Source organism: Streptomyces sp. TRM49041 (genome assembly GCF_008271805.1).
Classification (GTDB): Bacteria; Actinomycetota; Actinomycetes; order Streptomycetales; family Streptomycetaceae; genus Streptomyces.
Genome location: NZ_VSRY01000015.1, coordinates 1 through 57,542, shown reverse-complemented (window position 1 = coordinate 57,542; position 57,542 = coordinate 1). Strand labels below are relative to the sequence as shown.

52 protein-coding genes and 1 riboswitch (1 of these 53 running past the window's edge) are annotated in these 57,542 nt (G+C 72.1%); of the genes, 12 read left to right on the top strand and 40 right to left on the bottom strand.

Annotated features, from left to right (window positions below; genetic code table 11):
- On the bottom strand, window positions 1-288 hold the beginning of the coding sequence (locus FVS66_RS00975; RefSeq protein WP_149179027.1) for an ATP-binding protein. 372 nt of this gene lie to the left of the window's left edge; the window shows 288 of its 660 coding nt (coding positions 1-288); its start codon is at window positions 286-288; its stop codon lies beyond the left edge, outside the window.
- A 329-nt stretch (window positions 289-617) separates the two neighbouring features.
- Here FVS66_RS00975 and FVS66_RS00970 point away from each other — a divergent pair, with 329 nt between their 5' ends.
- A complete protein-coding gene (locus FVS66_RS00970; protein ID WP_149179026.1) occupies window positions 618-1,241 on the top strand; it encodes a nucleotidyltransferase domain-containing protein in 624 nt (207 codons plus the stop codon).
- Here the strand turns inward: FVS66_RS00970 and FVS66_RS00965 are convergent.
- Window positions 1,228-1,686 (bottom strand): PPC domain-containing DNA-binding protein, encoded by a 459-nt coding sequence (locus FVS66_RS00965; RefSeq protein WP_009311896.1) that lies wholly within the window; start codon window positions 1,684-1,686, stop codon window positions 1,228-1,230. The two genes, FVS66_RS00970 and FVS66_RS00965, sit on opposite strands and share 14 nt — an antisense overlap.
- Here FVS66_RS00965 and FVS66_RS36700 point away from each other — a divergent pair.
- Entirely contained in the window at window positions 1,675-1,974 is a 300-nt protein-coding gene (locus tag FVS66_RS36700) for a hypothetical protein (protein WP_187645323.1), read from the top strand. The two genes, FVS66_RS00965 and FVS66_RS36700, sit on opposite strands and share 12 nt — an antisense overlap.
- A 62-nt stretch (window positions 1,975-2,036) precedes the next feature.
- Window positions 2,037-2,429 carry a tyrosine-type recombinase/integrase gene (locus FVS66_RS36695; RefSeq protein WP_187645322.1) on the top strand — a complete coding sequence of 131 codons (393 nt, stop codon included), beginning with the start codon at window positions 2,037-2,039 and terminating at the stop codon, window positions 2,427-2,429.
- On the opposite strand, the gene FVS66_RS00950 is transcribed toward FVS66_RS36695, so the two are convergent.
- A complete protein-coding gene (locus FVS66_RS00950) occupies window positions 2,377-3,777 on the bottom strand; it encodes a peptidase C39 family protein (RefSeq protein ID WP_149179024.1) in 1,401 nt (466 codons plus the stop codon). The two genes, FVS66_RS36695 and FVS66_RS00950, sit on opposite strands and share 53 nt — an antisense overlap.
- Before the next feature lie 169 nt (window positions 3,778-3,946).
- Between FVS66_RS00950 and FVS66_RS00945 the strand changes: the two genes are divergently transcribed.
- Together FVS66_RS00945 and FVS66_RS00940 are read left to right on the top strand one after the other, a co-directional pair.
- The gene (locus tag FVS66_RS00945) at window positions 3,947-4,591 is read left to right on the top strand and encodes a hypothetical protein (RefSeq protein WP_149179023.1); all 645 of its coding nucleotides are present in this window, start codon (window positions 3,947-3,949) and stop codon (window positions 4,589-4,591) included.
- Between the two features lie 406 nt (window positions 4,592-4,997).
- Entirely contained in the window at window positions 4,998-6,968 is a 1,971-nt protein-coding gene (locus FVS66_RS00940) for an AAA family ATPase (protein ID WP_149179022.1), read from the top strand.
- A 63-nt stretch (window positions 6,969-7,031) separates the two neighbouring features.
- On the opposite strand, the gene FVS66_RS00935 is transcribed toward FVS66_RS00940, so the two are convergent.
- From FVS66_RS00935 to ribD, 10 genes are all read right to left on the bottom strand, one after another.
- Window positions 7,032-8,075, bottom strand: a complete 1,044-nt coding sequence (locus FVS66_RS00935; protein WP_149179021.1) for a hemolysin family protein — start codon at window positions 8,073-8,075, stop codon at window positions 7,032-7,034.
- Window positions 8,072-9,403: a hemolysin family protein gene (locus FVS66_RS00930; RefSeq protein WP_149179020.1), complete on the bottom strand. Its 1,332-nt coding sequence runs from the start codon at window positions 9,401-9,403 to the stop codon at window positions 8,072-8,074. Before FVS66_RS00930 ends, FVS66_RS00935 begins: the two co-directional genes overlap by 4 nt.
- Window positions 9,404-9,612: 209 nt before the next feature.
- The gene (locus tag FVS66_RS00925; RefSeq protein WP_149179019.1) at window positions 9,613-10,071 is read right to left on the bottom strand and encodes a PH domain-containing protein; all 459 of its coding nucleotides are present in this window, start codon (window positions 10,069-10,071) and stop codon (window positions 9,613-9,615) included.
- 28 nt (window positions 10,072-10,099) lie between these two features.
- Window positions 10,100-10,948 carry an ATP phosphoribosyltransferase gene (gene hisG, locus FVS66_RS00920; protein WP_149179018.1) on the bottom strand — a complete coding sequence of 283 codons (849 nt, stop codon included), beginning with the start codon at window positions 10,946-10,948 and terminating at the stop codon, window positions 10,100-10,102.
- A gap of 65 nt (window positions 10,949-11,013) precedes the next feature.
- Complete coding sequence (locus FVS66_RS00915) at window positions 11,014-11,286, bottom strand: phosphoribosyl-ATP diphosphatase (RefSeq protein ID WP_031078175.1); 273 nt, start codon at window positions 11,284-11,286, stop codon at window positions 11,014-11,016.
- 34 nt (window positions 11,287-11,320) lie between these two features.
- Window positions 11,321-11,806: a 6,7-dimethyl-8-ribityllumazine synthase gene (gene ribH, locus FVS66_RS00910; RefSeq protein ID WP_149179017.1), complete on the bottom strand. Its 486-nt coding sequence runs from the start codon at window positions 11,804-11,806 to the stop codon at window positions 11,321-11,323.
- Window positions 11,807-11,864: 58 nt separating this feature from the next.
- Window positions 11,865-13,187 (bottom strand): bifunctional 3,4-dihydroxy-2-butanone-4-phosphate synthase/GTP cyclohydrolase II, encoded by a 1,323-nt coding sequence (locus FVS66_RS00905; RefSeq protein ID WP_149179016.1) that lies wholly within the window; start codon window positions 13,185-13,187, stop codon window positions 11,865-11,867.
- Between the two features lie 91 nt (window positions 13,188-13,278).
- Complete coding sequence (locus FVS66_RS00900) at window positions 13,279-13,932, bottom strand: nicotinamide mononucleotide transporter family protein (RefSeq protein WP_149179015.1); 654 nt, start codon at window positions 13,930-13,932, stop codon at window positions 13,279-13,281.
- Window positions 13,929-14,546 (bottom strand): riboflavin synthase, encoded by a 618-nt coding sequence (locus tag FVS66_RS00895; RefSeq protein WP_149179014.1) that lies wholly within the window; start codon window positions 14,544-14,546, stop codon window positions 13,929-13,931. The genes FVS66_RS00900 and FVS66_RS00895 overlap by 4 nt, the downstream gene beginning before the upstream one ends.
- A complete protein-coding gene (ribD, locus tag FVS66_RS00890; RefSeq protein ID WP_149179013.1) occupies window positions 14,547-15,773 on the bottom strand; it encodes a bifunctional diaminohydroxyphosphoribosylaminopyrimidine deaminase/5-amino-6-(5-phosphoribosylamino)uracil reductase RibD in 1,227 nt (408 codons plus the stop codon).
- Window positions 15,774-15,934: 161 nt separating this feature from the next.
- A riboswitch (FMN riboswitch) is annotated at window positions 15,935-16,065 on the bottom strand.
- Between the two features lie 264 nt (window positions 16,066-16,329).
- Here ribD and FVS66_RS00885 point away from each other — a divergent pair.
- From FVS66_RS00885 to FVS66_RS00860, 4 genes are all read left to right on the top strand, one after another.
- Window positions 16,330-18,711, top strand: a complete 2,382-nt coding sequence (locus tag FVS66_RS00885) for a chitinase C-terminal domain-containing protein (protein WP_149179012.1) — start codon at window positions 16,330-16,332, stop codon at window positions 18,709-18,711.
- A gap of 538 nt (window positions 18,712-19,249) precedes the next feature.
- On the top strand, window positions 19,250-20,002 hold the full coding sequence (locus tag FVS66_RS00875) for an NAD(P)H-binding protein (protein WP_149179010.1): 753 nt from the start codon (window positions 19,250-19,252) through the stop codon (window positions 20,000-20,002).
- Window positions 20,003-20,615: 613 nt separating this feature from the next.
- Entirely contained in the window at window positions 20,616-21,845 is a 1,230-nt protein-coding gene (locus FVS66_RS00865; protein WP_149179009.1) for an MFS transporter, read from the top strand.
- A 263-nt stretch (window positions 21,846-22,108) separates the two neighbouring features.
- Window positions 22,109-22,837 (top strand): DUF5995 family protein, encoded by a 729-nt coding sequence (locus tag FVS66_RS00860; RefSeq protein ID WP_149179008.1) that lies wholly within the window; start codon window positions 22,109-22,111, stop codon window positions 22,835-22,837.
- Here FVS66_RS00860 and FVS66_RS00855 read toward each other — a convergent pair whose 3' ends face one another.
- From FVS66_RS00855 to FVS66_RS00840, 4 genes are all read right to left on the bottom strand, one after another.
- Window positions 22,838-24,559, bottom strand: coding sequence for an NAD(P)/FAD-dependent oxidoreductase (locus tag FVS66_RS00855; RefSeq protein ID WP_149179007.1), 1,722 nt, complete (start codon window positions 24,557-24,559; stop codon window positions 22,838-22,840).
- Window positions 24,560-24,625: 66 nt separating this feature from the next.
- A complete protein-coding gene (locus FVS66_RS00850; RefSeq protein ID WP_149179059.1) occupies window positions 24,626-25,423 on the bottom strand; it encodes a carbon-nitrogen hydrolase family protein in 798 nt (265 codons plus the stop codon).
- Window positions 25,424-25,615: 192 nt separating this feature from the next.
- On the bottom strand, window positions 25,616-26,071 hold the full coding sequence (locus FVS66_RS00845; protein WP_031136981.1) for an Lrp/AsnC family transcriptional regulator: 456 nt from the start codon (window positions 26,069-26,071) through the stop codon (window positions 25,616-25,618).
- 10 nt (window positions 26,072-26,081) lie between these two features.
- Window positions 26,082-27,554, bottom strand: coding sequence for an amino acid permease (locus tag FVS66_RS00840; RefSeq protein ID WP_149179006.1), 1,473 nt, complete (start codon window positions 27,552-27,554; stop codon window positions 26,082-26,084).
- 307 nt (window positions 27,555-27,861) lie between these two features.
- Here FVS66_RS00840 and FVS66_RS00835 point away from each other — a divergent pair, with 307 nt between their 5' ends.
- A complete protein-coding gene (locus FVS66_RS00835; RefSeq protein ID WP_149179005.1) occupies window positions 27,862-28,899 on the top strand; it encodes a GDSL-type esterase/lipase family protein in 1,038 nt (345 codons plus the stop codon).
- A 130-nt stretch (window positions 28,900-29,029) separates the two neighbouring features.
- Here FVS66_RS00835 and FVS66_RS00830 read toward each other — a convergent pair whose 3' ends face one another.
- From FVS66_RS00830 to fmt, 5 genes are all read right to left on the bottom strand, one after another.
- Window positions 29,030-30,469, bottom strand: coding sequence for a GuaB1 family IMP dehydrogenase-related protein (locus FVS66_RS00830; protein WP_149179004.1), 1,440 nt, complete (start codon window positions 30,467-30,469; stop codon window positions 29,030-29,032).
- Between the two features lie 209 nt (window positions 30,470-30,678).
- A complete protein-coding gene (locus FVS66_RS00825; RefSeq protein WP_149179003.1) occupies window positions 30,679-31,725 on the bottom strand; it encodes a sugar-binding domain-containing protein in 1,047 nt (348 codons plus the stop codon).
- Between the two features lie 83 nt (window positions 31,726-31,808).
- Window positions 31,809-32,492 carry a ribulose-phosphate 3-epimerase gene (rpe, locus tag FVS66_RS00820; protein ID WP_149179002.1) on the bottom strand — a complete coding sequence of 228 codons (684 nt, stop codon included), beginning with the start codon at window positions 32,490-32,492 and terminating at the stop codon, window positions 31,809-31,811.
- A gap of 226 nt (window positions 32,493-32,718) precedes the next feature.
- Window positions 32,719-34,155 (bottom strand): transcription antitermination factor NusB, encoded by a 1,437-nt coding sequence (locus FVS66_RS00815; RefSeq protein WP_149179001.1) that lies wholly within the window; start codon window positions 34,153-34,155, stop codon window positions 32,719-32,721.
- 129 nt (window positions 34,156-34,284) lie between these two features.
- The gene (gene fmt / locus FVS66_RS00810) at window positions 34,285-35,217 is read right to left on the bottom strand and encodes a methionyl-tRNA formyltransferase (RefSeq protein ID WP_149179000.1); all 933 of its coding nucleotides are present in this window, start codon (window positions 35,215-35,217) and stop codon (window positions 34,285-34,287) included.
- 262 nt (window positions 35,218-35,479) lie between these two features.
- Here fmt and FVS66_RS00805 point away from each other — a divergent pair, with 262 nt between their 5' ends.
- Complete coding sequence (locus FVS66_RS00805; protein ID WP_149178999.1) at window positions 35,480-36,034, top strand: hypothetical protein; 555 nt, start codon at window positions 35,480-35,482, stop codon at window positions 36,032-36,034.
- 182 nt (window positions 36,035-36,216) lie between these two features.
- Here the strand turns inward: FVS66_RS00805 and FVS66_RS00800 are convergent, their stop codons facing one another.
- From FVS66_RS00800 to pyrR, 14 genes are all read right to left on the bottom strand, one after another.
- Window positions 36,217-38,361, bottom strand: coding sequence for a primosomal protein N' (locus FVS66_RS00800; RefSeq protein ID WP_149178998.1), 2,145 nt, complete (start codon window positions 38,359-38,361; stop codon window positions 36,217-36,219).
- A gap of 133 nt (window positions 38,362-38,494) precedes the next feature.
- The gene (metK, locus tag FVS66_RS00795; protein ID WP_149178997.1) at window positions 38,495-39,703 is read right to left on the bottom strand and encodes a methionine adenosyltransferase; all 1,209 of its coding nucleotides are present in this window, start codon (window positions 39,701-39,703) and stop codon (window positions 38,495-38,497) included.
- Between the two features lie 281 nt (window positions 39,704-39,984).
- Complete coding sequence (gene coaBC, locus FVS66_RS00790) at window positions 39,985-41,199, bottom strand: bifunctional phosphopantothenoylcysteine decarboxylase/phosphopantothenate--cysteine ligase CoaBC (protein WP_149178996.1); 1,215 nt, start codon at window positions 41,197-41,199, stop codon at window positions 39,985-39,987.
- 125 nt (window positions 41,200-41,324) lie between these two features.
- Complete coding sequence (rpoZ, locus tag FVS66_RS00785; protein WP_149178995.1) at window positions 41,325-41,597, bottom strand: DNA-directed RNA polymerase subunit omega; 273 nt, start codon at window positions 41,595-41,597, stop codon at window positions 41,325-41,327.
- Window positions 41,598-41,629: 32 nt separating this feature from the next.
- Window positions 41,630-42,223 carry a guanylate kinase gene (gene gmk, locus FVS66_RS00780; protein WP_149178994.1) on the bottom strand — a complete coding sequence of 198 codons (594 nt, stop codon included), beginning with the start codon at window positions 42,221-42,223 and terminating at the stop codon, window positions 41,630-41,632.
- Window positions 42,224-42,273: 50 nt separating this feature from the next.
- A complete protein-coding gene (locus FVS66_RS00775; RefSeq protein WP_016638838.1) occupies window positions 42,274-42,597 on the bottom strand; it encodes an integration host factor in 324 nt (107 codons plus the stop codon).
- Window positions 42,598-43,040: 443 nt separating this feature from the next.
- Window positions 43,041-43,883, bottom strand: coding sequence for an orotidine-5'-phosphate decarboxylase (gene pyrF / locus FVS66_RS00770; RefSeq protein WP_149178993.1), 843 nt, complete (start codon window positions 43,881-43,883; stop codon window positions 43,041-43,043).
- Window positions 43,880-44,989: a quinone-dependent dihydroorotate dehydrogenase gene (locus FVS66_RS00765; RefSeq protein ID WP_149179058.1), complete on the bottom strand. Its 1,110-nt coding sequence runs from the start codon at window positions 44,987-44,989 to the stop codon at window positions 43,880-43,882. Before FVS66_RS00765 ends, pyrF begins: the two co-directional genes overlap by 4 nt.
- A gap of 61 nt (window positions 44,990-45,050) precedes the next feature.
- Window positions 45,051-48,359 carry a carbamoyl-phosphate synthase large subunit gene (carB, locus tag FVS66_RS00760; RefSeq protein ID WP_149178992.1) on the bottom strand — a complete coding sequence of 1,103 codons (3,309 nt, stop codon included), beginning with the start codon at window positions 48,357-48,359 and terminating at the stop codon, window positions 45,051-45,053.
- A complete protein-coding gene (gene carA / locus FVS66_RS00755) occupies window positions 48,352-49,500 on the bottom strand; it encodes a glutamine-hydrolyzing carbamoyl-phosphate synthase small subunit (protein WP_149178991.1) in 1,149 nt (382 codons plus the stop codon). The genes carB and carA overlap by 8 nt, the downstream gene beginning before the upstream one ends.
- Window positions 49,497-50,072, bottom strand: coding sequence for a hypothetical protein (locus FVS66_RS00750; protein WP_149178990.1), 576 nt, complete (start codon window positions 50,070-50,072; stop codon window positions 49,497-49,499). The genes carA and FVS66_RS00750 overlap by 4 nt, the downstream gene beginning before the upstream one ends.
- A complete protein-coding gene (locus tag FVS66_RS00745; protein WP_149178989.1) occupies window positions 50,069-51,382 on the bottom strand; it encodes a dihydroorotase in 1,314 nt (437 codons plus the stop codon). Before FVS66_RS00745 ends, FVS66_RS00750 begins: the two co-directional genes overlap by 4 nt.
- 5 nt (window positions 51,383-51,387) lie before the next feature.
- On the bottom strand, window positions 51,388-52,410 hold the full coding sequence (locus FVS66_RS00740; RefSeq protein WP_149178988.1) for an aspartate carbamoyltransferase catalytic subunit: 1,023 nt from the start codon (window positions 52,408-52,410) through the stop codon (window positions 51,388-51,390).
- Window positions 52,411-52,610: 200 nt separating this feature from the next.
- Entirely contained in the window at window positions 52,611-53,228 is a 618-nt protein-coding gene (pyrR, locus tag FVS66_RS00735; RefSeq protein WP_149178987.1) for a bifunctional pyr operon transcriptional regulator/uracil phosphoribosyltransferase PyrR, read from the bottom strand.
- A gap of 197 nt (window positions 53,229-53,425) precedes the next feature.
- Here pyrR and bldD point away from each other — a divergent pair, with 197 nt between their 5' ends.
- Entirely contained in the window at window positions 53,426-53,926 is a 501-nt protein-coding gene (gene bldD, locus FVS66_RS00730) for a transcriptional regulator BldD (protein WP_005319862.1), read from the top strand.
- Window positions 53,927-54,279: 353 nt separating this feature from the next.
- Here the strand turns inward: bldD and nusB are convergent, their stop codons facing one another.
- The 4 genes from nusB to FVS66_RS00710 all read right to left on the bottom strand — a co-directional run.
- Complete coding sequence (gene nusB, locus FVS66_RS00725) at window positions 54,280-54,708, bottom strand: transcription antitermination factor NusB (protein ID WP_149178986.1); 429 nt, start codon at window positions 54,706-54,708, stop codon at window positions 54,280-54,282.
- Window positions 54,709-54,710: 2 nt separating this feature from the next.
- The gene (efp, locus tag FVS66_RS00720; protein ID WP_149178985.1) at window positions 54,711-55,277 is read right to left on the bottom strand and encodes an elongation factor P; all 567 of its coding nucleotides are present in this window, start codon (window positions 55,275-55,277) and stop codon (window positions 54,711-54,713) included.
- A 57-nt stretch (window positions 55,278-55,334) separates the two neighbouring features.
- On the bottom strand, window positions 55,335-56,438 hold the full coding sequence (locus tag FVS66_RS00715) for an aminopeptidase P family protein (RefSeq protein ID WP_149178984.1): 1,104 nt from the start codon (window positions 56,436-56,438) through the stop codon (window positions 55,335-55,337).
- Window positions 56,439-56,810: 372 nt separating this feature from the next.
- Window positions 56,811-57,542, bottom strand: a 732-nt coding sequence (locus tag FVS66_RS00710; RefSeq protein ID WP_149178983.1) for an AAA family ATPase, incomplete at its 5' end; no start/stop codon positions are given.

Here is a 57,542-nt window from a genome sequence, read left to right as displayed (position 1 = left end):
GGCACCGAGGTACAGACCCGTGGGGAGCAGAGGATCTCCGTCGTGGATCTCACAGATGTACCTCCCGGCAGCCGAGTGGACGTACACCTCGTACGGGCCACAGGCGTGCTCGTGCGCGTTCGCCACGAGCTCCGAGACGGCCAGGACGCCGTCACTGACGACGTCCCCGGACAGCCCCAGGTCCTTGAGGACACGTCGCAGAACCGCGCGGGCTTCGCCGGTCGGGTTGGGAGTGCGGTCGGTCCAGCGGTACACGAGGCCGAGAGCGGCGGATGGCGCGCTGATCATCGGGCGACGGACCTCCTGTGGGTGACAGCGATGGCCTTCTCCCGGGACTGCGGCGTGGTCGCGGAAGTGCAGCCAGTACGCCGCTGAGAGGCATACGGCCGCAGGAAGCACCTGACTTCGGGCACGCGGCCCCGGAAGGATCGTGGCTCAAGCACCAGCCACGAGGCCGGTCGCGAGTCACGCACTCAACGATGGATGCCGGTGTCCCTGATGCTCATGGGCGTTTATGAGCGCAGGGGGTGCGAGCGGGCGACAGGGCCCTCCAGCGAGACCGCCGACCCGCCGCCGGCCTCAGCCTCCTCCCCTCTGATCACTGGGAGTATGGGCAGGTGAGTGCTGACGTGTTGGGACGCTGGGCGCCGGATCGTCCCGAGGATGTGGCCGCGGTCTTCGCCGAGGCGGACTTCCCGTGGTGGATCGCCGGTGGCTACGCGATCGAACTCGCGGTCGGCCGCGAGCTGCGCGCACACGGCGATCTCGACGTCCTCGTCCTCCGGCGCGACCAAGCCGTCGTACGTGAACTGCTGGCCGACTGGGACCTGTACGTGGCGGACCCGCCCGGCCAGGGGGAGCTTCGACCGTGGCGTCCTGGAGAGGTCCTTCAGCCGCCGCTCCACGACATCTGGTGCCGCCGCACGCCGAAGGCGCCGTGGTCGGTGCAGCTCATGCTGGACGAGGCCGAGGGCACCCAGTGGGTCTCGCGGCGCACCCCGGAGATCCGGCTCCCGATCGACCAACTCGGGCGAATGAGCGAGACGGGCATCCCGTATCTCGCGCCCGAGGTGCAGCTCTTCTACAAGGCGAAGGCGACCCGGGAGAAGGACGAGACCGACTTCGAAGCGGTACTGCCGCTGCTGGACGCAACGGCACGCGTCTGGCTGGCGGACGCGATCAAAGTGATCGCGCCCGACCACCCCTGGCTTCGTCGGCTCCTTCCGGTCAGCCGAACGTGAGCAGCGGAACGTCGTAGAGGTCGGGGTTCCGAGGCCGGGTCATCGTGGGCGATGTGACCTCCACGATCAGCAGTTCGCTGAGGAACTGGACCTTGGCGCTGAGGAGGTGGCTCGTCCTGCCGTCAGCCGACTGGGCCTTCAGGCCGGCGGAGACGTGGATGTGCGGGAGTATCCCGCCGGTGGCCGGGTCGTGGGCGAGCGTGCCCGCGCCGAACGCCTCGACGTTGGTGACGTACGTCTTCGCCCAGACCGGTGCGTCCGGGTCTGCGAGCTTCTCGCAGGCGCCCACGATCTCGGCCTCCGCGAAGGCTCCGATGAACGAGGGGATGTAGCCCTGGCGTACACCGTTGTCCCGGCAGAAGGTGGACAGCGCCTCGAAGAAGTCCTCCCCGTGGTCGAAGGTGACGCCGAAGGTACGGCCGACGGTCAGCTCGTGAGCACGCATGTGCGGGTGTCTCCTGACGAGGTGGGATCAGCGGGCGGAGGCGGTGGTGAAGGTCTCGCGGACCGCCGCCCCGTCGGCGCCCTGGCCGAGCAGGGCGCGCAGCAGGAGCCGCGCCTGGTACGGGCCGAGGCCTCCGGCGCCGATGAGCCCGCGGCCGAGGAGGTCCTTCTCGGAGCCGGGGAAGCCGTACCCGTCGGACAGGACGGGGCCGTTGCCGAAGACAGGCTCATCATCGAGGTCTTGTACGCACGTTGGCGCCGGGAAGGGGCGGCCCTCAACACCACCTGATTCGCTGCAAGGACGCCTCCGGGAAGTACACGCCGAAATACGCCCCGCTGAAGCATCGGAAAGTGGGCGAGTGGCGAGATATACCCGTACCCGCTTCCCTTGAGCCGTTCATCGATCGACTTCCGGTCCGCAATGCAAGCGGCGGATTGCCGTATCCCGATCTTCTGCGCAAGTCGTGGGACCGTGCCATCAGGCGACTCGATCTGCCCGCATACAAGCCGCACGACTTGCGTCGCAAATGGACCAGCGCGGCTCTGACGAACGGTGTGTCCGTTCACGAAGTGTCTCGCTGGCTCGGACATCGTTCGATCAAGGTCACGGTGGACCGCTATGACCACCTCACGCAGGACGGCCGGGAGCGCTGCCGTCAGGTCGTGGAGGCGGCCGTGGGGCCGTATATGCTCACAGCAGGCCGAGCGACCGCAACACGCGGTGCTGGCTCGGTGCTGGCTTGACCGGCCAGAAGATGTAGCAGACGCCCCCCGTACCGCTTCTGACCTTGCCGTTTGCGTCGTACCTCTTCGTACGCAGCCAGATGTTCTCCCACTCGCGCCGCCGGTAGACGCGGCGGACGGCCTGGTTGGTCGGGGACGCGGGGTCGTTGGCGACGACGTCGCCCTCGGCGGTGAACCCGATCACGGTCATCAGGTGCCCGGCGGTGCCGTAGCCCGCGCCCGTCAGCTCCCCCTCCAGGAACGACTGGGACGTGATCGCCGGGATACCCGCCTCGATGAGCGTCTCCAGGTCGGTGAGCGAGTGCAGTCGGGTCACGACGGCGTTCAGGTCGTCGTAGGTGGCGGCGTAGGCGGCGTTGAAGGGCCAGTTGCCGCAGCCCTCGTACTGGCTGTCGTAGGTGAAGCGGGCCGCGTGGCAGACCTGCGGATCGGCGTACTCCGGTTTCACCCAGGCCAGTTCCGCGGCGGTGGGGCGGCGGCCCCAGTACTCGACGATCATCTGCGAGGAGGTGGGGCTGCACCATGCCTCGCCGCCGTTGTCGTACTCCGGGTACCGGCCGATGTGGGTGTTCTGCGAGTAGCGCGGGACGATCAGCTCGCGGGCCACGCGGGGCTCGGAGGCGGGGACGGTGAAGCGGTCCGGAACGTCCGAGGCCATCGCGCCGAGCCGCCACACGGTGGGCGTACGGCGACTGCCGGGGGCCCGGTGGAGGGTCAGGCGCAGCCGGTAGGACGCCAGGCGCAGGCCGCTCGCCGCGTCCCGGACCGCCAGGGTGTCGGTCCAGACGCTGCTCCTGCCGTCGCTCTGGCCGTCGACCGAGGTGCGCCGGATGTCACCGTCACCCGCCGCCCAGCGGCCCATCACGTACCAGGGTGTGTCGGTGCCGTCCGAGTAGCGGCAGGACAGCTCCACGGTGATCCAGGTCCCGGCGGGCGTGTCGGCGTTCCAGGACGCGATCACCTCTGTCGCCGGGACGGCCGGAGTGTGCCGGGGCGAGGTCCAGGTGGCGTACTCCCAGGAGGCCGTACGGCCGGTGTGCGGGTCGGTGTAGTCGGCACGGCCCGACGGGGCGTCGATCGCCAGGCCGGGGCGGCTGCCCGCCACGGCCCGTACGCCGTCGGCCGTGCCGTGGCTCCAGTCGGCGCACGAGGCCCAGAAGCGGTTGTCGACCTGCGGGCGGCCGGTGACGGCGGTGGGCGGCTCCGCGGCCGGGTCGGCGGGCGGTGGCGCGGAAGCCTTGGCCGCCGCGGTGGCCGGGTTCGCGGAAGCGACGACGGTGGCGGCGGTGGCGCCCGCCGTGGCGAGGGCCGCGGCGAGCACGGTTCTGCGCGAGGTGGCGTCGGGCATACGGGGATCCCCCTGTCGGGTCGGCTGCGGTCGGCACGAGTCGATCACGTAACGATGTCGGCGCGCGCCCACTATCGCTGGCGGACCCCCGCTCCGCCAGGCAATCCGCGCCGCGTCGCCGGACAACCGCCCTCCGGCCGCGCCGTGGCGGCCTCTGTAGGGTGGCGGCATGTCCGACGGAGCCCCCGCGCCCGGTCCCGCCCGCCCGGCCGGCCTGGACGCGCTCGCCGCCGAACTGCGGGCGCTGCCGCCGTCCTGCGGGCCCGTCCGGCTCGTGGCCGTCGACGGGCACGCCGGGTCCGGCAAGTCGACGTTCGCCGCGCGGCTCGCGGCGGCCCTCGGCGGTGCGCCGGTCCTCCACCTCGACGACCTCGCCACGCACGACGAGCTCTTCGCGTGGACGGGCCGTCTCCGGCAGCAGGTGCTCGATCCGCTGAGACGCGGCGAGGCGGCGGAGTATCACCCGTACGACTGGATTTCCCGTCGGTTCGGACCGCCGAGGCGACTGCCGCCCGCACCGGTCGTCCTGGTCGAGGGCGTCGGTGCCGGACGCCGCGCCCTCCGCCCCCACCTGGCACGACTCCTCTGGATGGAGCGCGCTCCGGAGGCGTCCTGGCGCAGGGGCCGGCACCGGGACGGACCTGCGCAATCCGCCTTCTGGGACGGATGGACAGTGGCGGAGACCCGCCATTTCGCTCATGACCCGTCCCTGCCCTTCGCCGACACGCTGATACGTGAGTGCCGCGAGGGGTACGTGTGGCTCCCGAGGCACCCCCCGACAGCGGATGAGGAGCCAATCCGTCACACAACGTGACGATGGTGGACGGCTGTACGGAGCGGTCGGAAATCAGCCGCTCAGACTGCCTCAACTTCGCTTGACCGACGAGCCGTACAGGTCTTACGTTCTCAATGTGCGGCTTTTCGGAGTCGCCGCAGACGCGAAGCCCCCGGTTGTTCCCCCGTGATCGGGGGCTTCGTTCTGCCCTTCACCCCCTCCCCCCGCGCCGCTCGACCAGTCGACGCTCACCCTGGGTCACCGCCGTCAGCGCCCCCGCGAGCGCTCCCCGAGCGCTGGTTGCGCCCTTAGTCGCACACCTTCTGCGCAGGTACGATGCCACCCGGTGCGGTCAATACCCGTCCAAGAAAAGGCGATTGGGAATGCTTCCGGCGGGCGCCCGCCCGGCGGGACGGCTCCGGGGACACGTGTTGTGGGGGACCCGATGGACATCGGCACGCAGGGCACACAGGCCCCGGCCGACCTCGCCTGGCTGCGCGGCGTGGACGCGTACACCATGGGCGCGTATCCGCAGGCCGAGGAGGAGTTCCGGGCGGCTGTGCGGATCGACCCCGGCATGGCCGACGCCTGGCTCGGGCTGCACGCCCTGCGGGTCGACACGACCACCGCGCTGCTGCGCATGTACCACCACCGCGACCGGTTCGGTGAGCAGCGGGCGCGGCACCGGCGGACGCTGAACTCCTGGTACTGGCTGGGCTGGTGGGTGCAGCCGGTGCTGGAGAGCGCGCGCGATCTCCTGCTGGCGCACGCCTCGCACTGGCTGGACGGCCGCCATGTGCCCGAGCTCGACCGGGCGCTGGCGGGGCTGCCGCCCGTGGACACCGACCCGCAGGTGCGGTTCCTGCACGCCTGCCGGGCGTACCTGGTCAAGGACTGGGACCAGCTCGTACGGCACACGGAGCCGCTCGTCGACGACCCGCTCCTCGGGATCGAGGCCGGGCTGTTCGGCGGCATGGCGCGGGTGCGGCTGGAGATGTACGGGCAGGCGGAGCCGCTGCTGTCCGCCGCGCTGATGCGGTGCCGCAGCGAGCAGCCGCAGCGCAAGGAGCTGCGCTACTGGCTGGCGCGGGCACATGAGGGCACCGGGCGCACCGCCGCCGCCCTGCCCCTGTACCGGGCGGTGCACCGGGTGGACCCGGCGTTCATGGACACCGCGGCGCGGCTGGCGGCGATCGCCGAGTACGACGGATTCGACGGTACGGCGGACGAGGCCGCCGGGCTGGCCGCGGTGTCCCTCGCGGGCGCCGGGACCGACGGCGGCACGGACGTGCTGGACGCGGGGGTGGACGGGCAGGAGGGGCCGGGCCCGGAGATCCCCTCGCAGGCCGCTCCGGGGGCCGGCGCAGGCTCCGTCCCCGGGGGCGCCGGACTGGGCGGAGGCCCGGCCGGCTCCGGCCCTCCCGCCGCGCCCGTACCGCCCGGCGGGGCGCGCGAGAAGGCGGCCGGCGGAGTGCCCGGGCGGCCGGCTGCCCCGCCCTTCCCGACGAGCCCCACCGACCCGGCGCTCCTCGCCGAGGCCCTGGCGGAGCTGGAGCGGATGGTCGGTCTGGAGCCGGTGAAGCGCCAGGTCAAGGCACTGTCGGCACAGCTGGAGATGGCACGGCTGCGCGCGGCGCAGGGGCTGCCCGTACAGCCGCCGAAACGTCACTTTGTCTTCTCCGGTCCCTCCGGCACCGGGAAGACCACTGTCGCGCGGATTCTTGGGCGGGTGTTCTACGCGCTCGGGCTGCTCGGAGGCGACCATCTGGTCGAGGCACAGCGGGCGGATCTGGTGGGTGAGTTTCTGGGCCAGACCGCGGTGAAGGCGAACGAGCTGATCGACTCGGCGCTGGGCGGGGTGCTGTTCGTCGACGAGGCGTACTCGCTGTCCAACTCGGGCTACAGCAAGGGCGACGCGTACGGGGACGAGGCCCTGCAGGTCCTGCTGAAGCGCGCCGAGGACAACCGGGACCATCTGGTGGTGATCCTCGCCGGCTACCCGGAGGGCATGGACCGGCTGCTGGCGGCGAACCCCGGGCTGTCGTCCCGCTTCACCACCCGGGTGGACTTCCCGTCGTACCGGCCGCTGGAGCTGACGGAGATCGGGAAGGTCCTGGCGGCGGCGGACGGGGACATGTGGGACGAGGAGTCCCTGGACGAGCTGCGCTCGATCAGCGGGCATGTGGTGGACCAGGGGTGGATCGACGAGCTGGGCAACGGACGGTTCCTGCGGACGCTGTACGAGAAGTCGTGCGCGTACCGGGACCTGAGGCTTTCCGGGTACACGGGCACGCCGACCCGCGAGGACCTCTCGACGCTGCGGCTGCCGGACCTGATGCAGGCGTACGGCGAGGTCCTCTCGGGCCGTGGGCCCAGTACCCGGGGGCCGCAGGAGCCGCCGCCGACGGGGTACTGACCCTGCCGCGGTGCCCTCCCCGGCGTGGCCGGTGCCGTCATGGGCGACCGCGGGCCGGGGTACCTACACCTGGAGGGTCTCCGGGTGGCGGTGGGAGGGGTCTCGGACCTCGCCCACCAGCATTTCCAGCATGTCCTCAAGGGCGACCAGGCCCAGTACCCTGCCCGACGCGTCCGCGACCTGCGCCAGGTGGGTCGCCGCCCGGCGGAGGACCGTCAGCGCGTCGTCCAGGGGGAGTTCGGCGCGCAGGGTGGCCATGGGGCGCCAGATGTGCTGGGGGACCGCGCGGTCCGGGTCCTCCATGTCGAGGACGTCCTTGACGTGCAGGAAGCCCAGGAACGCGCCGCCGCCTTCCGCGAGGATCGGGAAGCGGGAGTAGCCCGTGCGCACGGTCAGGTCCTCGATCTGGGCCGGGGTGACCGACGGGGGCACCGTCACCAGGGCCGTGCCGGGGATCACCACGTCACGGACCGGCCGGGTGCCCAGTTCCAGGGCGTCTCCCAGGCGCTCCCGCTCGGCGGGGGCCAGCAGCCCGGCCTGGCCGGCGTCCTCGACGAGGCGGTTCAGCTGCTCGCTGGTGAAGACGGCCTCCACCTCGTCCTTCGGTTCCACGCCGAATGCCTTGAGGATCCCGTTCGCGCAGGCCCCCAGCGCCCTCGTCACCGGTACGCACAGCCGCGCGAATCCGACCAGCGCCGGGCTCAGCCACAGCGCCGTCTTCTCGGGTGCCGCCATCGCCAGGTTCTTCGGGACCATCTCGCCCACCACTAGGTGCAGGAAGACGACCGCGGCCAGGGCGATGACGTAGCCGAGGGGGTGGACGAGGCCCTCGGGGAGGTGGACGGCGTGGAAGAGCGGCTCCAGGAGTCGCGCCACCGTGGGTTCGGCGACGGCGCCCAGTGTGAGGGAGCAGACCGTGATGCCGAACTGCGCGGCGGCCATCATCTGCGGAAGGTTCTCCAGGCCGTGCAGGACCCTGCGGGCCCGCTTGGAGCCGAGCTGCTCGATCTGGCTGCGGCGGACGGAGACCAGAGCGAACTCCGCGCCCACGAAGAAGCCGTTCGCGAGGACCAGAAGGGCGGCCAAGAGGAGTTGGAGGGCGTTCACCGGGCCGCCTCCGCGACATCCGCGGTACGGACCAGACGCACGCGCTCGGCGCGGTAGCGGTCCACCTGGCGCACGGAGAGGCGCCAGCCCGGCAGCTCGGCGTGGTCGCCGGGGGCGGGGATGCGGCCCAGCAGGTCGGCGACGAGCCCGGCGACGGTCTCGTACGGGCCTTCGGGCACCTCCAGACCTATGCGTTTCAGCTCGTGGACGCGGCAGCTGCCGTCGGCGTCCCAGGCCGGGTGGCCGTCCTCCACTGCGACGGCGGCGAGTTCGGGCTCCTCCTCCCCTGCCGCGTCGTGCTCGTCGCGCACCTCTCCGACGAGTTCCTCGACGATGTCCTCCAGGGTGACCACACCCGCCGTACCGCCGTATTCGTCGACGACGACGGCGATGGGCTGTTCGCTGCGCAGCCGCTCCAGAAGTGCCTGGGCCGGCAGGGTCTCGGGGACGAGCAGCGGCGGGACGGCGATACGTGCCACCCGGGTGCGCAGGCGGTCCCGCGCGGGGACCGCGAGGGCGTCCTTCAGATGGACCATGCCGACGATCTCGTCGATGCGTTCGCGGTACACCGGGAAGCGGGACAGGCCCGTCGCGCGGGTCAGGTTGAGGACGTCCGCGGCGGTCGCGTCCGACTGGAGGGCGCTGACCTTCACCCGGGGCGTCATGACGTGCTGTGCCGTGAGTCCGCCGAGGGAGAGGGTCCGTACGAAGAGGTCCGCGGTGTCCTGTTCGAGGGCGCCCGCCCGCGCCGAGTGCCGGGCGAGGGCGACCAGTTCGCCGGGGGTACGGGCGGAGGCCAGCTCCTCGGTGGGCTCGACGCCCAGGAGGCGCACCAGGCGGTTGGCGACCGTGTTCAGCAGCGCGATCATCGGGCGGAAGACGGACGAGAACGCGTACTGGGGGCCCGCCACGAACCGTGCCACCTGGAGTGGCCGTGACACCGCCCAGTTCTTGGGGACGAGTTCGCCGATCACCATCTGTACGGCGGACGCGGCGAGCATGCCGATGGCCACGGCGACGCCGGGGACGGCACCGGCGGGCAGTCCGGTCGCGGTGAGCGGTCCGTTCAGGAGCCGGGCGAGGGCCGGTTCGGCGAGCATGCCGACGACGAGCGAGGTGAGGGTGATGCCCAGCTGGGTGCCGGAGAGCTGGAAGGACAGTTCCCGCAGGGCCTTGACGACGGTACGGGCCCGTCGGTCGCCGTCGGCGGCGGCGCGTTCGGCGTCGGCCCGCTCCACTGTGACGAGGCCGAACTCGGCCGCCACGAAGAAGCCGTTGGCGAGGATCAGAAGGAATGCCGCGCAGAGCAGCAGGAGGGGGATGGTCATGCCGCCGCCTCCTCAGGTGCGGAGGGGGCGGCGCAGGTACTACCGGACGATCCGTCCATTGCCGGAGGGAGTCACTCCTCGGGTCGCAGGTGCCCCGCCGGCCCGACCGCTGCCGTGTGTGCGGGGCGGGGCGCAGTCGGCGCCGCCGCGACAAGAGTAATCGGCCCCGGCCGGGGCAGGGCAGAGGGCGGCGCCCGGTCGCGGGGCCGTCAGCGCTGCCCGGATCCCGTACCACGGCTCTCGGCCAGGGCGCGCAGCGTCTGCGCGTCACGGATGGCCTGTGCCTTGCCGATGCCGGGCTGGATGCCGAGTGCGGGCAGGCTCGTGCCGTCGCTGAGGTCGAGGAAGACCCACGGGTCGCCGACGCGCAGGTTGACCCGGAGGATCTCCGCCCAGGCCAGGCGGCGGGTCCGGGTCAGGTTGACGACGATGACGCCGTCCTCGTCGGCGACGACCTTGGGGCGGCTCAGCAGGATCAGCACCCCGTAGAAGAGCGCCGCCGTGAGGATGAAGCTCATCCGCTCCCCCGGGTGCAGCCGGTCCAGCGTCACGGCGACGACCGTGATGACGGCGAACATCGCCGCGCCGATGGTGAGGAGGACGGCGCGGGTACGCCTCGGCCGGAAGGTGACGGGGAGGGAGGGGGGTTCGGTGGCTGCGTCGCGCATGGTGGGGCGTCGGCTTCCGGTTCCGGGCTCAGAGGCGGCAGGCGTGGATCTCTGTGGTGAGGATGGCCCGGGCGCCCAGGGCGTACAGGTCGTCCATGATGCGCTGCGCCTCCTTCGCGGGGACCATGGCGCGGACGGCGACCCAGCCCTCGTTGTGCAGCGGGGAGACCGTCGGGGACTCCAGGCCGGGAGTGAGGGCGACGGCCTGCTCCAGGTGCTCGGCGCGGCAGTCGTAGTCCATCATCACGTAGCTCCGGGCCACCAGGACGCCCTGGAGGCGGCGGAGGAACCGCTGCACCTCGGGGTCGTCCGTGGGGGCGCCGGTGCGGCGGACCACGACGGCCTCGGAGGTGAGGATGGGCTCGCCGACGACCTCCAGACCGGCGTTCCGCAGCGAGGTGCCGGTCTCCACGACGTCGGCGATGACCTGGGCGACGCCGAGCTGGATGGCGGTCTCGACGGCCCCGTCGAGGTGGACGACGGAGGCGTCGATGCCCTGGTCGGCGAGGTGCTTGGCGACGATGCCCTCGTACGAGGTGGCGATGGTCATCCCGCCGAAGCCGGCCGGGCCGGTGGCCGTGCCGGGCTTGGTGGCGTACCGGAAGGTCGAGCGGGCGAAGCCGAGTTCGAGGATCTCCTCGGCGTTTGCGCCGGAGTCCAGCAGCAGGTCGCGGCCGGTGATGCCGATGTCGAGCTTGCCGGAGCTGACGTAGATGGCGATGTCCCGGGGGCGGAGGTAGAAGAACTCCACTTCGTTGTCCGGGTCGACCAGTACCAGTTCCTTGGACTCCTTGCGCTGCTTGTAGCCGGCCTCATGGAGCATCGCCGACGCAGGTCCGGACAGTGAACCCTTGTTGGGGACGGCGATGCGCAGCATGGTGCGGGCTTCCTTTGCTTCGGAGTGGTTCGGATGTTCCGAGGGGGGGTGGTGCGGGGGGGGGATCAGAGGTGGGCGTAGACGTCGTCGAGGGAGATCCCGCGGGCGACCATCATCACCTGGACGTGGTACAGCAGCTGCGAGATCTCCTCGGCGGCGGCTTCCTTGCCCTCGTACTCGGCGGCCATCCACACTTCGGCGGCCTCCTCGACGACCTTCTTGCCGATGGCATGGACGCCCTTGTCCACCAGCTCGGCGGTGCGGGAGGTGGCGGGGTCGCCGGTCTTCGCCTTGAGCTCGAGCTCGGCGAAGAGCTCTTCGAAGGTTTTGTTCGCCATGATGTCCTAAGAGTACGGGAGCCGGGGCACCCACTCAGCGCCAGGGTTCGCTGACCGTGCGCAGTGTCATCGCGGTGGCGACGGCGGCGGTGACCGCTTCGTGGCCCTTGTCCTCGTTCGAGCCCTCCAGACCGGCGCGGTCGAGGGCCTGCTCCTCGGTGTCGCAGGTGAGGACGCCGAAGCCGACCGGGACGCCGGTGTCGACGGAGACCTGTACGAGGCCCTGGGTGACGCCCTGGCACACGTAGTCGAAGTGGGGGGTGCCGCCGCGGACGACGACCCCGAGAGCGACGACCGCGTCGTAGCCGCGGCCGGCGAGGACCTTGGCGACGACGGGCAGCTCGAAGCTGCCCGGGACGCGGAGCACGGTCGGCTCGTCGATGCCGAGCTCGTGGAGGGCGCGCAGCGCACCGTCGACCAGGCCGTTCATGATCTTCTCGTGCCACTGGGCCGCGATGACCGCGACACGGAGGTCGCCGCAGTTCTTCACGGTCAGTTCGGGTGCGCCCTTGCCGCTCACGTTTCTCCTAGGTGTGGTGGTGCCTACTGCTTGCTCTGTACTGGTGGGGTGGTGCTCGCTACTGGGCGACGCAGGGGGACACGTCGGCCGCCCCGTCGAGCCACGGCAGGTCGTGGCCCATGCGGTCGCGCTTGGTGCGCAGGTAGTGCAGGTTGTGCTCACCCGCCTGGACGGGCATGGGCTCCCGGCCCGCGACGGTGATCCCGTGGCGGACGAGGGCGGAGGTCTTGTCCGGGTTGTTGGTCAGGAGCCGGACGCTGCGGACCCCGAGGTCGGCGAGCATCTGGGCGCCGGCGGCGTAGTCGCGGGCGTCGGCGGGGAGGCCGAGCTCCAGGTTGGCGTCGAGGGTGTCGCGACCGCGCTCCTGGAGTTCGTACGCGCGGAGCTTGGACAGCAGGCCGATGCCGCGGCCCTCGTGGCCACGCAGGTAGACGACGACACCGCGGCCCTCCTCGGTGATCCGCTCCATGGAGGCGTGCAGCTGGGGGCCGCAGTCGCAACGCAGCGAGTGGAAGACGTCGCCGGTGAGGCACTCGGAGTGGACGCGGACGAGGAGGTCCTCGCCGTCGCCGATGTCGCCGTGGACGAGGGCGACGTGCTCGACGCCGTCGACGGTCGAGCGGTAGCCGTACGCGGTGAAGTCGCCGTGCGCGGTCGGCAGCCGCACCTCGGCCTCGCGGCGGACGGTCGGGAGGCGGACACCGGTGTCCCGGTGGGCCGCCGGGGCGGAGCCGCGGCGGTAGGCGATCAGGTCCTCGATGGAGATGATCGTCAGGCCGTGCTTGCGGGCGAACGGGACCAGCTCCGGCAGCCGCAGCATGACGCCGTCCTCGCCGGCGATCTCGACGATGGCGCCGGCCGGGCGGAGTCCGGCGAGGCGGGCCAGGTCGACGGCGGCCTCTGTGTGGCCGTTGCGGACGAGGACGCCGCCGGGCTGGGCGCGCAGCGGGAAAACATGGCCGGGGCGGACGAAGTCGGACGCCTCGGCGGTGCCGTCCGCGAGGAGCTGGAGGGTGGTGGCGCGGTCGGACGCGGAGATGCCGGTGGTGACGCCGTGGACGGGGGCCGCGTCGACGGAGACCGTGAAGGCCGTCTTCATCGACTCGGTGTTGTCGGTGACCATCTGCGGCAGCTGGAGGCGGTCGAGCTCGTCGCCCTCCATGGGGGCGCAGATGAGGCCGCGGCACTCGCTCATCATGAAGGCGACGATCTCGGGCGTCGCCTTCTCCGCGGCGATGACGAGGTCGCCCTCGTTCTCGCGGTCCTCGTCGTCGACGACCACGACGGGCCGGCCGGCCGCGATGTCGCGGATGGCCTGCTCGACGGGGTCGAGGGTGAGGTCGGTGGTGTCCCACACGGTGAGCTCGGGGGCGGTGGTCATGCTGCATCCCTTTCGTTCGCTTCGTCGCCCGCGCGGCGCAGAGGTGCGGACATCGTGAGCATCTGCGGCCCGGCGGCCGCGCACGCATCGCTCACAGCGGTGCTCCTTCCAGAGCCCGGGCTGCCGGGGTGCGCGTGCGGAGCCACCAGTCACGCATGCCCCACAGGACGAGGGCGAAGTAGATGACATAGACGAGGCCCGAGAAGGCGAGGCCGCTGCTGAAGGCGAGCGGGACGCCCACGACGTCGACGAGGAGCCAGGCGAACCAGAACTCGACGAGCCCCCGGGCCTGGGCGACCATCGCGACGAGGGTGCCGACGAAGATGTACGCGTCGGCCCACGGGCTCCAGGACAGCGACGGGTACAGGGTGAACAGGCCGCCGACGGCGAGCGTGCCGAGGACGGCGCCGGTCAGGAGGAGGCCGCGTTCCTTCCAGGTGGCGAACCGGACGGCGATGGAGCCGTCCTGGGCCTGCTGCCTGCCCAGGGTCCACTGCCGCCAGCCCCAGACGGCGACGGTGATGACCAGGAGCTGCTTGCCCACGCCGCCGCCGAGCTGGGCGGAGGCGTAGGCGGCGACGAGGACGACGCCGGAGAGCAGTTGGGCGGGCCAGGTCCATATGGAGCGCCGCCAGCCGAGGGCGAGGGCGGCGAGGCCGATGGCGTTGCCGAGCATGTCGGACCAGATGATGCGCTGTCCTACGGCGGTGAACGCCTCACTGTTGAGCCAGTTCAGAGTGTTCACCGCCCGCCCTCCCGGGTGGCGGCTCCCTGCGTGCCGAGGAGGCGCTCGACGTACTTGGCGATGACGTCGACCTCGAGGTTGACCGGGTCACCGGGCTGCTTGACGCCGAGGGTGGTGAGGGCGAGCGTGGTCGGGATGAGGCTCACGGTGAAGTGCTCCGGGCCGGCCTCGACCACGGTGAGGCTGACGCCGTCGACCGTGATGGAGCCCTTCTCGACGACGTAGCGGGCGAGTTCGGCGGGGAGGGAGATCTTGACGATCTCCCAGTTGTCGGAGGGCGTGCGTGCGACGACGGTGCCGGTGCCGTCGACGTGGCCCTGGACGATGTGCCCGCCGAAGCGGCCGTCGGCGACCATGGGCCGCTCCAGGTTGACGCGGGAGCCGACGGTGAGGGCACCGAGGCTGGAGCGCTTGAGGGTCTCGGCCATCACGTCCGCGGTGAACTCGTCGCCCTCGTGCTCGACGACGGTGAGGCACACGCCGTTGACGGCGATCGAGTCGCCGTGCTTCGCGCCCTGGGTGACCACGGGGCCGCGGAGGCGGAAGCGGGAGGCGTCGTCGAGCTCCTCGACGGCGGTGACCTCACCCAGTTCTTCGACGATTCCGGTGAACACTCAGTGCTCCTTGGTGGTGGGGAGGGTGCGGGGCCGGGCGGTACTGCGGATTCCCGGGGGACGGCCCCCGGCTCCCCGGCCGTCACCGGCCGGGGTGTCGTCCGTGTCGTCCGTGTCGTCCGTGTCGGCAGGTGTCAGCGGGACGGCGGTGACGCGGAGGTCGGGGCCGATGCGGGTGGTGTCGGTGACGTGGAGCCGCAGCGCGTCGGTGATGGTGGTGACGCCGGCGTCGCCGAGGGCGGCGGGCCCGGCGCCGAGGAGGACGGGGGCGAGATAGCCGACGACCTCGTCGACGGCGCCCTCGGCGGCGAAGGCCCCGGCGAGGGTCGGGCCGCCTTCGAGGAGTACGGAGCGGACGCCGCGCTCGTGCAGGGCGGCCAGCAGGGCCGGTACGGCGAGGCCGCGGCCGGTCGCGGCCCTCGGGAGCCGTACGACATCGGCCCCGGCGAGATGGTCGGCCGCCGCGTCCTCGGCTACGGCGATCAGCGTGGGCGCGGCGTCGTCCAGGACGCGGGCGCCGGGCTTCACGGCGGTGGCCTCGGTGTCGACGACGACGCGCAGGGGCTGGACGGCCGCCGACTCCGGGTCCGTGCCGGCTCGTACCGCGAGGTGCGGGTCGTCGGCGCGTGCGGTGCCGGAGCCGACGAGCACGGCGTCCGCCTCGGCGCGCAGCCGGTGGACGTCGGCGCGGGACTCGGCGGAGGTGATCCAGCGGCTGGTGCCGTCGGCGGCGGCGATGCGGCCGTCGAGGGTGGCGGCGTACTTCCAGCGGATGTAGGGGCGGCCGAGGCGTACGGAGGTGAGCCAGGCGGCGTTGCCGGCCTCGGCCTCGTCGGCGAGGAGGCCGTGCTCGACCCGGACGCCGGCCGCGCGGAGTGTGTCGGCGCCGCCGGTGGCCTGCGGGGTGGGGTCGGCCACGGCGTAGACGACGCGGGCGACGCCGGCCTCGATGAGCGCCTGGGCGCAGGGGCCGGTGCGGCCGGTGTGGTCGCACGGTTCGAGGGTGACGTACGCGGTGCCGCCGCGGGCGAGGACGCCGGCCTCGCGGAGGGCGTGCACCTCGGCGTGCGGGCCGCCGGCGCGCTCGTGGTACCCGGCGCCGACCTCGTGGCCCGAGGCGTCGAGGACGACGCAGCCGACGACCGGGTTGGGGCTGGTGGAGCCGAGTCCGCGGGCGGCGAGCGCGACTGCTCGGCGCATGGCGTTCACATCGGCCGCTGTGGCCACCGGGTCCTCCTGCCTCGTCGGGCACGGACTCCGGGGCCTGTCGATGACGACAGAGAGCGGAACGACACCGCCACTCGGGGTACGCCGCACGGCGCCGACCGGCCACCGGTGGGAACCGGCGACCAGCGGACGGCCGGCGCGCCCCTGTCGGGGATCGCCCGCCGCGCACTGCCTCCCATCCGGACTTTCACCGTCGGTCCAGGAATTTCACCTGGTCAACCGGCCACTGGATGCGGCCGGGTCGCGGACTGTAACCGCCGGTTCGGAATTACACCGACCCCGGAGTGCGCTGCTGCTGATACAGGGCAAGTGTGCCACGGCGACGCGCCCGCCATACGGGTGATCCTCTGTGGAGTGACTCACAACACGGTTCCGGCCGCACACCCAACCCCGACTGGTCCAGACCTATTGACGCTCTGGTCTAGTCCTCTTAGTGTCTGCGTCACCTCTCCGCGGAGACGGCCCTCCGGTGTGCGCACACCCGGGCCCGGCACGACCAATCCCCTGCCAGAAGCCGCATGTTGCGTGAAGCCCGACTCCCCAGGAGGAGCCGACCGTGCTGTCATCCCCCCGTGCGAGAGCCTCACTGCTCGCGTCCGGCGCCGCCGTCGCCGGACTGCTGCTCAGCTCGCTCTCCGTCCCTTCCTCCGCCGCCTGGGGGTCCCCCCTGGACGAAGTCCTCGGAGGAGAATCCTGTCGCCCCGACGGCCTCCACAAGACCCCGGGCGTCGACGTCCCCTACTGCTCGGTCTACGACACCGAGGGCCGCGAGAAGATGGGCGCGGACCACCAGCGGCGCGTCATCGGCTACTTCACCGGCTGGCGCACCGGTAAGGACGGGACGCCCGCCTACCTCGCCTCCGACATCCCGTGGGACAAGATCACCCACATCAACTACGCGTTCGCCCACGTCGACTCGGGCAACCGGCTCTCCGTCGGCGGCGACTCCCCCGCCAACGCCGCGACCGGCATGACCTGGCCGGGCGTTCCGGGCGCCGAGATGGACCCGGCCCTGCCGTACAAGGGCCACTTCAATCTGCTGAACAAGTTCAAGAAGCAGCACCCGGACGTCAAGACGCTGATCTCGGTCGGCGGCTGGGCGGAGACCGGCGGCTACTTCGACGACAACGGCGACCGCGTCGCCTCCGGCGGCTTCTACTCCATGGCCACCAACGCGGACGGCTCCGTCAACCAGGCGGGGATCAACACCTTCGCCGACTCGGCCGTGGAGTTCATCCGGACGTACGGCTTCAACGGCGTCGACATCGACTACGAGTACCCGACGACGATGAAGGACGCAGGCAACCCGCTGGACCGGTCGGTCTCCAACGGCCGCCGCGCGGGCCTCGTCCAGGGCTACTCGGCGCTGATGAAGACCCTGCGCGAGAAGCTCGACCGGGCCGGCGCCGCCGACGGCAGGCACTACCTGCTCACCGTCGCCGCACCGTCGTCCGGCTATCTGCTGCGCGGCATGGAGACGTACCAGCAGCAGAAGTACCTCGACTACGTCAACATCATGTCGTACGACCTGCACGGCGCCTGGAACGAGTACGTCGGCCCCAACGCCTCGCTGTTCGACGACGGCAAGGACGCGGAGCTGGCCGCCGCGGGCGTCTACTCGACCTCGCAGTACGGCGGCATCGGGTACCTCAACACCGACTGGGCGTACCACTACTTCCGCGGCTCGATGCCGGCCGGCCGCATCAACATCGGCCTGCCGTACTACACGCGCGGCTTCAAGAACGTGCAGGGCGGCACGGACGGTCTGTGGGGCAAGGCCGCCACGACGGCCTGCCCGGCCGGCTCCGGCCTCACCAAGTGCGGTGACGGCGCCGTCGGCATCGACAACCTGTGGCACGACAAGGACGACAACGGCGCCGAGTCCCCGGCGGGCTCCAACCCGATGTGGCACGCCAAGAACCTGGAGAAGGGCGTCGTCGGCGACTACGTGACACGGTACGGCTTCCCGGCGGACACCCGGCTGACCGGTACATACGCCCGTGAGTACGACTCCACGCTGGTCGCTCCGTGGCTGTGGAACGCCGAGAAGAAGGTCTTCCTGTCCACGGAGGACGAGCAGTCGGTCAATGCCAAGGCCGACTACGTGGTCGACCGGGGCATCGGCGGCACCATGGTCTGGGAGCTCGCGGGCGACTACGACTGGAACGCCGCCGAGGGCCAGTACGAGCCGGGCGACACGCTCACGACCGCCATGTACGAGAAGTTCAAGGCGGCCGCCCCGTACGGCGCGAAGCGCGCCACGACCGCCCTGCCGAGCCAGGCGGTGAACGTCGACGTCGCGTTCGGGGACTTCCCGCTCGGCGACTCCAACTACCCCATCAGCCCCAAGCTGAAGATCACCAACAACACGTCGGCCACCTTGCCGGGCGGTACGGAGTTCCAGTTCGACTACGCCACATCGGCGCCCGGCAACGCCAAGGACCAGTCGGGCTTCGGTACGACGATCATCCGCAGCGACCACACCGGCGCCAACGTCGGCGGGCTGAAGGGCGACTACCACCGCGTGTCGCTGAAGCTGCCGTCCTGGCAGTCGCTGGCGCCCGGCGCCTCCGTGGAGCTGGACTTCGTGTACTACCTGCCGACGTCGACGCCGTCCAACTGGACGGTGGGCCTGGGCGGGAAGACGTACGCCCTCGCCGGTGACCTGGCGCGGGGTACGACGGTGGTCGAGCCCGGCACCGGTACGGACCCGACGCCGAGCCCCGACCCCACGGACCCGACGCCCACGCCGACTCCTACGCCCACGCCCACGCCCGGCGAGTGCGCGGAGCCCGCGTGGGGCGCGTCGGTCGCGTACGGCGGCGGTTCGGTGGTCTCCCACGACTCCCGTACGTGGAAGGCGAAGTGGTGGACGCGGGGCGAGGAACCCGGCACCACCGGTGAGTGGGGTGTCTGGCAGGACCTGGGGGCCTGCTGACGCCTGCCGCCCAGAACGGAGACCCGGTGGCGGTGAAGAACGGCCCTTGCCCGCCACCGGGTCTCTGCTGCGCCGTGCGGCGCCGCGGCAGGCTGTCGCTCCCCCATCGGTGGGACGGCGCCGACCCGGCCGTCGTCGAGGGAGCCGAGGGCGTGGCCGGCCAAGGTCGTCACGAACCTGTGCCTGAACCGGCTCACCTCGGCGCGCGCCCGGCGGGAGCGGTACCCGGGCGCCTGGCTGCCGAAGCCGGTCGTCACAAAGGGCGGGTGGCCGGGCCGCTGGAGTCGGCGAAGCGGCGCTGCCGGTGGTGCTGGAGCGGCTGACGCCGACCGAGTCGTTCGTGGCCGCGGCGCGGAAGGGCGACCTGGCCGGTCCGGAGAGACGCCGGCCGTCGACGTAACCTGGTGGAGCGACGGCGGGGGCGTCGTCTCGGCGGCGTGGAGATCAACGGGGCACCCGCGCCGGTGGTGTGGGCGGGCGACCGGGGGAACCCGTCGGTTCGCAGCCGGTGACAGTCCTCGGCGGCGGAAGGACGGACATGAGCACGATCCTGGTGACGGGCGGTACGGGCACGCTCGGGCGGCCCGTCACGGAGCGGCTGCGGGCGGCCGGGCACGAGGTGCGGGTGCTGAGCCGCCACTCGGCGCCGTACGCGGTGGACCTGCGCGACGGGAAGGGCCTGGACACGGCCGTCACGGGCGTCGACACGGTGGTGCACTGCGCCACCACGCCGAGGGGCGGCGACGAGCGGGCCGCCCTCAACCTGATCGCGGCGGCCCACCGGGTGGGCGTCGGCCATCTCGTCTACATCTCGATCGTGGGCGTCGACCGCGTCCCGCTGGGCTACTACCGGACGAAGCTGGCCGTCGAGCGGCTCATCGAGGGCTCGGAGCTGAACTGGACGGTGCTGCGGACCACGCAGTTCCACGACCTGGTCCTGCGCTTCCTGGAGACCTGCGCCCGGCTGCCGGTGCTACCGGTCCCGGCGGGCGTTTCCGACCAGCCGGTCGAGGTGACGGAGGTCGCGACCCGCCTCGCCGGACTGGCCACGGCCGCCCCGGCGGGCCGCGTACCGGACATGGGCGGCCCGGAGGTACGGCCCCTGGACGACCTGGCCCGCGCGTATCTGCGGGCGAGCGGAAAGCGCCGCCGCGTGGTGTCCGTGCCCCTGGCGGGAAGGACGTACCGCGCGTTCCGCGCCGGCGGGCACCTGACGCCGGAACAGGCGGTGGGCGAGGGCACGTTCGAGCAGTTCCTGGAGCGCCGCCTCGGGGAGCGCGGGCGCGGCTGAGCGCCCCGGACCCGCGCGCCGCCGCGGGGGCTGCCCGTCCCGGCGGCGTGTCAGACCAGCCGGTCGAGGTGACGGAGGCGGCGACCGGCCCCTCGGCGGAAGACGCGGTCCGGAACCTGGAGCCAGGGCAGGGCGCTGCCGGGCCTGCCTTGTGGTGACGCTTCCGGCGGGGCGTGCGCCGGGCTGTCCCCACCGGGCCCGGGACAGTCGCGGCGGGCCCGGCACAGGCACCGGCACAGTCGCGGCGCCGGAAGCTGCGCCCGGCCGAGCCGCCCGGGCGGTCGCCCCTCGACCCGGGCGCCTCGCGCGCGAGGGGACGGGGCCGTTCGGGCCGTCGGGTGCCTCACCTCCGGAAGCGGGCGACGCGCGGTTCGGTCCGCTCGCGCGTCCAGTCGGTCGACGACGGCAGACCGACCGTGCCGGGACCGGCAGGGAGCCGACCTGGCCCGCACCGCCGGACGCGCCGCGCCGCAGCGCCCCGTCCGGGACGACCGCCGCCCCGACGCCGTGGCCGAGCCACAGCAGGACGAACGTGTCCCGGTCGCGGGCCGCGCCCCCGACGGTGTGCACGTCAGACTTCGCACGTGGCACGCGGCGGAGTGTCGGTTTCACCATGATTCCGGGAGGGTCTGTGCCGTACGGCGAGGAGCGGGTGAGGCGGGCGCGGTACGCCGTGGCCGCGGTGTTCTGTGTGCACGGCGCGGTCACCGGCAGTTTCGCGACGCGCATTCCGTGGATCCAGGAGCACGCCGGGGTGAGCCCGGGCCAGCTGGGCCTGGCCCTCGCCTTCCCGGCGATCGGCGCGTCACTGGCGATGCCGCTCGCGGGGGCGGTCAGCCACCGGTTCGGGACGCGAACGGCGCTGCGCGGGCTGCTCGCGCTCTGGACGCTGTCGCTGACCCTGCCGTCGCTGGCACCGAACATCTACGGGCTGTGCGGCACGCTGCTTCTGTTCGGCGCGACCGCCGGCATGTCGGACGTGGCCATGAACGCGCTGGGCGTGGAGGTGGAGAACCGGATCGGCCGGTCGATCATGTCCGGCCTGCACGGCATGTGGAGCGTCGGCGCCCTGATCGGTTCGGCCGCGGGCACGGTCGCCGCGCACCTGGGCAGCGACGCCCGGCTGCACCACCTGCTCGCGGCGGCGGTACTGACCGTGCTGGGCCTGGTCTTCTGCCAGGGCGTACCGGACCTGCGCAGCGCACCGGGCGAGGAGCCGCCGCCCCGGTTCACGCTGCCGCCGCGGTCGGCCCTGGTGATCGGGGCGATCGGCTTCTGCGGGGTGTTCGCCGAGGGCGCGAGCCTGGACTGGTCGGCGGTCTACCTGAAGGACCGGCTGGGTACGTCGGCGGGCCTGGCCGCGGCCTCCACGACGGCGTTCGCGCTGACCATGGCGGTCGCCCGGCTCTTCGGCGACCGGGTCGTGGACCGGTTCGGCGCGGTGCGCACGGTGCGGGTCGGCGGGGTGGCGGCGACGGCGGGCGGTGTGCTGGTGGTCACGGCCCCGCACCCGGCGGCGGCGATGGCCGGTTTCGGCCTCATGGGTCTCGGCGTGGCCGTCGTCGTGCCGCTGGCCTTCGCGGCGGCGGCCCGCAGCGGCCCGGACCCGAGCCAGGCCATCGCGGGCGTCGCCACCATCACGTACACGTCCGGTCTCATCGCCCCGTCCGCGATCGGCGGCCTGGCCGACCTCACCTCGCTGACAGTGTCGTTCGGGCTGGTCACGCTGCTGGCGTTCGGGCTGGTGGCCGGGGCCGGGGTGCTGGGCGGGGACGGCCGGCAGGCCCGTACGGCGAAGGGGTCCGTGGACGCCGCGGCTCCGGGCGGCGGCCGGGACACCTGAGAGGCCGCCCGGCCGGGGCGCTCCCGTACGGCGTGCTCGGCCGTCGCCGACAGCACTCCGCTCACCGTGCCCACGGCCACCACCGCCGACGCCACGACCGCCATGGCGCGCCGCCGCCCGGTCCGGCGCCGTTCGAGTCGTTCCCTCCGGCGCTGCATACGTGCGCCCGACACCGTGCCCTCCCCCGATCGGCCCTTCGCCCGTTCCGGGGACGCCCCGCCCGACGGCTTCCACGGGAGCGTAGCGACTGGGACCCTGCCCCCATGGGGCAGATCGATGAGTTCACCCTGGGGGCCGGTGCCGCGCCGCTGTCGGTGGCGGCGGTGACCGACCGGATGCGGGCGTTCCGTTCGCAGTGGCCGGAGGGCGACGGGGTTGCGGTTTTCAACCAGGTGTACCTGACGGTCACACGGGAGATCGGCCGCCGGGCCGACGGCGGCGGGTTCGGCGACCGCCGGGACGCCGTCACGCTGGCCGTACGGTTCGCGGAGCGGTACCTGGCGGCGGTGGACGCGGTCGCCGCGGGCGGTCGGCCACCGGCCTGCTGGCGGCCGCTGTTCGAGTACCGGCGCCATCCCGGCGTACGGCCGCTGCAGTTCGCCCTGGCCGGTATCAACGCGCACATCGGGCACGATCTGGCGCTGGCCGTGGTGGACGCCTGTCGTACGCTCGGCTGCGAACCCGACGGGCTGGAGGCCGAGTTCGAGCAGGTGGGCGAGGTCCTCGTGTTGTTGGAGGAGCGCATCCGCGAAGAGCTGATGCCGGGTCCCGACCTGCTGGAGGTCGCGGACCCGCTGACGCATCTGCTGGGGTGCTGGAGCCTGGAGCGGGCCCGGGACGGGGCGTGGCTCGCGGCCCGCTCGCTGTGGCAGCTGCACCGGGTGCCGGGCCGGTGGGGCGCGGAGCTGGCCGAGGAGTTCACCGAACGCCTCGACCGCTCCGTGGGGCTGGTGGGGCGGATGTTACTCACGCCCCTGGGCCCGGGAAGGTGATCAGTCCTCCGGCAGTTCCACCGGCGCGATCTCGTCGTAGACGTCGCCCGGCCCGGGGTTGACCGGGTCGGTCTCGCCGCCCAGGTGGTGCATGACGCCCCACACCGCGTTCAGCGCGGTCTGCACGGCGCCCTCGGCCCAGCCGGCCGTCCACGAGATGTCGTCGCCCGCGAGGAAGATGCCGCGCTTGTCCTGGGGCAGCCGGTCCTGCATGAAGTGCGTGTAGAGGCGCCGCTGGTAGCGGTAGTGGCCCGGCAGGTTGGCCTTGAACGCGCCCATGAAGTACGGCTCGTTCTCCCACGACACGGTCACCGGGTTGCCGATGATGTGCTTCCGGATGTCGACGTTCGGGTAGATCTCGCCGAGCGACTTCAGCATGACCTCCATCCGCTCGTTCGCGGACAGCGGCAGCCACTTCAGGCTGTCGTCGCACCACGTGTACGACAGGCAGATGACGGCCGGCTTGTCCGGGCCGTTGTCCAGCAGGTACGTGCCGCGGGTCATCCGGTCCGTGAGCGTCATCGACATGACGTCACGGCCGGTCGGATTTCCCTTGTCGTCGACGGCCTTGTCCAGCCAGAAGGGCCGGTCGACCGGCACGAAGAGCTTGCTGGACTCCATGTAGTGGGTACGCTCGATCGCCGTCCAGTGGTCGATCGGGAAGAGCGAGTCGTCGCACTGGATCTTCGACAGCAGCATCCACGACTGGGCCGTGAAGATCGCCGCCTTGTACGTACGGATGTCGCCGTCGGCGTCGGTGACCGTGATCTGGTTGCCCGCAGCGCGGTGCAGCCGCGTCACTGCCGGCTTCGGCTCGCCGCCGTGCAGGGACTTCAGCGAGGTGCCCTGCGCCCAGTGGACGATCTTCTCCGGCTCGCGCTCCCACAGCCGCACCGGCAGCTGCTGGCTGCCGCCCACGATGCCGCGGTGGTGGTCGTCGGCCTCGGTGTAGACGACGCGGAGGATCTCCAGGATGGAGTTGGGGAAGTCGGTGTCCCAGCCGCCGGTGCCGAAGCCGACCTGGCCGAAGATCTCGCGGTGCCGGAACGACTTGAACGCCTCGGACTCGCAGAGGAATCCGTAGAAGGTCTGGTTGTCGAGCTTCTCGACGAGCTTCGCCCAGATCTCGCGGATACGCGGCACGTCACGCTCGCGCATGGCGCGGTTCATGTCGGTGAAGTCCGCGCCCTCCTCCAGGCAGGCGTTCCAGGCGGCGGCGACGTCACGGTAGACCTGCGGCAGGTCGTCGATCGTCTCCGCGTAGTGCGACTCGCCCTTCAGGTCGACGACCGTCGACGGGGTGGCCTCGGCGAGCGGGTTCGGGAACGGCGAGGTCTCCAGGCCCACCAGGTCGATGTAGTGCTGGAGCGCCGTGGAGGACGGCGGGAAGCGCATAGCGCCCAGCTCGCAGTTGAGTGTCTCCTTGTCACCTGCGGCGGCACAGCCGTCGAAGCCCACCGTACGCAGTCGGCCGCCCAGCTGGTCGGCCTCGTAGACGACCGGCTTGAGGCCCATCTTCATCAGCTCGTACGCGGCGACGACGCCGGACAGACCGCCGCCGATGACCGCGACCTCGGTGCCGAACTCGGTCGCGGGTATCTGGCCGAGCCCGGCCGGGTGGGCCAGGAAGTCGTCGTACGCGTACGGGAAGTCCGGACCGAACATGGTGATCGGCGGCTGCGCGTCGGTGTGCTGGACGGCGGTGGGCACCGTGGACGTCATGGGGTACGGACTCCTTGCACGGGGGTGGTGAGCAGGGCTTGCTGGCTGGGGGCGCTCGCGGCGCGGTCAGACCAGGGCGGTGTAGAGGCCGGGGCGGCGGTCCCGCAGATAGGGGTTCTCCTCGCGCGACCGGCGCAGGAGCTCGGGGTCGGCATCGCCGGTGACCAGCTCCTCGCCGCGGCCCGCGCGGGCCCGGGCGGTGCCGTCGGGGCCGGCGAGCGCGGACAGGCCGACGAACTCGAAGTCGCCCTCGGGCCCTGTCCGGTTGGCGTACGCGATGTACAGCTGGTTCTCGAAGGCACGCACCGGTACGACGGACTCGGCGACGACCTGCGCCGGGTGCATCAGCGCGGTCGGTACGAGGAGGAGGTCCGTACCGGCCAGCGCGTGCGCCCGGACGTTCTCGGGGAACTCCACGTCGTAGCAGATCATCAGGCCGACCCGGAGGCCGCCGAGCTCGGCCTGGACGACGGGCCGGTCACCGGGCGTGAACCACTCCTGCTCGAAGCCGCCGAAGAGGTGGGTCTTGCGGTAGTCCGCGAGGCGGGCGCCGTCGGGGCCGACGAGCTGCGCGGAGTTGTGCACCACGCCGCCGGCGCGCTCCGGGTAGCCGTAGGCGACGGCCAGGCCGTGGCGCACGGCGATGGCGGCGACCGCATCGGCGGAGGGGCCGTCCACGGGCTCGGCCAGGCGCGGGATGTCGGCGCCGATCGCGTACCCGGTCAGGTACATCTCGGGGGCGACGAGGAGGCCGGCCCCGGCGGCCGCCGCACGGGCCGCCGCCTCGTCGAGGATCTTGAGGTTGGCGGCCACGTCACCGAGCTGTCCGGAGCTCTGGAGCAGGGCGGTGCGCAGCGGCGACATGGGCAGGACCTCGTCTGGTGCGGGAGGGACGGGGAGATGCAAAAAAGGTACGGTCCGGACTTCTCCCCCGACAAGGCGTGACCGTTGCGGACCGACGGTCGAACCGTTGCGCGGATCCGCCGGGTCACGACGATTCATTGCGTGATGCTCCACCCGAGGTCCCGGGAGTACCCGGGCGAGCCGGGGCGAGCCCTACGCGGGCGAGCCCGACGAGAAGCGCCGCAGGAGCGGCGAGAGCACCAGTACCGACTTGGTGCGCTCCACGAAGGGCTCGCCCGCGATGCGCTCCAGCACGCGCTCGAAGTGGCGCATGTCGGAGGCGAAGACCTGGACGATCGCGTCCGCCTCCCCCGTGACGGTGGACGCGGACGCGATCTCCGGGTAGCGCTCGAGACCACGCTGGATGGTCTCGGGCGAGGTGTTGCCGCGTGCGTAGATCTCGATGAAGCCCTCGGTCTCCCAGCCGAGCGCCGCCGGGTCCACACGGACCGTGAAGCCGGTGATGGCGCCCTCGGCCCGCAGCCGGTCCACGCGCCGTTTGACGGCGGGCGCGGACAGTCCGACGAGCGCGCCGATGTCGGCGTAGCTGCGGCGGGCGTCTTCGGCGAGTGCGTGGACGATGCGTTCGTCGAGGTCGTTGAGTCGCACTAGGGGTGGGTCACTTCTCTGCTGTGGCCAGACGGGAGCGGCGCATGCCGTACAGGAAGTAGAACACGAGGCCCGCGGCCATCCAGCCACCGAAGGCGATCCATGTGGCGAGGTCGAGATTGACCATGTTGAACACGCAGAAGCCGAATCCGAGCGCGGGGAACAGCCAGCCGAACGGCACCTTGAAGGTGCGCTCCATCTCCGGGCGGGTGTAGCGCAGGACGACGACCGCGATGTTGACCAGCGCGAAGGCGAACAGCGTGCCGATGCTGGTGGCGTTGACGAGTTCGCCGAGCGGGATGGCGCCGGCCAGGACGCCGCAGAACAGGGACACGATGATCGTGCCGTTGCGCGGGGTGCCCGTCTTGGCGTCGACCTTGCCGAACGCCTTGGGCACCAGACCGTCGCGGGACATCGCGAAGAGGATGCGGGTCTGGCCGTAGAGGACGGCGAGGACGACGCTCGCGATGGAGATGACCGCGCCGGCGGCGAGCAGGGTGCCGAAGAAGGTCTGGCCGGTCACATCGTTCATGATCGCGGTGAGGGACGCCTCGGAGCCCTCGAACTTCGTCCAGTTCCACGCGCCCACGGCGACGCCCGCCACCAGCACGTACAGCGCCGTGACGATGATCAGCGAGAGCATGATCGCGCGGGGCAGGTCACGCTTGGGGTTCTTGGCCTCCTCGCCGGCCGTGGAGGCGGCGTCGAAGCCGATGTACGAGAAGAACAGCATCGCTCCGGCGGCGCTGACGCCCGTCATGCCGAGCGGCATGAAGTCGGCGTAGTTGCCGGACTTGAAGCCCATGAAGCCGACGGCGCAGAACAGCACCAGGGCGGCGATCTTCACGATGACCATGATCGTGTTGGCACGGGCCGACTCGCGGGCGCCACCGAGCAGGAACACCATCGCGAGGAGCACGACGATCAGCGCCGGCAGGTTGAGGATGCCGCCCTCGCCGGGCGCCGAGGAGAGCGCGTCGGGGATGGTCACGCCGATGGTGCCGCTGAGGAGTTCGTTGAGGTAGTCGCCCCAGCCGACGGCCACGGCGGCGACGGAGACGCCGTACTCGAGGACGAGACACCAGCCGCACACCCAGGCGACGAGTTCGCCCATCGTTGCGTACGTGTACGAGTAGGAGGATCCCGAGACGGGGATCGTGCCGGCCAGCTCGGCGTACGAGAGCGCCGAGAAGAGCGCCGTGAGTCCGGCGATCACAAAGGCGACCGTGACGGCGGGCCCGGCGACGGGGACGGCCTCGCCGAGCACGACGAAGATGCCGGTGCCGAGCGTGGCACCGATGCTGATCATCGTCAGCTGCCACATGGACAGCGAGCGGCGGAGCGAGCCGCCCTCGCCCTGACCACCCTCCGCGACCAGGCGTTCCACCGGCTTGCGACGGCCGAGCGCGGAGAGCGGGGAGGCTCCGGACGTCTTCGGTGCGGGTGGCTCGGTGGCCGGTGGGGCTGCGCCGTGATCGAGCACTGCGGGGCTCCTTCATCGCTGCGGTCGGGGGTACGACGGCGACCGACGGCGGTGTGCGGGCAGCGCGGAACAGCCCACAGGGAACCCAGGGGAAGGGGGGAACCGCCGAGCAGGCGGTCACCGCCACTCCAGGTACGGGCCCTGAGCCTACGAGCCGGCCTTCGCTCTTGTAATGCACTGATGTTGCGCATCGGCGGATGATCATTGCGCACTTCGGACACGGACGGGGAAACATTGCGCGCTGCCGCACGAATCGACACATTGGGGCATTGAGCGGCGGAAACAGAGGGCTGTACGGAGGTGGCCGATGAGCGGGTCGAAGTGGCAGGACCCGGTGCCGTTTCTGCGGGGTACGGCATGGCTGGACGGGCCGCGCGCGGTGCGGGCGGACCCGGCGGGCCTGGCGCCGCTGTCGTGGGACATCGCGGAACGGGCGGCGCTGCCCATCGGCGTACGGCTGGAGTTCACCGCGTCGGCTCAGGCGCGGGCGGTGGAGCTCCGCTACCGGGCGCGCGTTCCCGAACAGAGCGGTGACGGGCAGGAGTCGGCGCACTGCTTCGCGCTGTGGCGGGACGGCAGGTGTGTCCGGGAGGTGTGTACGGCGGCGCCCGCCGGGGAGGCCACGGTGGCGCTGCGGCTGCCGGCGCCGGCGGAGCGGGGTGCCGTCTTCACGGTGCATCTGCCGGAGAACCAGGCACCGGTGGTGCTGGGCGTGCGCGCGGTCGGCGGCAGCGTGTCGCCCGCGCCGCGGCGGCCGCGGTGGGTGGTGCACGGCGACTCGATCACCGAGGGCTGGTGGTCCACGCGCCCCGCGCACGCGTGGCCCGCGGTGGCCGGGCGTGACCTCGGCCTGGACCCGGTGAACCTCGGTTACGCGGGCTCGGCGCGCGGCGAGCTGCCGGTGGCCCAGCAGTTGGCCACGCTGCCCGCCGCGCTGCTCACGCTGGCGTTCGGCACGAACTGCTGGTGGCCGGTGCCGACATCGGCCCCGCTCATGTACGAGGTGACGCGCGCCTTCGTGACGCTGATCCGGCAGGGGCACCCGGACACGCCGCTGCTGCTGGTGTCGCCGCTGTCGCGCCCCGCGGCCGAGTCGACGGCCAACGCCCTGGGCGCGACGCTGGCGGACCTGCGTACGGCCATGGAGGAGGCGGTACGGGACCTGATGGCGTCCGGCGACACCCGCCTGGCCCTACTGCCGGGCCGCCCGCTGCTGCGCGCCGAGCACCTGGCGGACGGGCTGCACCCCAACGACGCGGGGCACGCCCGGCTGGCGTCGGCGGTGGCCGGCGCGGTGCGGGAGGCGGGGTTCCTGGAGGGGTGCGGGGCGGCGGTGGCGCGGTGAAGGGGCCGGGGGTGCGGCCGTGCGCGACGGAGCGGCCGCGCACACGAAGGAGCCGCCCCCGCGCGCGTACGGCGGGAGACGGCTCCTTCAGGGGGCTGCGCGGACCGCTACGGGCCCCGCCTGTCCTGGGCTACCAGCTGGCGTGGAGGGGCTTGCCCTCGGCGTAGCCGGCGGCGCTCTGGACCCCGACGACGGCCTTCTCGGCGAACTCCTCCAGCGAGGCGGCACCCGCGTAGGTGCAGGAGGAGCGGACGCCCGCGATGATCGAGTCGATCAGGTCCTCGACGCCCGGGCGCACCGGGTCGAGGAACATCCGCGACGTGGAGATGCCCTCCTCGAACAGTCCCTTGCGGGCCCGGTCGTACGCGGACTCCTCGCTGGTGCGGTTGCGCACCGCGCGCGCGGAGGCCATGCCGAAGGACTCCTTGTACAGACGCCCGTCGGCGTCCTGCTGGAGGTCGCCGGGCGACTCGTACGTCCCGGCGAACCAGGAGCCGATCATGACGTTGGAGGCGCCGGCGGCGAGCGCCATGGCGACGTCGCGCGGGTGCCGGACGCCGCCGTCGGCCCAGACGTGCTTGCCGTACTTCTTCGCCTCGGCGGCGCACTCCAGGACGGCGGAGAACTGCGGGCGGCCGACGCCGGTCATCATGCGCGTGGTGCACATGGCGCCGGGGCCCACGCCGACCTTGACGATGTCGGCACCGGCCTCGATGAGGTCGCGGACGCCCTCGGCGGCGACGATGTTCCCGGCGACGATCGGGACGTGCGGGTCGAGGCCCCGGACGGCCTTGATCGCGGAGATCATCGACTCCTGGTGGCCGTGCGCGGTGTCCACGACGAGGGTGTCCACACCGGCGTCGAGCAGCTGCTTGGCCTTGCCTGCGACGTCGCCGTTGATGCCGACGGCCGCGGCGATGCGCAGACGGCCCTTGGCGTCGACAGCCGGGCTGTACAGCGTGGCGCGGAGGGCGCCCTTGCGGGTGAGGATGCCCGCGAGCCGTCCGTCGCCGTCGACCGCGGGGGCGTAGCGCCGGTTGTGGTGGTCGAGGGTGTTGAACGCCTCGCGCGGGTCGATGTCCGCGTCGAGGAGCAGCAGGTCCTTGGACATGACCTCGGACAGCTGCGTGAACCGGTCGACGCCGCTGAGGTCCGTGTCGGTGACGACACCGACCGGCTTGTGGTCGCCGTCCACGACCACGCCCGCGTTGTGCGCCCGCTTGGGGAGCAGCGACAGCGCGTCGGCGACGGTCTGGTGCGACTCGAGGATGATCGGCGTGTCGAGGACGTGGTGCCGGCTCTTCACCCAGGAGACGACATCGGCGACGACGTCGATCGGGATGTCCTGGGGGATGACGACGAGGCCGCCGCGGCGGGCGATCGTCTCGGCCATCCGACGGCCGGCGATGGCCGTCATGTTGGCCACGACCAGCGGGATGGTCGTCCCGGTGCCGTCGGGGGTGGAGAGGTCGACGCCCTGGCGGGAGCCCACGGCCGAGCGGCTAGGCACCATGAACACGTCATCGTACGTGAGGTCGTACGGCGGCTTCAGGTCATTGAGGAAACGCACGTGCTGAACTTCCCAGTCGTTCGGAGTTGGCCCCCGGGCATCTCAGCCGGGGGGAAAACGCACGTACTTAATTCTCCCATGCCGACGGGCGTTCGATCCCCAGGCGAAACCTCCAGGTCACAGCGGGTGACCTGGTAGCTTCCTCCAAACAAGGCTTGTATGTTCCGCTCGGCCGCCGCGCCGCTCAGCCGCCGCTCGCGGGCCGCGGCTCAGTTGTCGGGATCGAAGCGCTCCAGCGCGGGCCGGGGCCCGGGCCGGGAGTCGGTCAGCAGGAAGTCCGCGGCGGCCGTGTCCGTGACGAGGCTGGTGACGAGCCCCGAGCGGAGTACGGCGCCGATGGCCGCGGCCTTGCGGTGGCCGCCCGCGATGGCGACGACCTCGGGGATACGGCGCAGCCGGTCGGCCTCGACGGTGATGCACCGCTCGCCGAGGTCGCGTCCTACTCGGCGGCCGGCGGAGTCGAAGAGGTGGGCGGACATCTCGGCGGCGACGCCGAGGGACGCGTAGTGGGCGCGCTCCTCGTCGCTGAGCATGTCGTGGACGGTGGAGATGCCCGGCTCCCAGGAGCCGATGGACACCGCGGCGACGGTGACCTTGTCGAAGTACTCGAAGGCGCGGGCGATACCGGTCTGATTGCGCAGCGCGGCGGCGGTGGCCGGGTCGGGCAGCAGCATCGGCGCGTAGATGGGGTGGGCCTCGCCGCCGGAGACCTGGGCGGCGCGGCGGACGGCCTCCACCGAGCCGCGCTCCGCGGTGCCCGCGTCGTACACGCCGGTCAGCTGGACGACGGTGCACGGCGGGAGCCGGTCGAGGGCGGCGGCCATGTGGATGGTGGACCGGCCCCAGGCCAGGCCGAGGACGTCGCCCTCGTTCACCAACTCGCCGAGCAGGTCGGCCGCGACCTCGCCCAGGTTCTCGGGGTCGGGCGACTCGTCCTCACCCTCGGCGGGCGACTCCACGACCACGGCGTGGCGCAGGCCGTAGCGGGCGCGCAGCGCGTCGGAGCGCTCCGCGTCCAGCTCGGCGGGTACGCGGATCTCGATCCGCACGAGGTCCCGTTCCAGGGCCGTCTCCAGGACGCGGGCGACCTTGAAGCGGCTGACGCCGAACTCCTCGGCGATCTGGATCTTGGACTTTCCCTCGAGATAGAAGCGGCGGGCCATGGCCGCCGCCTGCACCAGCTCCGCGGGTCCCATCCGCAGGGCTGGTCGTCCCGCCGACATTGCAGACACCGCGTTCTCCTCACTGCTGTTCACACCCGGATCGCCATCCTTGCAGATCCGGCGGCCTTGATCAGTCCTGTTGGTCGGCGTTCATCTGCCGGTGACCCACCGGTCGCTCAGTGTCCGCACACCCAGGCAGCCGACCCGGTCGCCCGGTCGGCCTGCTCGCGCAGCACCCGTACCGCCTCGGAGGGGTCGTCGGCCCCGTACACCGCGGACCCGGCGACGAAGACGTCGGCACCGGCCTCGGCGCACCGCTCGATGGTGGACGCCGACACTCCGCCGTCCACCTGGAGCCAGAGCTCCAGACCGTGCTTGGAGATCAGCTCACGGGTGCGGCGGATCTTGGACAGCATGATGTCGAGGAACGCCTGCCCGCCGAAGCCCGGTTCAACCGTCATGATCAGCAGCATGTCCAGCTCGGGCAGCAGGTCCTCGAACGGCTCGATGGGCGTGGCGGGCTTGAGCGCCATGGAGGCGCGGGCACCCTTGGCCCGGATCTCCCGCGCCAGCCGCACGGGCGCGGCGGCGGCCTCCACATGGAAGGTGACGGACCCGGCCCCGGCCTCCACGTACTGCGGGGCCCAGCGGTCGGGGTCCTCGATCATGAGGTGGCAGTCCAGCGGGGTGTCCGTCGCCCGGTGGAGCGACTCCACGACCGGTACGCCCAGCGTGAGGTTGGGCACGAAGTGGTTGTCCATGACATCGACATGGAGCCAGTCGGCGCCTTCGACGGCCTGTGCCTCCTCGGCGAGCCGGGCGAAGTCCGCGGACAGAATGCTGGGGTTGATCTGGGCCATGCGCCAAGCCTGCCATGCCCCACGCCGCTTCCTTGCCCCGCTCCCCGCGGAATGCCCCCGCCGCCCGGGGCATTCTCCACCATCCCGGGCAAATCGACTGTCCGGGTGTACGACGGGTGCGGGGTGCGTTCGCTGAACGGGCGTGTCGAGGCGTACGTACAAGGGCACGGGACGGCCACCGGCGCGTGCCGGTCGGCCGGCCGGCGCGGGGCGGAGGCCGGTGCCGCTATGCCGTCCGGCGGAGGAGGGCCAGGTACATGGCGTCCGTGCCGTGGAGGTGGGGCCAGAGCTGGACGTCCGGGCCGTCACCGAGGGCGGGCACGCCGGGCATCAGGGGCCGGGCGTCGATCCACTCGGCGTGCGCGGGCTGCGCGCCGCCACGGCCCTTCAGGACGTCCTCGACGACCACGCGGGTCTCGGCGAGGTGCGGCGAGCAGGTGGCGTAGCCGACGACGCCGCCGACCCGTACGGCCTTCAACGCCTCGGTCAGCAGGCCGCGTTGGAGCGGCGCGAAGCCGTCCAGGTCCTCGGGACGGCGGCGCCAGCGGGCCTCGGGGCGCCGGCGGAGGGCGCCCAGGCCGGAGCAGGGCACGTCGACGAGGACGCGGTCGAAGGAGCCGGGCCGCCACGGCGGGCGGGTGCCGTCGGCGGCGATGACCTCGTACGGGCCGGGGTTCCCGGCGAGGGCGCGCTGGACGAGGCGGGCGCGGTGCGGCTGCTTCTCGGCGGCGAGCAGGGACGCGCCGCGCTCGGCCGCCAGGGCGCCCAGCAGAGCGGCCTTGCCGCCGGGCCCCGCGCACCCGTCGAGCCACCGCGCGTCGGGCCCGTCGAGGGGCGCGTTCGCCAGGGCGACGGCGACGAGCTGGCTGCCCTCGTCCTGGACGCCGGCCCGGCCCTCGCGTACCGCGTTCAGGGCGCCGGGCTCGCCGCCCTCCGGCAGCCGCACCGCGTACGGCGACCAGCGCCCGGGCAGCCCGGCGTCCTCGCCCAGCGCGTCCAGCAGCTCGCCGGGGGCCGACCGGCCGGGCCGGGCCACCAGCGTGACCTCGGGCCGCTCGTTGTCGGCCTCCAGCAGGTCCTCGATACCGGCGCGGCCGCCGCCCAGGGCGTCCCACAGCGCGGACACCACCCAGCGCGGGTGCGAGTGCACGACGGCCAGATGGTCCTCGGGGTCCTCGTCGTACGGCGGCGCGACCCGCTCCAGCCAGCCGTCCAGGTCGTGCTGGGCGATCCGGCGCAGCACGGCGTTGACGAACTTGGCCCGTCCGTCGCCCAGCACCACGCGCGCCAGCTCCACGCTCGCGGACACCGCCGCGTGCGTCGGGATCCGGGTGCCCAGCAGTTGGTGCGCGCCGAGGGCAAGGACGTCCAGCACCGGAGGATCGACCTCCCGCAGCGGCCGGTCGACGCACGCGGCGATGATCGCGTCGTACGTCCCCTGGCGGCGGAGCGTGCCGTACACCAGCTCCGTCGCCAGCGCCGCGTCCCGCGCGTCGAAGCCCTCCTGCTCGCGGGCCTTCTTCAGGAGCGGCGGCATGACGAGGTTGGCGTACGCGTCCCGCTCGTCGACGGCGCGCAACGCCTCGAACGCCAGGATGCGGACGGGGTCCTTCTTGGGGCGCCGGTACGGCTTGGGGGAACGGCGACGGCCTTGCTCGCTCAAAAGGTGCTCCGCTTTCGATTCGGGTCGAACCCTTTCAGCGTAGTCACCGCGGAGGCATGCAGGCTCAGGGGCTAAGACGTTCCGAGCCGGGTCCGGGCGCACCCGACGCGAACCCGCCCCGCCCCGGCCTCACTCCCCGAGCCGCTCCCCGGCGCCGATCCGGACCCCACGCGCCCAGTCGGCGGCCCGCATGGGCTTCTTGCCCTGCGCCTGGACCCACACCAGCTCGACGGCGTGCGAGCCGGTGCCGACGTACACGTTGTTCTTGCCGACGGCCGGTTCGCCGGGCGCGAGGTCGGTGCGGTCGGGCACCGGCGTCGCCTGCACCAGCTTCAGGCGCTCGCCGCGGAAGACGGTCCAGGCTCCGGGCGCGGGCGTACAGCCGCGTACGACGCGGTCGACGCGGAGGGCGGGGGCCGTCCAGTCCACGCGCGCGTCCTCTACGGTGATCTTCGGGGCGAGGGTGATGCCGTCGGTGGGCTGCGGTACGGCCTTGAGGGTGCCGTCCTCGATGCCGTCCATGGTGGCGGCGAGCAGCCCGGCGCCCGCGAAGGCGAGCCGGGTGAGGAGGTCGCCGCTGGTGTCGGTGGGCCGGACCTCCTCGGTGATCACGCCGTAGACCGGCCCGGAGTCCAGCCCCTCCTCGATCTGGAACGTCGACGCGCCGGTCACCTCGTCCCCGGCCATCAGCGCGTGCTGGACGGGCGCCGCGCCACGCCACGCGGGCAGCAGCGAGAAGTGCAGGTTCACCCAGCCGTGTTCGGGGATGTCGAGCGCCACCTTGGGGAGGAGGGCGCCGTAGGCGACGACGGGGCAGCAGTCGGGCGCGATCTCGCGGAGCCGGGCGAGGAACTGCTCGTCACGCGGCCTGGCCGGCTTGAGGACCTCGATCCCGGCCTCGGCGGCCCGCTCGGCGACGGGGCTCGCGACCAGGCGCCGTCCGCGTCCGGCGGGAGCGTCGGGCCGGGTGACGACGGCGGCGACCTGGTGCCGGTCCGAGGCGATGAGGGCGTCCAGGGCGGGTACGGCGACCTCGGGGGTGCCTGCGAAGACGAGCTTCACTCCGTGTTACCTCGCTTGTTCGTCGGAGTCGCCGCGGGAAGGCTCCTGCCAGGAGTCCACAGGGCGGTTGGGCAGCGCACCAGTCTAGGGCGCCCAGGCGGTCGGGGGGCGTACGTATATCCGTGCGCCCTGCGCACATGCGGATACGCCCTGCTGCGTGACCCCGGCGACGGGTGGCGCGTTGTCAAGAGAGATTGACCGAAACGGGCCGACCCTCGACTACGGCCCGCCCCTTTTCAACGCCGGTTCGAGAGGCTTGTAAATGGCCGACCACGCAACCCACGACGCCCAAGCCCGGGCAAGCCTTCACCTGCTGGTGCGGGACATCGAGCGGGTCCGCCGGCAGGTGGACGCGCTGCGCACGCTCACGGCCCAGCTGGGCAACGTCTACCGCCCGCGTCGCTCCGGCCCGTCGACGGGCTTCGTCGTCTACGGCAGGGCTCCGGCCCCCACCGTCCGGCTCGCCCAGGAGCTGCGCGACAGCGTCGAGACCCTGGTGACCGCGGCAGTGGACTTCGACCGCTCGCTGGGCTTCTCGTGGGACGCGGTGGGCTCGGCGCTCGGGGTCACCAAGCAGGCGGTCCACCGCCGGTACGGCGCGCGGCGCGCAACGGCCCAGCAGTCGTCCACCACGTCGAACGCGGAGCACTCCGGCGAGTCCGGCGCGAGGCGCACGATGCCGGTCGTCCCGCCGGTCACGTCGGTGCCGGCGGCCCGCTCGATGCCCCCGCAGCCGACGGCGGCGCAGTCGCTCCGAGACCAGTCCCACCTCGAGGAGGTCCGCCCGAGCGCCTTCCCCGGCCCGCGCAACGGCTGACCCCTCCACCCCCGGCCGCCCCACCTGCCTCTCCGCCCCTTCGGCAGGCGGGGCGGCCGCCTGCGTGCGGCGGGGCGACAGGCGTCCGGACGAGGCCGGTCCCGCGGCACCCGCCCGGCTCGCCCGCTGCGGCCTCGGCCGATGTCCGGAGGACGGCCTCGGCCGATGTCCGGAGGACGGCCTCAGCCGATGTCCGGAGGATCGACACGGATCCGCACCGGGGCGGCGCCCGCCCGGGTCAGGCGGGATGCCTGGGCGGTCTTGAGGGCGGCCGCCAGGGCGGCGCCGGTGCCAGGAGGGACCCGGAGGAGGGCCCGTTCCCACAGTTCGCCCGGAGGCGGGTCGCCGGGGCGCCGGGGGCCGCCCGGCGTGGTGCGGCGGAGCGGAACGGGGCCCAGCACCTCGGCGTCCGAGGGGAGTTCCGCAGCGGCCAGAAACTCCGCGACGGCCTCCGGGGGGCCGCTCACCGCGGCCATGCGGGAGACCGGCGGGAAGCCCAGCTCCGCGCGCTCGGCCAGCTCGCGCAGGGCGTGGCCCACGGGGTCCCACCGCACCAGCGCCTGCACGGGCCGCAGCGTCGGCTCGGCGACCACGACCACCGTGCCGCCCTCGCCCTGGCCCCGCACGAGGGCCGCAGCGTCGATCCAGCGCCGCAGCGCGTCCTCGGCGGCCCGCAGGTCGGGGCGGCCGAGCAGCGCCCAGCCGTCCAGCAGCAGCGCCGCCGCGTACCCGCCGTCGGCGACCGGTTCGGCGCCCGGCGTGCTGACCACCAGCGCGGGCCTGTCCGGCACGGCGTCCAGGACATGGTCGCGCCCCGAGGTTCGCACCGCCACGGCGGGAAAGGCCCGCCCGAGCTCCTCGGCGGTACGCCGAGCGCCCACCACCCGCGCCCGCAGCCGAGCGGCCCCGCACTCGGCGCAGTGCCAGTCGACCTCGCCACGCCCGCACCACCCGCATCTCAACTCCCGCTGCTCCGGTGCTTCGAGAGGCCCCGCGCAGTGCCGGCAGCGGGCGGGCGTACGGCACCGCTCACAGGCGAGGCGCGGTACGTACCCGCGCCGCGGCACCTGCACCAGCACCGGCCCGGACTTCAGCCCGTCCCGTACGACCTGCCACGCCAGGGACGGCAGCCGCGCGGCCCGCGCGGCCTCGTCGCGCGCCAACTCCCCGTCGCCCACGGTGCGTACGAGCGGGGCGGCGGCCCGCACCTGTTCGCGGGGGGCCGCGAGCGGCCTGGCCCAGCCGCTCTCGACGAGCTGGGCGGCCTCGACCGTGCAGCTCGTGCTGCCCAGCAGGAAGCCGCACTGGTCATGCGCGGCGCGCAGCAGCAGCACATCACGCGCATGCGGCTGCGGCGCGTGCGGCTCGCTGTGGCTCCCGTCCCCGTCGTCCCAGATGACCACAAGCCCAAGGTCCCGTACGGGCGCGAACATGGCGGCCCGCGTCCCGACGACCGCCCGCACCGCACCGCGCCGTACGGCGAGCCACTCCCGGTACCGCTTCTCCGGCCCCGCCTCCGCGGTCAGCGTCGCGTGCCGCCCCTCCCCCAGCAGCGCGGTCAGGGCGGCGTCCACGCGCGCGGCGGCCCGCCCGTCCGGTACGACGACGAGAGCACCGCGCCCGGACGCGAGCGTGGCGGCCACCGCCCTGGCCAGTTCCTCCGCCCAGTGCGGCCCCGGCAGCGCGTTCCACACCGCGCGCGGCGCCGCACCGCGCGCGAGGGCGCCCAGAAACGCCTCGCCGTGCGCGTACCGCCCCCACGTCCCGGCCTCCGGCGCGGCGGGCGGCGGCAGCGGCGCGGGCGACGGCCTGCCCTCCGCCCGGGCGCTGCGCGGTGGCACGGCCAGCTGCAGCACATCGGCGAGACTCCCGGCGTACCGGTCGGCGACCGCCCGGGCGAGCCCCAGCAGCTCGGGGCTCAGTACCGGCTCGGGCGACACGACATCGGCGAGCGCGGCCAGCGGTCCCGCGTAGTCGCTCTCCGCCCGCCGCTCCACGAGGAACCCGTCGATGAGCCGCCCGCCCTCGCGCCGCCCCTCCCGCACCTGGTGGGCCCCGGCCCCGAACCGCACCCGGACGCGCACCCCCGGCTGTGCGACGGCGTCCAGCTCCTCCGGCACCGCGTAGTCGAAGAACTGGTCGAGATGCAGCACCCCCTTGTTCACCACGACCCGCGCGACCGGCAACTCCTTCGCCAGCGCGGCCCCCCGCCACGTCCGCGGCTTCGCCCGTGGCGCCTTCGCCCTCCGCACACTCTCCCGAATGAGCGCGAGCTGCTCGGGCGGCTCCCCCGGCCGCCCTTCCCGCTTCCCGTTCTCGCTGCTCACAGCCACATGCCTACCAGACCCCACTGACAAGGGCGCCGTCGTTCCCCCGGGCGGGGCCTGCGGGCGGAAGCGCCGGAGTCCGGCGCCGTACGGGACGGGGCCGGACTCCGGGTGGTGGCGCTCGGGGGCGGTGTTACAGCCCCGCCGCCTTGCGGAGGGCGTCGACGCGGTCGGTGCGCTCCCAGGTGAAGTCGGGGAGTTCGCGGCCGAAGTGACCGTACGCGGCGGTCTGCGCGTAGATCGGGCGGAGCAGGTCGAGGGCGCGGATGATCGCGGCCGGACGGAGGTCGAAGACCTCGGCGATGGCGGACTCGATGCGCTCGACGTCGACCTTGGCGGTGCCGAAGGTCTCGACGAAGAGACCGACCGGCTCCGCCTTGCCGATGGCGTAGGCGACCTGGACCTCGCAGCGCGAGGCCAGACCCGCGGCCACCACGTTCTTGGCGACCCAGCGCATGGCGTACGCGGCCGAGCGGTCGACCTTCGACGGGTCCTTGCCGGAGAACGCGCCGCCGCCGTGCCGGGCCATCCCGCCGTACGTGTCGATGATGATCTTCCGGCCGGTCAGACCGGCGTCACCCATGGGACCGCCGATCTCGAACCGCCCCGTCGGGTTGACCAGGAGGCGGTAGCCCTCGGTGTCCAGCTTGATGCCGTCGTCCAGAAGCTCCTTCAGGACATGCTCGACGACGAACTCGCGGATGTCGGGAGCCAGCAGCGAGTCCAGATCGATGTCGCTGGCGTGCTGCGAGGAGACCACCACGGTGTCCAGACGGACCGCCTTGTCCCCGTCGTACTCGATGGTGACCTGCGTCTTGCCGTCCGGACGCAGATACGGGATGGTGCCGTTCTTGCGGACCTCGGTCAGGCGCCTGGACAACCGGTGGGCGAGGTGGATCGGCAGCGGCATCAGCTCCGGCGTCTCGTCCGACGCGTAGCCGAACATCAGGCCCTGGTCACCGGCGCCCTGCTTGTCCAGCTCGTCCTCATCGCCTTCGACCCGCTGCTCGTAGGCCGTGTCGACGCCCTGCGCGATGTCCGGCGACTGCGCGCCGATGGAGACGGAGACACCGCAGGAAGCGCCGTCGAAGCCCTTCTTCGAGGAGTCGTAACCGATCTCGAGGATCTTCTCGCGCACAAGAGTCGGGATGTCGGCGTACGCCTTGGTGGTCACCTCACCGGCCACATGCACCAGGCCGGTGGTGATCAGCGTCTCCACGGCGACGCGGGAGGTCGGGTCCTCCCGCAGCAGCGCGTCGAGAACGGTGTCGCTGATCTGGTCAGCGATCTTGTCGGGGTGACCCTCGGTCACGGACTCCGATGTGAAGAGACGACGGGACACAACGCTCCCTGGGGTTGCAGCGGCTGCTGGCTGATCATTTGTGGACCGGCAGGGGGCTGCGCCCCGCGTCGTTCCGCGAACAGTTTATCGGGCACTCTCGGGCATTGGACCAGGTGTCTCGCACAACGGGAGCCTGATTGGCCACATCGGCCGCACCCGCGGGGTGAAGATCACCCCTCCTCATGGGGTTGATTGGGGCCTTTTGGGTGGTCGGTGGGCTTTGCTGGCAGATTCGTGCGTTCCGTCCTGGGTGCCCGCCCGAGCCTCCCGCGGCGCCGGACTCACGGCAGGCGTGGCGCCACCAGGTCCCACACCGTGTCCGCGAGGGCCTCCTTCGGGCCGTACGGCACCGGGGTCTCCGTGCCGTCGGCGGCGAGGACGACGGCCTCGTTCTCCTCGGAGCCGAAGGTCTTGCGCTCGCCGACCTCGTTGACCACGAGCAGGTCGCAGCCCTTGCGGCGCAGCTTGTCACGGCCGTTCGCGAGGACGTCGTCGGTCTCGGCGGCGAAGCCGACGATCACCTGGTCCGGGCGGGCGCGGTCGGCGGAGATCTCCGCGAGGATGTCGGGGTTGCGGACCAGGGCGACCGGCGCGGGCTCCTGACCCTCCCGCTTCTTGATCTTGCCTTCGGCGTACATGGCCGGGCGGAAGTCTGCGACGGCCGCGGCCATGACCACGGCGTCCGCGTCGGCGGCCGCCTTCAGGACCGCCTCGCGCAGCTGTACGGCCGTGCCGACGTGGAGGACGTCGACACCCGCCGGGTCGGGGAAGCCGGTGTTGGCCTCGATGAGCGTGACGCGGGCACCGCGCGCGGCGGCGGTGCGGGCGAGGGCGTACCCCTGCTTACCGGAGGAACGGTTCCCCAGGTACCGGACGGGGTCGAGCGGCTCGCGCGTGCCGCCGGCGCTGACCACGACGTGGCGGCCGGTGAGGTCGGGCCCGGTGGCGAGGCCCCGTCGGCCCAGGACACGGCGGCAGACCTCGAAGATCTCGGCGGGTTCGGGAAGGCGGCCCTTTCCGGTGTCGACGCCGGTGAGGCGGCCGACGGCCGGTTCGACGACCACGGCGCCGCGGCGGCGGAGCGTGGCGACGTTCTCCTGGGTGGCCGGGTGCTCCCACATCTCGGTGTGCATGGCCGGGGCGAACACGACCGGGCAGCGGGCGGTGAGCAGCGTATTGGTGAGCAGGTCGTCGGCGAGCCCGTGGGCTGCCTTGGCGAGCATGTCGGCGGTGGCGGGGGCGACGACCACGAGGTCGGCCTCCTGCCCGATGCGGACGTGCGGGACCTCGTGGACGTCGTCCCACACCTCTGCCGAGACCGGGTGGCCGGACAGCGCGGACCAGGTCGCGGCACCCACGAAATGGAGTGCGGACGCGGTCGGGACGACCCGTACGTCGTGGCCGGACTCGGTGAGCCGGCGCAGCAGCTCGCACGCCTTGTAGGCGGCGATGCCGCCGCTGACTCCCAGGACGACCTTGGGCTTGGGCTCGGGCACTGCGCCTCCCGCTCTCACGAGCTCCGGTCTCGCGAGCTCTGCTGAAACGATGCGTAACGGCCTTCGGGACACACCTCAGGCCCGGCGGACACCCCGCCGGGCCTGGTGATGACGTGGAGGAGCGCTTACTGCGCCGGGCCCTCGACGGCCTCTGAGGTCAGCAGGCCGGCGTTGATCTCCCGAAGGGAGATCGAGAGCGGCTTCTCGTGGACGTGGGTGTCCACCAGCGGACCGACGTACTCGAGCAGGCCCTCACCGAGCTGCGAGTAGTACGCGTTGATCTGCCGCGCACGCTTGGCCGCGTAGATCACGAGGCTGTACTTCGAGTCTGTGGCCTCGAGCAGCTCGTCGATCGGCGGGTTGATGATGCCCTCGGGCGCGGTGATGGAAGAGGACACGCTCTACCTTCCGAAAAAGTGGACAGGGAAAATCAGACAACGTCCATCAAGGCTAGCAGCTCACGCGCCACATCCTCGACGGAGGTGTTGACCAGGGTGACGTCGAACTCCGACTCCGCCGCGAGTTCGATCCTGGCCGCCCCGAGACGCCGCTCGATGACTTCGGGCGACTCGGTGCCGCGGCCGGTGAGCCGGCGGACCAGCTCGTCCCAGCTCGGCGGGGCGAGGAAGACCAGCTGGGCGTCCGGCATGGACTCACGGACCAGTCGCGCGCCCTGGAGGTCGATCTCCAGGAGGACGGGCCTGCCCGCCTCCAGCCGGTCCTGGACCGCCCGGCGCGGGGTGCCGTAGCGGTTGCCCGCGAACTCGGCCCACTCCAGCAGCTCGCCGTTGGCGATCAGCTTGTCGAACTCGTCGTCGGTGACGAAGTAGTACTGAACGCCGTCCTGCTCGCCGGGTCGCGGCTTGCGGGTCGTGGCCGACACCGAGAGCCAGACCTCCGGGTGGACCTTGCGCATGTGGGCGACGACCGTGCTCTTGCCGACCCCGGAGGGGCCGGAGAGCACGGTCAGTCGCGGACGTACGTCCGGGGGCTCGGGGGTCGTCCCCCGGGATGTTGCAGCCATGGGGCGATTATTCCAGCTTCCGGGAGTGCCCGGACGCCAGATACCGGCCGTCAGGCTCCGGAGCCGCCGAACTCGCGCTCCAGGGACGCGATCTGGTTGGAGCCGAGCCCGCGCACACGACGGCTCTCGGAGATGCCGAGCCGCTCCATGATCTGCTTGGCGCGGACCTTGCCCACGCCGGGCAGGGACTCGAGGAGGGCGGAGACCTTCATCTTGCCGATGACGTCGTTCTCCTGGCCCTGCTTGATGACCTCGTGGAGCGAGGCGCCGGAGTGCTTGAGTCGATTCTTGACCTCGGCCCGCTCCCGGCGAGCCGCGGCGGCCTTTTCGAGCGCGGCTGCGCGCTGTTCAGGGGTAAGGGGCGGAAGAGCCACGCCTACGTCACCTCGGATGTCGAACTGATCGGATACGGACCGGTGAGGAACCTAGTCGGCCCACACCAAGGGAGCAACGAGCAACGCAGTGACCGCTGCGAACGCTGACTCTCGTCGGAGACTAGCGGCCAAGGCCGCCCGAGTCAGCGAGAACAGAGGAAAAGTCCTGGTCAGCATCGAGCTTGCCAGACAAACGGGACATAGCGCACCCGTTTGGGGCCCTCATCCGTCAACACCCGTCAACACCCGTCACGGCCCGTCCCAGGGGCGTCACACGGGGACAGCCCCCGAGGTGCCCGGGGGCGGACCGGACATCCGTGAGGTGCGTCACAGTGACCATCGGTCGAGGCCGGAAACGGCTGCCGGGGCCGGAAACGGCCGGTGAGACGGGTGAGTCGGCCGGAACGGCGGCCCCCCGGGCCCGGCCCGCCGCGCCCGTCACGTCACCCGCCGACCGCCGCCCGCACCTCGTCCGCGTACCGCGCCGAGGCGTCCCGCAGGGCGGCCGCGTCCGGGCCGTGCCGCAGGACGCCCCGGCTCACGTTCGGTACGACGTTGCGCACCGCGCCGCCGAAGACGGCCGGCAGGTCGGCCGGGGTCGCGCCCTGCGCGCCGATACCCGGCGCGAGGAGCGGGCCGTTGATGTCCAGGTCGAACGACGACAGATCGCCGAGGGTCGCGCCGACCACGGCGCCGAAGGAGCCCATGGGGGTCTCCCCCGCGTTCTCCTCGGCCAGGTGCGCCAGCACGGTCGCACCGACGGTCCGCCCGTCGGCGCGTACCGCCCGCTGCACCTCGGCGCCCTCCGGGTTGGAGGTGAGGGCGAGTACGAAGAGCCCGGCGCCGCTCTCGCGCGCGAGGTCGACCGCCGGCTTCAGGGAGCCGTAGCCCAGGTACGGCGAGACGGTCAGCGCGTCCGAGAAGAGCGGCGAGTCCTTGCGCAGAAACGTCTCGGCGTACGCGGCCATGGTGGAGCCGATGTCCCCGCGCTTGGCGTCCATGACGACGAGCGCGCCCGCGTCCCGCAGGTCGGCCACGGCATGCTCCAGGACGGCGATGCCGCGCGAGCCGAACCGCTCGAAGAACGCGCTCTGCGGCTTGAAGACCGCGACCGTGCCGGCGAGGGCGTCGACGACCGTACGCGTGAACGTCTCCAGGCCGTCGACGTCGTCCCGGAGGCCCCAGGCGGACAGCAGCGACGCGTGCGGGTCGATGCCGACGCAGAGCGGCCCGCGCTCGTCCATGGCCTGGCGGAGACGGGCGCCGAAGGGTTCGAGCGGGCTCATGCGGTGGCCTTCCGGGTGTCGGCGCCGACCGCGTCGGCGAGGGTGGCGTAGGGGGATGCCTTCAGGCGGGCGGCGAGGCCCTTGTGAACGGCGCGGGCGTAGAAGGGGCCCTCGTAGATGAAGGCGCTGTAGCCCTGGACGAGGGTGGCGCCCGCGAGGATGCGCTGCCAGGCGTCCTCCGCGTTCTCCACACCGCCGACGCCGACCAGGACGAGGCGGTCGCCCACGCGCGCGTAGAGGCGGCGCAGGACCTCCAGGGACCGCTCCTTGAGCGGCGCGCCGGACAGACCGCCGGTCTCCTTGACCACGGACGGGTCGGACGTGAGCCCCAGGCCCTCGCGCGCGATGGTGGTGTTCGTGGCGATGATGCCGTCGAGGCCCAGCTCCACGGCGAGATCGGCGACGGCGTCGACGTCCTCGTCGGCCAGGTCCGGGGCGATCTTCACGAGGAGCGGGACGCGGCGGTCGGTGACCGTGCGGTCGGCGGCCTCGCGTACGGCGCTGAGCAGCGGGCGCAGCACCTCCGTGGCCTGGAGGTCGCGCAGCCCGGGGGTGTTCGGCGACGACACGTTGACGACCAGGTAGTCGGCGTGGCGGGCGAGCCGCTCGGCCGACTTCACATAGTCGGCGACCGCCTCGGCCTCCGGGACGACCTTGGTCTTGCCGATGTTGACGCCGACGACGGTCCTGAAGACCGGCACGCGGGCGCCGAGCCGGTCCGCGACCGCCGCCGAGCCCTCGTTGTTGAAGCCCATGCGGTTGATGAGGGCGCGGTCCGGCACGAGGCGGAAGAGGCGCTTCCTGGGGTTGCCCGGCTGCGGCTCACCCGTGACGGTGCCGATCTCGACGTGGTCGAAGCCGAGCATCGCCATGCCGTCGATCGCGACGGCGTTCTTGTCGAAGCCGGCGGCGAGCCCGAAGGGGCCGTGCATGCGCAGTCCGAGGGCCTCGGTGCGCAGCTCCTTGTGGCGGGGCGCGAGCACGGCGGCGGCGAAGGTGCGCAGCACGGGGACGCGGGCGAGGAGGCGGATCCAGCGGACGGCCATGTGGTGGGCGCGCTCCGGGTCCATCCGCTTGAAGACGATGTTGAAGAAGAGTTCGTACATCAGGAGTGGTGTCCTCATGAGGAGGGGGACACCGTGGTGACGGTGTCCCCCTTGTGGGCTTCTAGTCGCGGGCCGCGATCAGGTGTCGGGCGTGTTCCTGGAGGGAGCGGACTCCCACCCCGCCGTGGTTGAGGGCGTCGATTCCCTGGACGGCGGCGGCGAGCGCCTGGACCGTCGTCAGGCAGGGGACGCCGCGTGCCACGGCGGCCGTGCGGATGTCGTAGCCGTCGAGGCGGCCGCCGGTGCCGTACGGGGTGTTGACGATGAGGTCGACCTCGCCCGCGTGGATGAGCTGGACGATGGTCTTCTCGCCCTCGGGGCCCTCGCCCTCGGACTGCTTGCGCACGACGGTGGCGTTGAGGCCGTTGCGCTTCAGGACCTCGGCCGTGCCGGAGGTGGCGAGCAGCTCGAAGCCGTGCGCGACCAGCTCACGCGCCGGGAAGATCATCGAGCGCTTGTCCCGGTTGGCGACCGAGATGAACGCGCGGCCCTTGGTGGGCAGCGGGCCGTACGCCCCGGCCTGCGACTTGGCGTACGCCGTGCCGAAGACCGAGTCGATGCCCATGACCTCGCCGGTGGAGCGCATCTCCGGGCCGAGGACGGTGTCGACGCCGCGGCCGTGGATGTCGCGGAAGCGCGACCACGGCATGACGGCCTCCTTGACGGAGATCGGCGCGTCGAGCGGCAGGGTGCCGCCGTCGCCGGCCTTCGGGAGCAGGCCCTCCGCGCGCAGCTCGGCGATGGTGGCGCCCAGCGAGATCCGGGCGGCGGCCTTCGCGAGCGGAACGGCGGTCGCCTTGGAGGTGAAGGGGACCGTACGGGAGGCGCGCGGGTTGGCCTCCAGGACGTACAGGATGTCCCCGGCCATGGCGAACTGGATGTTGATCAGGCCCCGGACGCCGACGCCCTTGGCGATGGCCTCGGTGGAGGCGCGCAGGCGCTTGATGTCGAAGCCGCCGAGGGTGATCGGGGGCAGGGCGCAGGCCGAGTCGCCGGAGTGGATACCGGCTTCCTCGATGTGCTCCATGACGCCGCCGAGGTACAGCTCCCGGCCGTCGTAGAGGGCGTCGACGTCGATCTCGATGGCGTCGTCGAGGAAGCGGTCGACGAGGACCGGGCGGGTCGGGGAGATCTCGGTGGACTCGGCGATGTACGCGGAGAGCCGCGCCTCGTCGTAGACGATCTCCATGCCGCGGCCGCCGAGCACGTACGACGGGCGTACGAGGACGGGGTAGCCGATCTCGTCGGCGATGGCCTTGGCCTCGGCGAAGGTGGTGGCCGTGCCGTGCTTGGGGGCCGGGAGGCCGGCCTCCTTCAGGACGCGGCCGAAGGCACCGCGGTCCTCGGCGGCGTGGATGGCCTCCGGCGGGGTGCCGACGACCGGTACGCCGTTGTCCTTGAGGGCCTGGGCGAGGCCGAGCGGGGTCTGGCCGCCGAGCTGGACGACGACACCGGCGATCGGGCCGGCCTGCGCCTCGGCGTGGACGATCTCCAGCACGTCCTCGAGCGTGAGCGGCTCGAAGTACAGGCGGTCGGAGGTGTCGTAGTCCGTGGAGACGGTCTCCGGGTTGCAGTTGACCATCACGGTCTCGAAACCGGCGTCGGAGAGCGCGAAGGAGGCGTGGACGCAGGAGTAGTCGAACTCGATGCCCTGGCCGATGCGGTTCGGGCCCGAGCCGAGGATGATCACGGCGGGCTTCTCGCGGGGCGCGACCTCGCTCTCCTCGTCGTACGAGGAGTAGAAGTACGGCGTGTTCGCGGCGAACTCGGCGGCGCAGGTGTCGACCGTCTTGTAGACCGGGCGGACGCCGAGGGCGTGCCGGACCTCGCGGACGACGTCCTCGCGCAGGCCCCGGATCTCGGCGATCTGGGCGTCGGAGAAGCCGTGGCGCTTGGCGTCGGCGAGCAGCTCGGGGACGAGCTTGTCGACGGCGGCGATCTCGTCCGCGACCTCCTTGATGAGGAAGAGCTGGTCGACGAACCAGGGGTCGATCTTCGTGGCGTCGAAGACCTCCTCGCGGGTGGCGCCCGCGCGGATGGCCTGCATGACGGCGTTGATCCGGCCGTCGGTGGGCCGTACCGCCTCGCGGAGCAGCTCGGCCTTGTCGCCGGGCTCGCCGACGAAGGTGAACTGGCTGCCCTTCTTCTCCAGTGAGCGCAGCGCCTTCTGCAGGGCCTCGGTGAAGTTACGGCCGATGGCCATGGCCTCGCCGACCGACTTCATGGTGGTGGTGAGGGTGGAGTCGGCGGACGGGAACTTCTCGAAGGCGAAGCGGGGCGCCTTGACCACGACGTAGTCGAGCGTGGGCTCGAAGGACGCCGGGGTCTCCTGGGTGATGTCGTTGGGGATCTCGTCGAGCGTGTAGCCGACGGCCAGCTTCGCGGCGATCTTGGCGATGGGGAAGCCGGTCGCCTTCGACGCCAGGGCGGAGGAGCGGGAGACGCGCGGGTTCATCTCGATGACGATGACCCGGCCGTCCTCGGGGTTGACGGCGAACTGGATGTTGCAGCCGCCGGTGTCGACGCCGACCTCGCGGATGACGGCGATACCGATGTCGCGGAGGATCTGGTACTCGCGGTCGGTGAGCGTCATGGCCGGGGCGACGGTGATGGAGTCACCGGTGTGGACGCCCATGGGGTCGAAGTTCTCGATGGAGCAGACGACCACGACGTTGTCGTGCTTGTCGCGCATCAGCTCCAGCTCGTACTCCTTCCAGCCGAGGATGGACTCCTCCAGGAGCACCTCGGTGGTCGGGGAGAGCGTGAGGCCCTGGCCGGCGATGCGGCGCAGCTCCTCCTCGTCGTGGGCGAAGCCCGAGCCGGCGCCGCCCATGGTGAAGGAGGGGCGGACGACGACGGGGTAGCCGCCGAGCGTGTCGACGCCCGCGAGGACCTCGTCCATGGTGTGGCAGATGACGGACCGTGCGGACTCGCCGTGGCCGATCTTGGTGTTGACGGCCTCGACGACCTCCTTGAAGAGGTCGCGGTCCTCACCCTTGTTGATGGCCTCGACGTTGGCGCCGATCAGCTCGACGTCGTACTTCTCTAGAGTGCCCGCCTCGTGGAGCGAGATGGCGGTGTTGAGCGCGGTCTGGCCGCCGAGGGTGGGCAGGAGGGCGTCGGGGCGCTCCTTGGCGATGATCTTCTCGACGAACTCGGGGGTGATCGGTTCGACGTACGTGGCGTCCGCGATCTCCGGGTCGGTCATGATCGTCGCGGGGTTGGAGTTCACCAGGATGACGCGCAGACCCTCGGCCTTGAGGACGCGGCACGCCTGGGTACCGGAGTAGTCGAACTCGGCGGCCTGGCCGATGACGATCGGGCCGGAGCCGATGACCAGGACGGACTGGATATCGGTGCGCTTAGGCACGCTGGCCCTCCATCAGGGAAACGAAGCGGTCGAACAGATAGGCGGCGTCGTGCGGGCCCGCCGCCGCTTCGGGGTGGTACTGGACGCTGAAGGCCGGCTGGTCGAGCAGCTGGAGGCCCTCCACGACGTTGTCGTTGAGGCAGACGTGGGAGACCTCGGCGCGGCCGTAGGGGGTGTCGGACACCTTGTCGAGGGGGGCGTCGACGGCGAAGCCGTGGTTGTGCGCGGTGACCTCGACCTTGCCGGTCGTACGGTCCTGCACGGGCTGGTTGATGCCGCGGTGGCCGTACTTCAGCTTGTAGGTGCCGAAGCCGAGGGCCCGGCCGAGGATCTGGTTGCCGAAGCAGATGCCGAACAGCGGCGTCTTCCGCTCCAGGACGGCCCGCATGACGGCGACCGCGTGGTCGGCGGTGGCGGGGTCGCCGGGGCCGTTGGAGAAGAACACCCCGTCGGGGTCGACGGCGTGGATGTCCTCGGCGGTCGCGGTGGCGGGCAGCACGTGGACCTCGATGCCGCGTTCCGCCATGCGCTGCGGGGTCATGCCCTTGATGCCGAGGTCGACGGCGGCGACGGTGAACTTCTTCTCGCCGATCGCGTGGACGACGTACGGCTCCTTGGTGGCGACCTCGGCGGAGAGGTTCGCGCCCTTCATCTGGGGCTGCGTCCGGACCTTCGCCAGGAGCGCCTCCTCGCGGACTCCGGTCCAGGCGTCGCCGGAGAAGATGCCGACGCGCATGGCGCCGCGCTCACGCAGGTGGCGGGTGAGGGCGCGGGTGTCGATGCCGCTGATCCCCACGACGCCCTGCCGCTCCAGCTCCTCGTCCAGGGAGCGCTTCGAGCGCCAGTTGGAGGGGGTGCGGGCGGGGTCGCGGACGACGTAGCCGGCCACCCAGATGCGGGCGGACTCGGGGTCCTCGTCGTTGACGCCGGTGTTGCCGACGTGCGGGGCGGTCATGACGACGACCTGGCGGTGGTACGACGGGTCGGTCAGGGTCTCCTGGTAGCCGGTCATACCGGTGGAGAAGACGGCCTCGCCGAAGGTCTCCCCCACGGCCCCGTAGGCGCGGCCACGGAAGCTGCGGCCGTCCTCCAGGACGAGTACGGCGGGAGTCCTGGCGGCTCCCCTGGTGGAGGTCGTCATCGTGCGGCGCCTTCCGTCGTGGTGTTCTTGTCGGTCATGGAGTTGATGGCCTCGACCCAGGCGGTGTGCTCCGCCGCGCGGTCGGAGCGGAAGCCGGAGTCGATCAGCTGGTCGCCGTGCGCCCAGGTGATGATCAGCAGGCCGCCCTCGGCGAGGACCTTGCCCGCGATGCCCTTGTCGAGCCGCGCCTCGCGCAGCTGCCCGGCGGGGACGTAGAAGTCGTCGGCTCCGGGGCGTACGACTTCCAGGCCGGCGTCGGTGAGCGTCAGCTCGGCGCGGCTGCGGGTGCCGAGGCCGTGGGCCACGATCCGGTCGAGCCACTGCCCGGCGGTGGTGGACCCGTGGTAGCGCCCGCTCATGCTCAGTCTCGCCTCGCCGGGGGTCTCCGGCGCGGTGGGGAGCTCCGGCAGGGCGGCGGACTGGAGGTTGCCGCGCCAGTTCCAGCCCTGGCGCATCAGCCAGTACGCGAGGGCGACGAAGAGGAGCAGTACGCCGACCCAGCCGAGGCGTGCGGCCCAGTCGGTCACCTCCGCCGACTTCTGCTCGGCGGCCAGGGGGATCAGAGTTGTCACGCGAGCGTCCCGTCCATGAGCGTTGCCCGGCCCCGCAGGAAGGTGTGGGTGACGCGACCCGGCAGCTCACGGCCCTCGTAGGGGGTGTTGCGGCTGCGGGAGGCGAAGCCCGCGGGGTCCACGGACCCACGGTATGCCGGATCGAGGAGCGTCAGGTTGGCGGGCTCACCTGCCGAGACGGGGCGGCCGTGGCCGGTGGCGCGGCCGATCGCGGCGGGCTTGACCGACATGCGGTCGGCGACGCCCGCCCAGTCGAGGAGGCCGGTGTCGACCATCGTGTGCTGGACGACGGAGAGCGCGGTCTCCAGGCCGACCATGCCCATGGCGGCGGCGGCCCACTCGCAGTCCTTGTCCTCGTGCGGGTGCGGGGCGTGGTCGGTGGCGACGATGTCGATGGTGCCGTCGGCGAGGGCCTCGCGCAGCGCCATGACGTCGCGCTCGGTGCGCAGCGGCGGGTTGACCTTGTAGACCGGGTCGTACGTGCGGACCAGCTCGTCGGTGAGGAGGAGGTGGTGCGGGGTGACCTCGGCGGTGACGTCGATGCCGCGGGACTTGGCCCACCGTACGATCTCGACCGACCCGGCCGTCGACAGGTGGCAGATGTGGACGCGGGAGCCGACGTGCTCGGCGAGCAGGACGTCGCGCGCGATGATCGACTCCTCGGCGACGGCCGGCCAGCCGCCCAGGCCCAGCTCGGCGGAGACGATGCCCTCGTTCATCTGGGCGCCCTCGGTGAGGCGGGGCTCCTGGGCGTGCTGGGCGACGACGCCGCCGAACGCCTTCACATACTCGAGGGCACGGCGCATGATCACCGCGTCGTCGACGCACTTGCCGTCGTCGGAGAAGACCGTGACGCCGGCGGCGGACTCGTGCATGGCGCCGAGTTCGGCGAGCTTCTTGCCCTCCAGGCCGACGGTGACGGCGCCGATGGGCTGGACGTCGCAGTAGCCGTGCTCCTGGCCGAGCCGGTAGACCTGCTCGACCACGCCGGCGGTGTCGGCGACGGGGAAGGTGTTGGCCATGGCGAACACGGCGGTGTAGCCGCCGCTCGCGGCGGCGCGGGTGCCGGTGAGGACGGTCTCGGAGTCCTCGCGGCCGGGCTCGCGCAGATGGGTGTGGAGGTCGACGAGGCCGGGCAGCAGGATCTGCCCGTCGGCCTCGACGACGGTGATGCCTTCGGCATCCGGGCCGGTGCCACTGATGTCGATCTCGCCCTGGCGGGCGGTGGCGGCGATGGTCTCGCCGTCGATCAGGACGTCCTGGACTTCGCCGCCGAGGACCTTCGCACCACGGATCAGGGTCTTGCTCATCTGTCTTACTTCTCCTCGGTACGGGACGACGACGCGGATGCCGGTGACGACGGGGACGACGGGGAGGACGGCTGGGTGACGGCGGCCTCGTTGCCGCCCAGCAGCAGGTAGAGGACGGCCATGCGGATGGAGACGCCGTTGGCGACCTGCTCGACGACCGTGCAGCGCGGCGAGTCCGCGACCTCGGCGGTGATCTCCATGCCGCGGACCATGGGGCCGGGGTGCATGACGACGGCGTGCTCCGGCATCTTCGCCATGCGGTCGGCGTCGAGGCCGTAGCGGCGCGAGTACTCCCGCTCGGTGGGGAAGAACGCGGCGTTCATACGCTCGCGCTGGACGCGCAGCATCATCACGGCGTCGGACTTGGCGAGGGTGCTGTCGAGGTCGTACGAGATCTCGCAGGGCCAGGTCTCGACGCCGACGGGCACGAGGGTGGGCGGGGCGACAAGGGTGACCTGGGCGCCGAGGGTGTGCAGCAGGTCGACGTTGGACCGGGCGACCCGGCTGTGCAGGACGTCGCCGACGACGGTGATGCGCCGGCCGGACAGGTCCTGGCCGATCCCGGCGTCCGGGCCGAGGAGGCGGCGGCGCATGGTGAACGCGTCGAGGAGCGCCTGGGTGGGGTGCTGGTGGGTGCCGTCACCGGCGTTGATCACCGGGGCGTCGATCCAGCCGGATGTGGCGAGCCGGTAGGGGGCGCCGGAGGCGCTGTGCCGGATGACGACCGCGTCGACGCCCATGGCCTCCAGTGTCTGGGCGGTGTCCTTGAGGGACTCGCCCTTGGAGACGCTGGAGCCCTTGGCGGCGAAGTTGATGACATCGGCGGAGAGTCGCTTCTCGGCGGCCTCGAAGGAGATCCGCGTGCGGGTCGAGTCCTCGAAGAAGAGGTTGCAGATCGTACGGCCGCGCAGGGTGGGCAGCTTCTTGATCGGCCGGTCGGCGACGCGGGCCATCTCCTCGGCGGTGTCGAGGATGAGGACGGCGTCGTCTCGGGTGAGGTCGGCGGCCGAGATGAGGTGGCGCTTCATCTGGGATGTGCTCCGGGGGTGTGGAGGTCTCGGATTCCGTATGGGTCGCCCCGGCCCGGGCGGCTGCGGTCGCCGGGCGTGGCGGTGGTGTGCCCGGCGCGTCCGGCGGGCGGGGGCGTGGCCGCCGTTCCGCGCGCCGGGTGCCCGAACCGCGTACGTGTACGGCGTGCGCGGGACGCGGGGGCCGGCCGGGTGGTGGGCTACTTCTCGCCGGTCGGGGCGGGCTCGCTCCCCCGGCCTTCGGCCGTGGGGACCCCCGTCGCCCTCCGGTCGCCGAGCAGCACGGCGTCGCGGCCGTCCTCCTCGGCGAGCTGGACCTTGACCGTCTCGCGCAGCGACGTGGGGAGGTTCTTGCCGACGTAGTCGGCGCGGATGGGGAGCTCGCGGTGGCCGCGGTCGACGAGGACCGCGAGCTGCACGGCGCGGGGCCGGCCGATGTCGCCGAGCGCGTCGAGGGCTGCGCGGATGGTGCGGCCCGAGAAGAGCACGTCGTCGACGAGGACGACCAGGCGGCCGTCGATGCCGTCGGCCGGGATGTCGGTGCGGGCGAGGGCACGCGCCGGGCGGAGGCGCAGGTCGTCGCGGTACATGGTGATGTCGAGGGAGCCGACCGGTGTCGAGCGGCCGGTGATCTGCTCGAGCTTCTCGGCGAGCCGCCGGGCGAGGAACACCCCGCGCGTCGGGATACCGAGGAGAACCACGTCGTCGGCGCCCTTGGCACGCTCGACGATCTCGTGGGCGATGCGGGTCAGTACCCGCGCGATGTCCGGGCCCTCGAGGACGGGGCGGGCGGCATCGGACTGCTGAATGGCGTCCATACGAAACGGACCTCCTTCTCCGCCTCACGGGACGGACCTTAAAGGACGTCGGAATTGCGTCTTCCACCGTACCAGTGCCCTGAAGGAGGTCGGTACGGACCATTCGGCTTGACGCACCCAAGTAACGCTGCGTAACCTCACAGTGAGTTACCAGCCACGCGGCGGAGCCGCACGTGTAACAGTGTCCAGGGAGCTATATGTCCAGCGAATACGCCAAACAGCTCGGGGCCAAGCTCCGTGCCATCCGCACCCAGCAGGGCCTCTCCCTCCACGGCGTGGAGGAGAAGTCCCAGGGCCGCTGGAAGGCCGTCGTGGTCGGTTCGTACGAGCGCGGCGACCGTGCAGTGACCGTACAGCGTCTCGCCGAGCTGGCCGACTTCTACGGCGTCCCGGTGCAGGAGCTGCTGCCGGGCACCACGCCCGGCGGCGCCGCCGAGCCGCCGCCGAAGCTCGTTCTGGACCTGGAGCGACTGGCGCACGTCCCGCAGGAGAAGGCGGGCCCGCTGCAGCGTTACGCCGCGACGATCCAGTCGCAGCGGGGCGACTACAACGGCAAGGTGCTGTCGATCCGCCAGGACGACCTGCGCACGCTCGCGGTCATCTACGACCAGTCCCCCTCGGTCCTCACCGAGCAGCTCATCAGCTGGGGCGTCCTGGACGCGGACGCCCGGCGCGCCGTCGCCCACGAGGAGAGCTGAGCCTCCCACCAGACCAGCAGAAACGTTGCCGCCGGAGGGGTGGTCCCGCATTGCCGGGACCACCCCTCGCGCGTTCGGGGTCGCGGGGCCGCGGCCGGCGTAGCGGGTGCCGGGCGGACGGCCGGAGGTGAGCGGAGGCGCAGCCGGGCGTCAGGAGCGCCGGCAGCGGCCCGGCGGGCCGCAGCACACGGCGGTGGGCCCGCGTGTCGTGTGACAGCGCAGCGCGACGGCCGGGGGCGTGGCGCCCACGTGGGCGCCGCACGGGCACGCCGGAGGCGCGCCGTGGGCGGCCGCGTGCACGCCGAAGGGCCCGCGGCGCGGGTGAATGCGCGGCGGGCCCTTCGAGGGCGCGGTCAGTCTCGGCGGAGGCTGGGCTTCAGGTCCTTGAAGCGGCCCAGCAGGCCGTTGACGAACGACGGGGACTCGTCCGTCGAGAACTCCTTGGCGAGCTGCACGGCCTCGTCGATCACCACGGCGTCCGGCGTGGAGTCGACCCAGACCAGCTCGTACGCGCCGAGGCGCATGATGTTCCGGTCGACGACCGGCATCCGGTCGAGCGTCCAGCCCACCGCGTAGGTGGCGATGAGCTCGTCGATGCGTTCGGCGTACTTGGCGTACCCCTCGACGAGTTCCATCGTGTACTCGTTGACCGGCGGCTGCCGGTCGTCGGACCGTGCGTGCCGGACCCAGTCCGCGAGGACCTCCTGCACGGACGCACCGCGCTGGTCGGCCTCGAAGAGGATCTGGAAGGCACGCTTACGGGCCTTGTTGCGGGCAGCCACGGTTAGCTGTTCACCCGGCCGAGGTAGTCGCTCGTACGGGTGTCGACCTTGATCTTCTCACCGGTCGTGATGAAGAGCGGGACCTGGATCTGGTGGCCGGTCTCCAGGGTGGCGGGCTTGGTGCCACCGGTGGAGCGGTCGCCCTGGACGCCCGGCTCGGTCTCCTGGATGGTGAGCTCGACCGCGGCCGGGAGCTCGACGTACAGCACATTGCCCTCGTGCTGGGCGACCGAGGCGGTGAAGCCCTCGACCAGGAAGTTGGCGGCGTCGCCGACGGCCTTGCGGTCGACGTGCAGCTGGTCGTAGGTCTGCATGTCCATGAAGACGAAGTACTCGCCGTCCATGTACGAGAACTGCATGTCACGGCGGTCGACGGTGGCCGTCTCGACCTTGACACCGGCGTTGAAGGTCTTGTCGACGATCTTCCCGGAGAGCACGTTCTTGAGCTTGGTGCGCACGAAGGCCGGGCCCTTGCCGGGCTTCACGTGCTGGAACTCGACGACGGACCACAGCTGGTCGTTGTCGAGCTTGAGCACCATGCCGTTCTTGAGGTCGTTCGTGGTGGCCACGGTTGCGGAATCTCCTGGACTGACGCTGGTGGACGACCGAGGAAGGCACGGTACGCGCTAGAGCGCGAGCAGCTCCTTGGTCGTGATGGTGAGTAGCTCGGGTCCGCCGTCCGCCTCCTGGCGTACGACGAGCGTGTCATCGATCCGGACCCCGCCCCGTCCCGGGAGGTGAACCCCTGGTTCGACGGTGACCGGCACGCAAGCGTCCAGTTTACCCATGGCCGAGGGGGACAGCTGCGGGTCCTCCTCGATTTCGAGGCCGACACCGTGCCCGAGGCACGGTGCGAGTCCGTCGCCGTGGCCCGCGGCGTCGAGGAGCTGGCGGGCGGCCCTGTCCACGTCACGGTACGCGGTGCCGGGGGTGAGGGATTCGCGCGCGGCGCGCTGAGCGGTGAAGACGAGGTCGTACAGCTGGATCTGCCAGTCGGCGGGGGCGGTGCCGATGACGAAGGTGCGGCCGATCTCGCAGCGGTAGCCGCGGTAGTTGGCGCCCAGGCAGACGGAGAGGAAGTCGCCCTCCTCGACACGGCGGTCGGAGGGGCGGTGGCCGCCACGGCCGGAGTTCGGGCCGGTGCCGACCGAGGTGGGGAAGGCGGGGCCGTCGGCTCCGTGGTCGACGAGGCGCCGCTCCAGCTCCAGGGCGAGGTGGCGTTCGGTACGGCCGACGAGGATGGACTCCAGAAGCTCACCGAGGGCCTGGTCGGAGATCTCGGCGGCGATACGGAGGCAGGTGATCTCCTCGTCGTCCTTGACGACACGCTCCTGTTCGATGGCGGTACCGAGGTCGGCGAGGCGGAGCCGGGGCGCGACAGAGCCGAGGGCCCGGTAGCGGGCGACGCTCAGGTGGTGCTCCTCGACGGCGAGCGTGTCGGCGCCGGTCCGGCCGGCGAGGCCGGCCGCGGCGACGGCGGGATCACCGCCGGAGGACGGCAGCACATCCACCCGCAGCACCTCGTCCAGCCGCCCTTCGACGGCGTCGCCGACAGGGGTACGGGGGCAGATCAGTACGTCGTCCGTGCCGAGCAGCAGTACGGCGCCGGGCGGAGAACCGCCCGCGAGATAGCGGACGTTGGCAGGGCGGGAGACCAGCACCGCCGCGGATCCGGCTGCCGCACACCGCTCGCGCAGCCGCTCGCGGCGGTCCGCAAACACCTGGGACATGCCACGAGCCTACGAGCGTGACGGCCACCCGGCAGTTCCAGCGGGTCCGACCGTGGCCGTCCCCGCCCGCCGCGGGGCGGGGACGCGGCGTGCAGGGGCCGGGGCGGTACGGTGCCCGGGCCGCTGCGTGGCCTCGGGGCCGACCGTCCACCCGCCCACTCGGTGCGGGCCCAGGGCGAGTGCCTTCCGTCTGGCGGCGCTCGTAGTCGAGCGCGGGACGGGCTGAAACGCAGCGCCCTGGGGTACACCCCGCTCGGAGAGCCCGCGGGGTCCGAGGAGCGGGGCTTCGGGGTCGGAGCCCCCGATTCGGAGAGGCCGTCGCGACGAGGGCTGCCGTGCGGGGTCCCCGGGGTGGCGGACCGGGGCGGTCGGTCACCAGGCCGGGGGGCTCGCGAGGGAGCGGGCCAGGACGTCGTCCAGGACGCGGGCGGTGGTCTCCACGTCGTACTTGGAGTTGTCGATGATCGGGAGGCCGGAGGCGTGCCAGCCGGCCATGCGGCCGTGGATGCCCGCCACCTCCTCGTCGGAGAGGCGGCGGTTGCCGCTGCGCTCGGCGTTGCGCTCCAGGACTATCTCCAGGCCCGGGAGGAGGACCACCGGCAGGAGGCCCGGGCCGACGTGACGTTTCCAGCCGCCGAGTCCGACGACCGGGCGGTCCGGGAACACCGCGTCGTCGAGGATGCACGAGATGCCGTTGGCGAGGAAGTTCCTGGCGGCGAAGCCGCAGGTGCGGCGGGCCAGGCGGTACTGGGCCTCCGACTGGTCGTTCCAGCCGGACTGGGGGTCGGCGAAACCGGAGCAGACCCATTCGCGTACATCGTCGAGGCTGATGTGGGCCGTCGGGACGCGGCGGTGCCGCGCCCAGTAGCGCGCCACGGTGGTCTTGCCGGCGCCGGCCGGTCCTATGAGGAGGACGGCGAGAGTGGCCGCGCCCGTACCTGCGGCATGACCCGGCCCGTGTTCCGTGGCCGGTGTCATGACGGGGGCGACCGGGGGCAGCTGGATGTGACCGGTCGTGTCGCGGGACGGGGCCGCCGGTGACGGGTGCGGCGCCGTCCAGCCCTGCGCGGGCGCCGGCGGGGCCGGAGGCCGCGGTGCGGGGCC

What these genes read in the sequence shown, in the direction of transcription:
- FVS66_RS00965 (WP_009311896.1), bottom strand. Translation starts at nt 1,686, where the DNA reads ATGCGTGCTCACGAGCTGACCGTCGGCCGTACCTTCGGCGTCACCTTC.
- FVS66_RS00950 (WP_149179024.1), bottom strand. Translation starts at nt 3,777, where the DNA reads ATGCCCGACGCCACCTCGCGCAGAACCGTGCTCGCCGCGGCCCTCGCC.
- FVS66_RS00945 (WP_149179023.1), top strand. Translation starts at nt 3,947, where the DNA reads ATGTCCGACGGAGCCCCCGCGCCCGGTCCCGCCCGCCCGGCCGGCCTG.
- FVS66_RS00940 (WP_149179022.1), top strand. Translation starts at nt 4,998, where the DNA reads ATGGACATCGGCACGCAGGGCACACAGGCCCCGGCCGACCTCGCCTGG.
- FVS66_RS00930 (WP_149179020.1), bottom strand. Translation starts at nt 9,403, where the DNA reads ATGACCATCCCCCTCCTGCTGCTCTGCGCGGCATTCCTTCTGATCCTC.
- FVS66_RS00925 (WP_149179019.1), bottom strand. Translation starts at nt 10,071, where the DNA reads ATGCGCGACGCAGCCACCGAACCCCCCTCCCTCCCCGTCACCTTCCGG.
- hisG (WP_149179018.1), bottom strand. Translation starts at nt 10,948, where the DNA reads ATGCTGCGCATCGCCGTCCCCAACAAGGGTTCACTGTCCGGACCTGCG.
- FVS66_RS00915 (WP_031078175.1), bottom strand. Translation starts at nt 11,286, where the DNA reads ATGGCGAACAAAACCTTCGAAGAGCTCTTCGCCGAGCTCGAGCTCAAG.
- FVS66_RS00905 (WP_149179016.1), bottom strand. Translation starts at nt 13,187, where the DNA reads ATGACCACCGCCCCCGAGCTCACCGTGTGGGACACCACCGACCTCACC.
- FVS66_RS00875 (WP_149179010.1), top strand. Translation starts at nt 19,250, where the DNA reads ATGAGCACGATCCTGGTGACGGGCGGTACGGGCACGCTCGGGCGGCCC.
- FVS66_RS00865 (WP_149179009.1), top strand. Translation starts at nt 20,616, where the DNA reads ATGATTCCGGGAGGGTCTGTGCCGTACGGCGAGGAGCGGGTGAGGCGG.
- FVS66_RS00860 (WP_149179008.1), top strand. Translation starts at nt 22,109, where the DNA reads ATGGGGCAGATCGATGAGTTCACCCTGGGGGCCGGTGCCGCGCCGCTG.
- FVS66_RS00855 (WP_149179007.1), bottom strand. Translation starts at nt 24,559, where the DNA reads ATGACGTCCACGGTGCCCACCGCCGTCCAGCACACCGACGCGCAGCCG.
- FVS66_RS00850 (WP_149179059.1), bottom strand. Translation starts at nt 25,423, where the DNA reads ATGTCGCCGCTGCGCACCGCCCTGCTCCAGAGCTCCGGACAGCTCGGT.
- FVS66_RS00835 (WP_149179005.1), top strand. Translation starts at nt 27,862, where the DNA reads ATGAGCGGGTCGAAGTGGCAGGACCCGGTGCCGTTTCTGCGGGGTACG.
- rpe (WP_149179002.1), bottom strand. Translation starts at nt 32,492, where the DNA reads ATGGCCCAGATCAACCCCAGCATTCTGTCCGCGGACTTCGCCCGGCTC.
- FVS66_RS00805 (WP_149178999.1), top strand. Translation starts at nt 35,480, where the DNA reads ATGGCCGACCACGCAACCCACGACGCCCAAGCCCGGGCAAGCCTTCAC.
- gmk (WP_149178994.1), bottom strand. Translation starts at nt 42,223, where the DNA reads ATGGCTGCAACATCCCGGGGGACGACCCCCGAGCCCCCGGACGTACGT.
- pyrF (WP_149178993.1), bottom strand. Translation starts at nt 43,883, where the DNA reads ATGAGCCCGCTCGAACCCTTCGGCGCCCGTCTCCGCCAGGCCATGGAC.
- FVS66_RS00765 (WP_149179058.1), bottom strand. Translation starts at nt 44,989, where the DNA reads ATGTACGAACTCTTCTTCAACATCGTCTTCAAGCGGATGGACCCGGAG.
- carA (WP_149178991.1), bottom strand. Translation starts at nt 49,500, where the DNA reads ATGACGACCTCCACCAGGGGAGCCGCCAGGACTCCCGCCGTACTCGTC.
- FVS66_RS00745 (WP_149178989.1), bottom strand. Translation starts at nt 51,382, where the DNA reads ATGAGCAAGACCCTGATCCGTGGTGCGAAGGTCCTCGGCGGCGAAGTC.
- FVS66_RS00740 (WP_149178988.1), bottom strand. Translation starts at nt 52,410, where the DNA reads ATGAAGCGCCACCTCATCTCGGCCGCCGACCTCACCCGAGACGACGCC.
- pyrR (WP_149178987.1), bottom strand. Translation starts at nt 53,228, where the DNA reads ATGGACGCCATTCAGCAGTCCGATGCCGCCCGCCCCGTCCTCGAGGGC.
- bldD (WP_005319862.1), top strand. Translation starts at nt 53,426, where the DNA reads ATGTCCAGCGAATACGCCAAACAGCTCGGGGCCAAGCTCCGTGCCATC.
- FVS66_RS00715 (WP_149178984.1), bottom strand. Translation starts at nt 56,438, where the DNA reads ATGTCCCAGGTGTTTGCGGACCGCCGCGAGCGGCTGCGCGAGCGGTGT.